Origin of the sequence: Emticicia sp. 21SJ11W-3, from assembly GCF_024138715.1 — a bacterium.
GTDB classification, from domain to species: domain Bacteria; phylum Bacteroidota; class Bacteroidia; order Cytophagales; family Spirosomataceae; genus Emticicia; species Emticicia fluvialis.
The window spans coordinates 3632519-3689992 of record NZ_CP092074.1; the positions used below are offsets into that span (position 1 = coordinate 3632519).

Annotated in this window: 55 protein-coding genes (2 of these 55 only partly in view); 25 read left to right on the top strand and 30 right to left on the bottom strand. The window is 42.3% G+C overall.

Annotated elements, in window-relative coordinates; genetic code table 11:
- Positions 1-223 carry the 3' end of a zinc ribbon domain-containing protein gene (locus tag MB380_RS15355; RefSeq protein ID WP_101725655.1) on the top strand. It extends 518 nt beyond the left edge of the window, so the window shows 223 of its 741 coding nt (coding positions 519-741); the start codon falls outside the window, past its left edge; it ends in the stop codon at positions 221-223.
- 72 nt (positions 224-295) lie between these two features.
- Positions 296-1807, top strand: coding sequence for a lipopolysaccharide assembly protein LapB (locus tag MB380_RS15360; protein ID WP_253526563.1), 1512 nt, complete (start codon positions 296-298; stop codon positions 1805-1807).
- Between the two features lie 80 nt (positions 1808-1887).
- On the opposite strand, the gene MB380_RS15365 is transcribed toward MB380_RS15360, so the two are convergent.
- Positions 1888-3669, bottom strand: coding sequence for a DNA polymerase III subunit gamma/tau (locus tag MB380_RS15365; protein WP_253526565.1), 1782 nt, complete (start codon positions 3667-3669; stop codon positions 1888-1890).
- Positions 3670-3786: 117 nt separating this feature from the next.
- Here MB380_RS15365 and MB380_RS15370 point away from each other — a divergent pair, with 117 nt between their 5' ends.
- Complete coding sequence (locus tag MB380_RS15370; protein ID WP_253526574.1) at positions 3787-4161, top strand: VOC family protein; 375 nt, start codon at positions 3787-3789, stop codon at positions 4159-4161.
- Positions 4162-4631: 470 nt separating this feature from the next.
- On the opposite strand, the gene MB380_RS15375 is transcribed toward MB380_RS15370, so the two are convergent.
- Positions 4632-6110, bottom strand: a complete 1479-nt coding sequence (locus MB380_RS15375; RefSeq protein WP_253526576.1) for a DUF1501 domain-containing protein — start codon at positions 6108-6110, stop codon at positions 4632-4634.
- Positions 6111-6252: 142 nt separating this feature from the next.
- Between MB380_RS15375 and tgt the strand changes: the two genes are divergently transcribed.
- A complete protein-coding gene (gene tgt, locus MB380_RS15380) occupies positions 6253-7383 on the top strand; it encodes a tRNA guanosine(34) transglycosylase Tgt (protein WP_253526578.1) in 1131 nt (376 codons plus the stop codon).
- A 127-nt stretch (positions 7384-7510) separates the two neighbouring features.
- On the top strand, positions 7511-9397 hold the full coding sequence (locus MB380_RS15385) for a mucoidy inhibitor MuiA family protein (RefSeq protein ID WP_253526580.1): 1887 nt from the start codon (positions 7511-7513) through the stop codon (positions 9395-9397).
- Between the two features lie 73 nt (positions 9398-9470).
- Here the strand turns inward: MB380_RS15385 and MB380_RS15390 are convergent, their stop codons facing one another.
- Both MB380_RS15390 and MB380_RS15395 read right to left on the bottom strand, forming a co-directional pair.
- Positions 9471-9872 (bottom strand): biopolymer transporter ExbD, encoded by a 402-nt coding sequence (locus tag MB380_RS15390; protein WP_101725662.1) that lies wholly within the window; start codon positions 9870-9872, stop codon positions 9471-9473.
- Between the two features lie 27 nt (positions 9873-9899).
- The gene (locus tag MB380_RS15395; RefSeq protein WP_101725663.1) at positions 9900-10577 is read right to left on the bottom strand and encodes a MotA/TolQ/ExbB proton channel family protein; all 678 of its coding nucleotides are present in this window, start codon (positions 10575-10577) and stop codon (positions 9900-9902) included.
- A 259-nt stretch (positions 10578-10836) separates the two neighbouring features.
- Between MB380_RS15395 and MB380_RS15400 the strand changes: the two genes are divergently transcribed.
- Positions 10837-11202 carry a hypothetical protein gene (locus MB380_RS15400; RefSeq protein ID WP_253526582.1) on the top strand — a complete coding sequence of 122 codons (366 nt, stop codon included), beginning with the start codon at positions 10837-10839 and terminating at the stop codon, positions 11200-11202.
- Between the two features lie 12 nt (positions 11203-11214).
- Here the strand turns inward: MB380_RS15400 and MB380_RS15405 are convergent, their stop codons facing one another.
- The 5 genes from MB380_RS15405 to MB380_RS15425 all read right to left on the bottom strand — a co-directional run bounded on the left by MB380_RS15405 (position 11215) and on the right by MB380_RS15425 (position 19018).
- On the bottom strand, positions 11215-11703 hold the full coding sequence (locus MB380_RS15405) for an ester cyclase (protein WP_253526592.1): 489 nt from the start codon (positions 11701-11703) through the stop codon (positions 11215-11217).
- Between the two features lie 211 nt (positions 11704-11914).
- Positions 11915-12280 carry a hypothetical protein gene (locus MB380_RS15410; RefSeq protein WP_253526605.1) on the bottom strand — a complete coding sequence of 122 codons (366 nt, stop codon included), beginning with the start codon at positions 12278-12280 and terminating at the stop codon, positions 11915-11917.
- A 125-nt stretch (positions 12281-12405) separates the two neighbouring features.
- Complete coding sequence (locus tag MB380_RS15415) at positions 12406-15585, bottom strand: DEAD/DEAH box helicase (RefSeq protein ID WP_253526607.1); 3180 nt, start codon at positions 15583-15585, stop codon at positions 12406-12408.
- A 234-nt stretch (positions 15586-15819) separates the two neighbouring features.
- On the bottom strand, positions 15820-17304 hold the full coding sequence (locus tag MB380_RS15420) for a helix-turn-helix domain-containing protein (RefSeq protein ID WP_101725667.1): 1485 nt from the start codon (positions 17302-17304) through the stop codon (positions 15820-15822).
- Positions 17305-17743: 439 nt separating this feature from the next.
- A complete protein-coding gene (locus MB380_RS15425; RefSeq protein ID WP_253526609.1) occupies positions 17744-19018 on the bottom strand; it encodes an aminotransferase class I/II-fold pyridoxal phosphate-dependent enzyme in 1275 nt (424 codons plus the stop codon).
- Between the two features lie 362 nt (positions 19019-19380).
- Between MB380_RS15425 and MB380_RS15430 the strand changes: the two genes are divergently transcribed.
- Both MB380_RS15430 and ytxJ read left to right on the top strand, forming a co-directional pair.
- Entirely contained in the window at positions 19381-20190 is an 810-nt protein-coding gene (locus tag MB380_RS15430) for a hypothetical protein (protein ID WP_253526611.1), read from the top strand.
- Between the two features lie 81 nt (positions 20191-20271).
- Complete coding sequence (gene ytxJ / locus MB380_RS15435) at positions 20272-20610, top strand: bacillithiol system redox-active protein YtxJ (protein ID WP_101725670.1); 339 nt, start codon at positions 20272-20274, stop codon at positions 20608-20610.
- Positions 20611-20657: 47 nt separating this feature from the next.
- Here the strand turns inward: ytxJ and MB380_RS15440 are convergent, their stop codons facing one another.
- Complete coding sequence (locus MB380_RS15440; RefSeq protein ID WP_253526613.1) at positions 20658-21086, bottom strand: OsmC family protein; 429 nt, start codon at positions 21084-21086, stop codon at positions 20658-20660.
- A 193-nt stretch (positions 21087-21279) separates the two neighbouring features.
- Between MB380_RS15440 and MB380_RS15445 the strand changes: the two genes are divergently transcribed.
- The 3 genes from MB380_RS15445 to MB380_RS15455 all read left to right on the top strand — a co-directional run bounded on the left by MB380_RS15445 (position 21280) and on the right by MB380_RS15455 (position 24454).
- Positions 21280-22086 carry a hypothetical protein gene (locus tag MB380_RS15445; RefSeq protein WP_143706027.1) on the top strand — a complete coding sequence of 269 codons (807 nt, stop codon included), beginning with the start codon at positions 21280-21282 and terminating at the stop codon, positions 22084-22086.
- An 88-nt stretch (positions 22087-22174) separates the two neighbouring features.
- Positions 22175-23050, top strand: coding sequence for a lipoyl synthase (gene lipA / locus MB380_RS15450; RefSeq protein WP_253526615.1), 876 nt, complete (start codon positions 22175-22177; stop codon positions 23048-23050).
- A 219-nt stretch (positions 23051-23269) separates the two neighbouring features.
- A complete protein-coding gene (locus tag MB380_RS15455; RefSeq protein ID WP_253526617.1) occupies positions 23270-24454 on the top strand; it encodes a lycopene cyclase family protein in 1185 nt (394 codons plus the stop codon).
- On the opposite strand, the gene MB380_RS15460 is transcribed toward MB380_RS15455, so the two are convergent.
- Together MB380_RS15460 and MB380_RS15465 are read right to left on the bottom strand one after the other, a co-directional pair.
- The gene (locus MB380_RS15460; protein ID WP_253535591.1) at positions 24432-25649 is read right to left on the bottom strand and encodes an NADH-quinone oxidoreductase subunit D; all 1218 of its coding nucleotides are present in this window, start codon (positions 25647-25649) and stop codon (positions 24432-24434) included. The two genes, MB380_RS15455 and MB380_RS15460, sit on opposite strands and share 23 nt — an antisense overlap.
- Positions 25650-25786: 137 nt before the next feature.
- Positions 25787-26668 carry a phosphodiester glycosidase family protein gene (locus MB380_RS15465; protein WP_253526619.1) on the bottom strand — a complete coding sequence of 294 codons (882 nt, stop codon included), beginning with the start codon at positions 26666-26668 and terminating at the stop codon, positions 25787-25789.
- Between the two features lie 29 nt (positions 26669-26697).
- Here MB380_RS15465 and MB380_RS15470 point away from each other — a divergent pair, with 29 nt between their 5' ends.
- Complete coding sequence (locus MB380_RS15470) at positions 26698-27300, top strand: DNA-3-methyladenine glycosylase (protein WP_253526621.1); 603 nt, start codon at positions 26698-26700, stop codon at positions 27298-27300.
- A 108-nt stretch (positions 27301-27408) separates the two neighbouring features.
- Positions 27409-28872, top strand: coding sequence for a CCA tRNA nucleotidyltransferase (locus tag MB380_RS15475; protein WP_253526623.1), 1464 nt, complete (start codon positions 27409-27411; stop codon positions 28870-28872).
- Positions 28873-28877: 5 nt separating this feature from the next.
- Here the strand turns inward: MB380_RS15475 and MB380_RS15480 are convergent, their stop codons facing one another.
- Both MB380_RS15480 and pyrF read right to left on the bottom strand, forming a co-directional pair.
- Positions 28878-30149, bottom strand: a complete 1272-nt coding sequence (locus MB380_RS15480) for a DUF2851 family protein (RefSeq protein WP_253526632.1) — start codon at positions 30147-30149, stop codon at positions 28878-28880.
- Between the two features lie 29 nt (positions 30150-30178).
- Positions 30179-31015 (bottom strand): orotidine-5'-phosphate decarboxylase, encoded by an 837-nt coding sequence (pyrF, locus tag MB380_RS15485; protein ID WP_253526634.1) that lies wholly within the window; start codon positions 31013-31015, stop codon positions 30179-30181.
- A gap of 163 nt (positions 31016-31178) precedes the next feature.
- On the opposite strand from pyrF, the gene rfbC reads away from it, so the two are divergent.
- Positions 31179-31709 carry a dTDP-4-dehydrorhamnose 3,5-epimerase gene (gene rfbC / locus MB380_RS15490; RefSeq protein WP_253526636.1) on the top strand — a complete coding sequence of 177 codons (531 nt, stop codon included), beginning with the start codon at positions 31179-31181 and terminating at the stop codon, positions 31707-31709.
- Positions 31710-31796: 87 nt separating this feature from the next.
- On the opposite strand, the gene MB380_RS15495 is transcribed toward rfbC, so the two are convergent.
- Positions 31797-32600 (bottom strand): UDP-2,3-diacylglucosamine diphosphatase, encoded by an 804-nt coding sequence (locus MB380_RS15495; protein WP_253526638.1) that lies wholly within the window; start codon positions 32598-32600, stop codon positions 31797-31799.
- Positions 32601-32718: 118 nt separating this feature from the next.
- On the opposite strand from MB380_RS15495, the gene MB380_RS15500 reads away from it, so the two are divergent.
- The 3 genes from MB380_RS15500 to MB380_RS15510 are packed head-to-tail and all read left to right on the top strand — an operon-like array spanning position 32719 to position 35679.
- Positions 32719-33096 (top strand): response regulator, encoded by a 378-nt coding sequence (locus tag MB380_RS15500; protein ID WP_101725680.1) that lies wholly within the window; start codon positions 32719-32721, stop codon positions 33094-33096.
- A 60-nt stretch (positions 33097-33156) separates the two neighbouring features.
- Positions 33157-33930 carry an MBL fold metallo-hydrolase gene (locus tag MB380_RS15505; RefSeq protein ID WP_253526640.1) on the top strand — a complete coding sequence of 258 codons (774 nt, stop codon included), beginning with the start codon at positions 33157-33159 and terminating at the stop codon, positions 33928-33930.
- A 24-nt stretch (positions 33931-33954) separates the two neighbouring features.
- The gene (locus tag MB380_RS15510; RefSeq protein ID WP_253526642.1) at positions 33955-35679 is read left to right on the top strand and encodes a VRR-NUC domain-containing protein; all 1725 of its coding nucleotides are present in this window, start codon (positions 33955-33957) and stop codon (positions 35677-35679) included.
- Positions 35680-36028: 349 nt separating this feature from the next.
- Here the strand turns inward: MB380_RS15510 and MB380_RS15515 are convergent, their stop codons facing one another.
- The 3 genes from MB380_RS15515 to pheS all read right to left on the bottom strand — a co-directional run bounded on the left by MB380_RS15515 (position 36029) and on the right by pheS (position 39453).
- The gene (locus MB380_RS15515; protein WP_253526643.1) at positions 36029-37189 is read right to left on the bottom strand and encodes a hypothetical protein; all 1161 of its coding nucleotides are present in this window, start codon (positions 37187-37189) and stop codon (positions 36029-36031) included.
- Entirely contained in the window at positions 37186-38157 is a 972-nt protein-coding gene (locus MB380_RS15520; protein WP_253526652.1) for a DUF2157 domain-containing protein, read from the bottom strand. The genes MB380_RS15515 and MB380_RS15520 overlap by 4 nt, the downstream gene beginning before the upstream one ends.
- A gap of 261 nt (positions 38158-38418) precedes the next feature.
- Positions 38419-39453 (bottom strand): phenylalanine--tRNA ligase subunit alpha, encoded by a 1035-nt coding sequence (gene pheS, locus MB380_RS15525; RefSeq protein ID WP_253526654.1) that lies wholly within the window; start codon positions 39451-39453, stop codon positions 38419-38421.
- 274 nt (positions 39454-39727) lie between these two features.
- Here pheS and MB380_RS15530 point away from each other — a divergent pair, with 274 nt between their 5' ends.
- Positions 39728-40132 (top strand): LytTR family DNA-binding domain-containing protein, encoded by a 405-nt coding sequence (locus MB380_RS15530; RefSeq protein ID WP_101725686.1) that lies wholly within the window; start codon positions 39728-39730, stop codon positions 40130-40132.
- A gap of 311 nt (positions 40133-40443) precedes the next feature.
- A complete protein-coding gene (locus tag MB380_RS15535; RefSeq protein ID WP_158237902.1) occupies positions 40444-40602 on the top strand; it encodes a hypothetical protein in 159 nt (52 codons plus the stop codon).
- Positions 40603-40707: 105 nt separating this feature from the next.
- On the opposite strand, the gene MB380_RS15540 is transcribed toward MB380_RS15535, so the two are convergent.
- Positions 40708-42600, bottom strand: coding sequence for an amidophosphoribosyltransferase (locus MB380_RS15540; protein ID WP_101725687.1), 1893 nt, complete (start codon positions 42598-42600; stop codon positions 40708-40710).
- Between the two features lie 499 nt (positions 42601-43099).
- Between MB380_RS15540 and MB380_RS15545 the strand changes: the two genes are divergently transcribed.
- Positions 43100-43264 (top strand): hypothetical protein, encoded by a 165-nt coding sequence (locus MB380_RS15545; RefSeq protein ID WP_253526656.1) that lies wholly within the window; start codon positions 43100-43102, stop codon positions 43262-43264.
- Here MB380_RS15545 and MB380_RS15550 read toward each other — a convergent pair.
- The 4 genes from MB380_RS15550 to MB380_RS15565 all read right to left on the bottom strand — a co-directional run bounded on the left by MB380_RS15550 (position 43242) and on the right by MB380_RS15565 (position 46679).
- Positions 43242-43844, bottom strand: a complete 603-nt coding sequence (locus tag MB380_RS15550) for a Fic family protein (RefSeq protein WP_253526658.1) — start codon at positions 43842-43844, stop codon at positions 43242-43244. The two genes, MB380_RS15545 and MB380_RS15550, sit on opposite strands and share 23 nt — an antisense overlap.
- A 156-nt stretch (positions 43845-44000) precedes the next feature.
- Positions 44001-44741, bottom strand: coding sequence for a LytTR family DNA-binding domain-containing protein (locus tag MB380_RS15555; RefSeq protein ID WP_101725689.1), 741 nt, complete (start codon positions 44739-44741; stop codon positions 44001-44003).
- A 66-nt stretch (positions 44742-44807) separates the two neighbouring features.
- The gene (locus MB380_RS15560; RefSeq protein WP_253526669.1) at positions 44808-45893 is read right to left on the bottom strand and encodes a sensor histidine kinase; all 1086 of its coding nucleotides are present in this window, start codon (positions 45891-45893) and stop codon (positions 44808-44810) included.
- A gap of 150 nt (positions 45894-46043) precedes the next feature.
- Positions 46044-46679 (bottom strand): histidine phosphatase family protein, encoded by a 636-nt coding sequence (locus MB380_RS15565; RefSeq protein WP_253526671.1) that lies wholly within the window; start codon positions 46677-46679, stop codon positions 46044-46046.
- 163 nt (positions 46680-46842) lie between these two features.
- Here MB380_RS15565 and MB380_RS15570 point away from each other — a divergent pair, with 163 nt between their 5' ends.
- The gene (locus MB380_RS15570; protein ID WP_253526673.1) at positions 46843-47268 is read left to right on the top strand and encodes a PaaI family thioesterase; all 426 of its coding nucleotides are present in this window, start codon (positions 46843-46845) and stop codon (positions 47266-47268) included.
- Between the two features lie 85 nt (positions 47269-47353).
- Here MB380_RS15570 and ftsH read toward each other — a convergent pair whose 3' ends face one another.
- Together ftsH and rsfS are read right to left on the bottom strand one after the other, a co-directional pair.
- On the bottom strand, positions 47354-49384 hold the full coding sequence (ftsH, locus tag MB380_RS15575) for an ATP-dependent zinc metalloprotease FtsH (protein WP_253526675.1): 2031 nt from the start codon (positions 49382-49384) through the stop codon (positions 47354-47356).
- Between the two features lie 94 nt (positions 49385-49478).
- Entirely contained in the window at positions 49479-49889 is a 411-nt protein-coding gene (gene rsfS, locus MB380_RS15580; RefSeq protein WP_253526677.1) for a ribosome silencing factor, read from the bottom strand.
- 151 nt (positions 49890-50040) lie between these two features.
- On the opposite strand from rsfS, the gene MB380_RS15585 reads away from it, so the two are divergent.
- On the top strand, positions 50041-50802 hold the full coding sequence (locus MB380_RS15585) for a biotin--[acetyl-CoA-carboxylase] ligase (protein ID WP_253526679.1): 762 nt from the start codon (positions 50041-50043) through the stop codon (positions 50800-50802).
- A 251-nt stretch (positions 50803-51053) separates the two neighbouring features.
- On the opposite strand, the gene MB380_RS15590 is transcribed toward MB380_RS15585, so the two are convergent.
- From MB380_RS15590 to hisS, 3 genes are read right to left on the bottom strand one after another with little or no spacing between them, the layout of a single operon-like run.
- Entirely contained in the window at positions 51054-51461 is a 408-nt protein-coding gene (locus tag MB380_RS15590) for a thioesterase family protein (protein WP_253526689.1), read from the bottom strand.
- On the bottom strand, positions 51461-52498 hold the full coding sequence (mltG, locus tag MB380_RS15595) for an endolytic transglycosylase MltG (protein ID WP_253526691.1): 1038 nt from the start codon (positions 52496-52498) through the stop codon (positions 51461-51463). The genes MB380_RS15590 and mltG overlap by 1 nt, the downstream gene beginning before the upstream one ends.
- Before the next feature lie 18 nt (positions 52499-52516).
- The gene (hisS, locus tag MB380_RS15600) at positions 52517-53878 is read right to left on the bottom strand and encodes a histidine--tRNA ligase (protein ID WP_253526701.1); all 1362 of its coding nucleotides are present in this window, start codon (positions 53876-53878) and stop codon (positions 52517-52519) included.
- Between the two features lie 211 nt (positions 53879-54089).
- Here hisS and MB380_RS15605 point away from each other — a divergent pair, with 211 nt between their 5' ends.
- Complete coding sequence (locus tag MB380_RS15605) at positions 54090-54233, top strand: hypothetical protein (RefSeq protein WP_253526703.1); 144 nt, start codon at positions 54090-54092, stop codon at positions 54231-54233.
- A gap of 55 nt (positions 54234-54288) precedes the next feature.
- On the opposite strand, the gene MB380_RS15610 is transcribed toward MB380_RS15605, so the two are convergent.
- Positions 54289-55131 (bottom strand): hypothetical protein, encoded by an 843-nt coding sequence (locus MB380_RS15610; protein WP_253526705.1) that lies wholly within the window; start codon positions 55129-55131, stop codon positions 54289-54291.
- A gap of 150 nt (positions 55132-55281) precedes the next feature.
- On the bottom strand, positions 55282-55635 hold the full coding sequence (locus MB380_RS15615) for a hypothetical protein (protein WP_253526707.1): 354 nt from the start codon (positions 55633-55635) through the stop codon (positions 55282-55284).
- A 97-nt stretch (positions 55636-55732) separates the two neighbouring features.
- Between MB380_RS15615 and MB380_RS15620 the strand changes: the two genes are divergently transcribed.
- Both MB380_RS15620 and MB380_RS15625 read left to right on the top strand, forming a co-directional pair.
- A complete protein-coding gene (locus MB380_RS15620; protein WP_253526709.1) occupies positions 55733-56506 on the top strand; it encodes a class I SAM-dependent methyltransferase in 774 nt (257 codons plus the stop codon).
- 313 nt (positions 56507-56819) lie between these two features.
- Positions 56820-57474, top strand: the 5' portion of a protein-coding gene (locus MB380_RS15625) for an SDR family NAD(P)-dependent oxidoreductase (RefSeq protein WP_253526711.1). Its footprint extends 98 nt past the window's final position; only the first 655 of its 753 coding nucleotides appear in the window; it begins with the start codon at positions 56820-56822; its stop codon lies off the right edge, out of view.

Here is a 57474-nt window from a genome sequence, read left to right on the forward strand (position 1 = left end):
TGACGTAGAAGAACGTTTAGTGAACGCCTATAACCGTATCCGTTCTAATGCTCTCAATGGCTTAGCCGTTGTAATGGTGCGTCGTGGTGCATGTGGTGGTTGTTTCAACATTGTGCCTCCGCAACGCCAGGCAGATATCAAAGACAAAAAGAAGATTATCGTTTGCGAACACTGCGGCCGTATTCTGGCTGACGTTGACGCCATTGAAATCAGCAGAAAATAATATCATTTTCATTAAGAGAAAGCCAAATTTTCATTTTCTGGAAGATTTGGCTTTTTTGTTTTCAGAATAGCCATGCACATCAGACACCAACACTTTGCAACTATCAACAGGTTCTTTTCAGGCCTGTTGTGGCTTTTGGTGTTTGCTATCCCTGCCTACGCCACCACGGCTGACTTCACCCCCAATCTTCAAAAAGCTTACGCCGAAATTTTTAAACTGCGATTGCAAAGCGGAAGAAATCTGCTTGCTACTGAAAGCCCGGCTAACCCTTTCAGGGTTTATGTAGAAAACTACGCCGATATGGTAGAATTGCTTAATTCGGAGGATGCGGCTGCTTTTGAAAAATTAACCGGCAAAGAAGAACAAAGACTTGCGCTGATTGAGCAAACCGACAGGCGGTCGCCCTATAACCGCTTTCTGAGGGCAGAGCTCAAAATCCATTGGGCATTGCTTAAAATCAGGTTCGGGCATGAAATAAAAGCGGCCTGGAATATCATTCAGGCCAATAAGCTGCTGGAAGAAAACAGAAAACTGTTTCCGGAGTTTCTGCCGAATCTGAAGTCTATTGGCTGTTTGCACGTGTTAGTGGGTTCAATACCTGAAAACCAGCAATGGGTTACCAATTTTCTGGGTTTGAAAGGCAACATTCAACAAGGTATAAAAGAACTGGAGGCCGCATCTAAAGACAAAATATGGGGCGGCGAGGCCGATTTCTGCCGCTTCTTTATCCAGGCGTACATACTACCTTATACCGACGAGGCCAAAGAAGAATTATTACAGGCAGTTAACCGGCATAAAGACAACCTCAACCTTTGTTATCTGGCCACAGCCATATCATTAAAAACAGGGGAAACCGACCAGGCCGCCGAAATACTCAGGCTGAATCCGTACAATGCTTCTTATTTATACTTCCCGATTGCCGAGCTATACAAGGCCGAAATAAACCTATTTAAAGGAAATTATGCACAGGCCAACGCGGCGTATCTGGCCTATATCCGTAATTTTAAAGGGAAAACTTTTTTAAAAGACACCTATTATAAATTATTTTTGAGCAACTGGCTGGCTGGCGATGAAAAAAAGAGCCTGGCGTATCTGAGGCGTATTCCGGATGTTGGCAATACGGTGGCGGAGTCTGACAAGGCCGCACAGAAATTCTACGAAAGCTATAACAAAACGCAAACTTTTCCGGATAAACGGCTGATGAGAATCAGACTGGCTTTTGATGCCGGATATTATGACGAAGCGCTGCACGAAGCCGCCAATCTTTCTGAAACCAGCTTTGGTTCGGCTAAAGACAAGGCCGACTTCAACTATAGAATAGCTCGTATTTTTCATAAAACTGCCCAACCCGACAAGGCGCTGGCTTATTATGAGAGGGCCATAAAACTAACCGACCAGAACAAAGATTCGCAATGGCATTTCGGGGCGAGTGCTGCCTTGCAGGCAGGCTATATTTTTCAGGAGAGAAATCAGCCACAAAAGGCTAAAGCATATTTTGAAAAAGCGCTGGCTTACAAACGCCACGAATACAAAACCTCAATAGACAATAAAGCCCGCGCTGCGCTTACGGCTTTGGGCGTTTAGCGGTATTAAAACAGCTGTTTGAAATCATCTCTCAGAGCCTCAATGCTTGCGGGTTTACCAGATTCATTTCTATCCTCACATCAAAAAACCAGCTCCATGCCCAGTTTATCCTTTAACTCCCAAAGAGCCGGGTTTTTATTGGCCAGAAATTCAAATTTTTCCTGAGCCGTGTAGGGGCGCCTTTCAATCTGAGACTCCACAATCTCAGCATAAATTTGAATCGTATAATTTTGCAGTTGTTTTCTTAAGTATTCAGCCAAATCCTGCTTTATACCTGTCAGCAGATCCATCTGCACCTGGTTATCCAGCCTTAGCTTTAACATGGTTCCCTGTAAGTCAAAATCACGTTTCAGCATAACTTCAAGCGTTGATTTATCCTGCGAATCTGCAAATCTGTGTAATTCCTGCCGTAATTGTTCTGCCGTAAACTCCTTGTTGTGCCTCACAGGGTTTAACGCGGGTTCATTCGCCTGGTTGCCCTTGTCAGCAGAAGATGGCAAAGAAATATCAATATTGGTTGATTTTAACGAAGACGGCACAAATGCAGGTCTGGCCGGCACTGTTTGTCCCTGTTGCCTTACAACGGGCTTGGCTTCGGGTACAGCAGGTGCGGTATAAACCGGCTGTGGAGCAGCAGTTTTAGCAGGTTCAGTCGCTACGGGTGGAGCAGCAGCAGGCACCGCGGGCTGGGTTGCTGCGGGTTCGCTTACGCTAGGCTTTTTTTTTTCGTCTGCCGTGCCGGTGGGCAGGTCACTCAGGTTCAACACCTGTTGTATCTGTGAGAGCTTCATTAGCCCTATCTCAACATGCAGGCGTTGATTTTTGGCCGATTTATAGTTAATATCCAGATGACTACCCACACTCAGGCTCGACATGATGTAGCCCATCGGTAATTTTTCGGCCTGTTCCTGATATCTTCTCTGGGTAGACTCTGCTACCTGCAACAGTTTCACAGTCTGGGCATCTTTACTTACCATCAGGTTTCTGAAATGCTCATTAAGACCCACCACAAACTGGTGGCCGTCAAAGCCTTTTTCCAACACCTCATTATAAAGCAGTAAAGCTGCCGATATATTGCCACTGAACAGGCTATCTGTCATTCTGAAATAATAGTCATAGTCCAGAATATGCAGGTTGTCAAGCACAGCCCTGTAGGTAAGCTCATTGCCTGCGGCAAAGGTTACGTTCAGGTCAAACATAGACAGGGCATCGCGCAAACCACCGTCGGCCTTTTGGGCAATTAACTCAAGCGCCTGGTAATCGGCATTGATACCCTCTTTACTGGCTACATTGGCCAGGTGGTCGGCCATGTCTTTTATCTGAATCCGGTTGAAGTCAAAAATCTGACAGCGGCTCAGGATAGTAGGCAGAATCTTATGCTTCTCGGTAGTTGCCAGAATAAAAATGGCATAGGCAGGGGGTTCTTCCAGCGTTTTCAGGAAAGCATTGAAAGCCGCCTGCGACAGCATGTGCACCTCATCTATGATATATACTTTGTATTTACCCGATTGCGGAGGAAAACGCACCTGGTCGGTCAGGTTTCTGATGTCCTCCACCGAGTTGTTAGAAGCCGCATCCAATTCATGTATATTGAAAGATGCGTTGTTGTTGAAACTGCGGCATGATTCGCACTCGTTACAAGGCGAAATGTCTTCCCGTAGATTCTGACAGTTGATAGTTTTAGCTAAAATACGCGCACAGGTAGTTTTGCCCACACCACGCGGCCCACAAAACAGAAAAGCCTGCGCCAGATGATTGGTTCTGATGGCATTCTGAAGAGTAGTGGTGATATGAGACTGCCCCACTACGGCATCAAACGTAATCGGGCGGTACTTACGAGCTGAAACTACGAACTTTTCCATGCCGCAAGTTACTAAAAAAACAAATGAACAGCTAAACTGCCGGGGCGATTCGGATGATTTATTTAGTTTTGCAAAGCCAATTGAGTTAAAAAAAGTTATATATAACCAACAACACCTATGCTTAACAAGCTGACCATCAGCACCTTTAGCCATGTTGCGTTACAGGTAACAGGCGTAGAACGCAGCGCCCACTTTTATGCAAATGCCCTTGACCTGCACGAAATACCCACCCCTGCCTTTGACTACCCCGTGCGATGGTTCAGCCTGGGTGGTAACCGCGAACTGCACCTCATAGGGCGTGAAGAAACCGGTACATCAACCGGGATAAGGGGCAATCATTTCGCATTGGAGGTTACCGACATACAGCAAGCCGAAAAGCACCTGCAAACAATGGGTGTAGACTATATGCCCATTAAACTACGCCCTGACGGCGCCAGGCAGCTATTCTTAACCGACCCCGACGGCCATTATATTGAATTGTGTGAGTTTTGAGATACCAAACAATACGCAAAAAAAACCGGCAGCACTTATTGGTCAGATAAGTTTAACTGCCGGTTTTTAACTTTGGTTTAAATGGTGCCTGTTAAAAGCGTTTTTGGGTTACGATTGTCAGGCAATATATTGGCCGGGACATACTCATTCACTCAATTATAAAAGCCGTGCTATCAACTGACTGTAGTTGATACTAGAAAAAATATCTTTGATTAGGTAATGATATATAGTATAGCATTTTCAGAAATTCGTAAGGGATGGCCACAGCAAAAGCTTGTTTTAATTCTTAACAAACTAAATATTTGACTGTACGAAGCAACAAAAAACGGCCTTAACTTAAAAGTAAAACTTATTTAGCGGTTTTAATTGGCTATTTAGTACAAAATATTCTTAATACTGTACAAAAAAAGACTACCGACCATTTTGTATCGGTAGCCAGCAGCCATAAAACCTGATAAAATAATGCTGTATTAACTCAATATGGGCTTTATTACCTTACCTGCCACGTCGGTTAGCCTGAACGGCCGCCCCTGAAAAGTATAGGTAAGTTTTTCGTGGTCAAAGCCCAGTAAATGCAGTATAGTAGCCTGTAAATCATGCACATGGGTGCGGTCTTTTACCCCATAATAACCAAGGGGGTCGGTTTCGCCTAAAGACATCCCCTTTTTCAAACCTCCGCCTGCCATAAAAACAGTAAAGGCATCCAGGTGGTGGTCGCGGCCTTTAAACGGCAGGGTTTGCCCGTCGCGGTTTTCCTGCATAGGGGTTCTGCCAAATTCTCCGCCCCATACAATCAGGGTTTCGTCTAGCAGGCCACGCATTTTCAGGTCTTTTATTAACCCCGTTACTGCTCTGTCGGTTATCTGGCATAATTCCTTGAAACCTCCGTCTAATGACAACCGCTGGTCGGTGCCGTGCGCATCCCATCCCCAATGGAAAAGCTGCACAAAACGCACACCGTTTTCAACCAGCCTGCGGGCCAAAAGGCAGTTATTGGCAAAAGAGGCTTCGCCTACCTCTGCCCCATACATATTGCGTATCCATTCGGGTTCTTTGCTGATATCCATCACCTCCGGTACCGACATCTGCATTCTGAAAGCCATTTCATATTGCGATATCCGGGTCAATATCTCGGGGTCCTGTACTTCTTCATATTGCTGGCGGTTAATTTCATTGATAGCCTCAATGGTTTGCTTGCGTATGTCGCGGCTCATGCCGTGCGGATCCGACACATACAACACCGGGTCGGCGCCTGTGCGGCACTGTACACCCTGGTATATAGAGGGCAAAAATCCATTACCCCACACACTTTTCCCGGCATCGGGGCTACGCCCGCCAGATGCCAGCACTATAAAACCGGGCAGATTCTGATTCTCGGTACCCAGGCCATACATTGCCCACGAACCCAGGCTCGGCCTGCCCAAACGTGGGCTACCCGTGTGCATCAGTAATTGAGCCGGCGCATGGTTAAACTGGTCGGTGTACATGGCCTTCAGGAAAGTCAGCTCGTCGGCAACATCCGGCAGATACGGCATAAAGTCTGAAATATATGCCCCCGACTGCCCATGCTGGCTGAAGTTTCCGATAGAACCCAGCATTTTGGGTACACCCCTGATGAAAGCAAATTTTTTCCCTTCCAGAAACTCCTGCGGACAATCCTTGCCGTCGTACTTCATCAGTTCAGGTTTGTAGTCGAACAATTCCAGTTGAGACGGCGCTCCGGCCATGTGAATATAAATAACCTGTTTGGCTTTGGGTGCAAAATGCGGGGTTTTAGGTAGAGTGGGGTCTGTTATTATGCCATTGCCTGACGAACCGCCAGAAAAACAGCCGCCCATCATTGAGCCTAAAGCAGCAGCCCCCAAACCAGTTGTGCAGGTTTTAAAAAAATGCCTGCGGGTTTGGTGAAGGTTTTCGGCATGCAGAAACTCCTTAAATAATTTTTCCATGAGGATTTGAATAGAATCTCTACAAATATAACTCGCAATTGGCAATTCTATTTCAAAAACCTGTTAATTTCTATCTGAATGCCAATAACGCGATAAAGGCATTTGATAAGCGATTAATGTGAATCTTTCGTATTTTTGCAGTATGAAATATGAATTACAAAAGACAGACAGCGGCTCAAAAGCCAGAGCCGGAAAAATAACAACCGACCACGGCGAGATTCTGACACCGATTTTTATGCCGGTGGGTACAGCCGGAACCGTGAAAGCGGTGCATCAGAGAGAGCTTGAAAACGATATAAAAGCGCAGATAATACTGGGCAACACCTACCATTTATACCTGCGGCCGGGCTTAGATATTCTGCAACGTGCCGGAGGCCTGCATAAATTTAACGGCTGGAACCACCCGATACTGACTGACTCGGGCGGGTATCAGGTGTTTTCATTAAAAGATATACGGAAAATAACCGAGGAGGGCGTACGGTTTCAGTCGCATATTGATGGCTCTAAACACTTATTTACGCCTGAAAGCGTAATGGATATTCAGCGGGTAATAGGCGCCGACATCATCATGGCTTTTGATGAATGCGCCCCCTACCCTTGCGACTATGATTATGCCAAAAAATCGATGGAAATGACACATCGCTGGCTGAAACGCTGCTGCGACAGGTTTGATGCCACCGAAGGCCTGTATGGCTACTCGCAAACGCTTTTCCCGATTGTGCAGGGCAGTGTGTATAAAGATTTACGTATCCAATCGGCTGAATTTATTGCTAACCAGAACCGAGAGGGCAATGCCATAGGCGGGCTGGCCGTAGGCGAACCGGCCGAGAAAATGTATGAAACCATTGACTACGTAAATGACATTCTGCCTAAAGATAAACCACGCTACCTGATGGGCGTGGGTACGCCTGAAAACATACTGGAAAGCATTGCGCTGGGCATTGATATGTTCGACTGCGTAATGCCCACCCGCAATGCGCGCAACGGCATGCTGTTTACTACGCAGGGTATCATCAACATCAAAAACGAAAAGTGGAAAGACGACTACAGCCCGATTGATGAAAATCTGGGCGGCCATGTAAGCACATTTTATAGCAAGGCATATCTACGCCACCTGGTGAAGTGTGACGAAATTCTGGCCGCGCAAATAGCCAGCGTACATAATCTTACTTTTTACCTCTGGCTGGTTGGCCAGGCCCGTGAACACATTCTGGCCGGAGATTTTACGGAGTGGAAAAACGCGATGGTAAAACAGGTAATGCAACGATTATGATACCAGCACATTGTATAAAATACGACAGGGCTTTGCCCTGTTTTTTTTTGCCCCGTTCTCAAAAAAAACTTTTCATTTTTTATGGAATCTTATGCCGTTTTGCATCCATCATAAAAAAACAAATATTATGAAGAAAATCATCCTGCTTTGCCTGCTTGGCCAATGGCTATGGGCACAACCCCACACTATCCCTTCAAAAGTTGAAAACGTGACGGTTTTTCTCAATGGTGCTCAGATAACCCGTTCTGCAAAAGTATCGCTGCCTGTGGGCAGAACCGAGCTGCTGTTCAAAGGTATATCGCCGCAAATCAACGCCAATAGCATTCAGGTGAAGAGCGAGGGCAGGTTTACTATCCTGTCGGTATCGCATAAAATAGGCAATATGCTTGACAAACCCCTGCAGGAAGAAATCAATGCAATTGATGCCCAGAAAAAACAGATTGCATTGAAGATGACGGTTGAAAAAAACAACCTGCTGGTTTACCAGCGCGAAGAAGAAATACTGCTCAAAAATCAGGTGGTGGGTGGCACACAGGCAGGTATGAAAACCGCCGACTTAAAAGAAAGTATCGACTTCCAGCGACAACGGATGGCGGAGGTGCTGACTAAAAAACTGGAGTTTCAGAACAAAATAGAGAAACTGGAAGAAGAAACGAAAAAACTTAACCAGCAACTTACAGAAATCAATGCCAGAAAAGACGCGCTAATTTCAGAAATTTCGGTTACCGTCAGCGCAAAAGAACCTGTAACCAACGCCCCTGTTTCAATAAATTATTTCGTAAAAAATGCTGGCTGGGCACCTACGTATGATTTCAGAATTGAGAAGCTCAGCCAACCCCTGCGCATGGCATATAAGGCCAATGTGTACCAGTTTTCAGGCGAAGACTGGAAAGACATAAAGCTGAGCCTTTCAACGGCTAATCCGTTCAAAAGTGGGCAGGCACCCATACTTCAAAAATGGACAGTAGGCCAAAGAAATGATTACAGCGACTATTATAATCAGGTGGAGGAGGCTGATAATCAGGGCATCAATTCTAATCAGGCAGAGGTGTTCGGTAAAGTAACCGGAAAAAGCGACAAACAACCTTTGCCCGGTGTGCAAATTAGCCTGAAAGGTACCAGCCTTAGTACATCAACTGATGCAAACGGTTATTACAGGTTAACAATTCCGCCCCAGCTTTATGGCAAATCGGTAACATTAATTTTCGATTATATTGGCTACTATAGGCTTGAAAGACCTGTAATTTCTAACAGATTAGATGTAATGATGGATGAGTCTGTTCAGGCTTTAAACGAGGTTGTTGTGACAGGCTATGCTCTAGCAGGCCGGGCCGCCGGGGTGGAAATTGCCGGCAATAATGACTACAAAAAAAAGACCGTTCCGCTGGATATTACTGAACGAGATGCCCCTACCAGCCAATCTTTTGATATTCTGGTGCCATACAGTGTTCCATCAGACGGCAAGGTAATTACTGTGGAAATTAAGGAAGAGAGTATTCCGGCGGTTTTTCAGCATTTTACCATCCCGAAAATAGACACTGATGTGTTTCTGAACGCACAGATTATTAACTGGGAGAAATACAAGCTGTTACCCGGCGAGGCCAGTCTGTTTATTGAAAACACGTATGTGGGGAAATCGAACCTGAACTTATTCAATAAAGATACCCTGAGCCTTTCGTTCGGGCGAGATAAAAATGTAATCATAAGCCGCACACAAATAAAAAGCTATCAGAAAAAACAGTTCATCGGCAGCAATAAAACTGAGCAGTTTGCCTATGAAATTGTAGCGCGCAACACCAAAAACGAAACCATAAATCTGGTGATTGAAGACCAGTTTCCTGTCTCAAACACCCGCGATGTAAGCATTGACGACAAAGAAGCACCCGAAGCGGAAGTTAATACAGAAACCGGAAAAATTAAATGGACACTCACAATGGCACCTGCCAAAGAATACAAGGTGGGCTTTAAATATACCATTAAATCGCCGAAATCAGGAATGGTTTTGGCAGAGTAAAGGTGCAACCCCACCCCATTAAACGCCAACAGGCCACCCGATGGGTGGCCTGTTGCATCTATAATAGTTCTATTTACTTATTCAGTTCGGTAGCCAGAACCATGCGTATTTTCAGCTTGGCACCCAGCGACATGGCATCTACCAGGTCTTGCACGGTAAGTGAGCTTTCGGCTCTTAAAACCACCGTTGGTTCTTCCATATTGGCGGTGGCGGCTATCAGGCGTTCTTCCAGTTGCGGAAAAGGCACCGGTGTGCTGTTAATATAATACACCTTATCTTTGGTAATAGAAAGCGAAACCGGTTGCTTGCTGACATCGTGCGAAGATTTCGACGATTTAGGCAAAAGCAGTTTAATTACGTTAGGATTCCCCAGCGTAGATATAATGAGGAAGAACAACAGCAGGAAGAACATAATATCGTTCAGCGATGCGGTTGAAACTTCGGCTTCAAATCTTCTTTGGCGTTTTAATTTCATGTTGGTAAACTGATGGTTGCTGAAAAATTATCTCACAGGCTCGTTCAATGTGTCGAGCAGATCCATTACAGTTGCCTGCAGGTGGATACTGAATTTATCAATCATCATGTTGATACCATGATACCCGGCGTAGGCTATCACCCCTACCACCAGCCCGGTGAAAGACGAAATCATTTTTTCGTACAAACCGTTGGCAATAATCTCGATGGTGAAGTTTCCGGTAGCGGCAATGTCATAAAATATACGGATGATACCCGAAATGGTACCAATAAAACCCAGAATAGGCGCTACACCGGCAATAAGGCCCAGAAAGCCCATATTTTTTTCCATTTTAGATATTTCCAGATTCCCCTGTATCTCCATTGCGCTCTCAATATCTTTCACAGGGCGGCCTATACGTGTAATACCCTTTTCTAATATACGTGAAATAGGCAGATTAGTACTTTTGCAAAGGGTGGTAGCGGTGCGTAGGTCGCCGCGTAATACGTTATCTTTTAAGGTGCGTAGAAAGCCAAAATCAATATTAGAGGCAGCTCTGATAAACAGGTAACGCTCAATAATGAAGAATATGGCCAGAAAAAGCAAAAACAATAGCGGGTAAACAACAACTCCCCCTTTCAATAAGAGGCTTAAATAATTAATTGATTCGGCACTTGCAGCAGTTGAGGTTGAGTCTGGAACTTGAAGCAAAACTGTTTGTAGCATGGGGAAAAGATTATAGGTTTTCGTTATAAACTTTAAGAAAGCTGGATTTAGTATGCAAGTTAAGGCTTTTTTTAAACTTGCGCCGAAGATTCTTCCGATATTGGCATTAACAGTCTGTAAATATCTGGTTTATAACCCAATACCAAACAATAATTTTACAATTATTTATCGAACGGTTGGGAAAAAAAAATTAAATTTGTTAATTACCCTAATCGTGCGGGATACCCCCGTAAACCAATAAACAAACCAAACCTACACTATGCATTTCAGCAAGCTGGTACCCAATATTTTTTATGTTGATATTAAAGACGGCCTCGTTACGTTTGTCGACTGCCTGCAGTTCAGCATTGTGCATGATGAACTGAAAACCGCAAGGCCTTTTTGTGTGCTTGCCAAAGGAGATATAACGATTAATCTTTTTCAGGATGCCCCTTTGGCCCGTGAACACAACCCGGAGTTCAGACTGGTAACCGATAACATAGAAGAAGTGTATGCCCGGGTTTCGGCCTCGCATCCGCACTTGTTGCACCCTAACCTGAGCCGGATAACCCTGCGCCCCTGGGGAGCCAGAGAATTTGCAATTACCGACAAACAATTGGGCATTGTTGTGCAGCAGTGGACTTAGTACTTGCTCTGTTTACTTAGCAGGCGCATATTTCTCGGCGCTATCCCAGTGTTCGGCTATTTTGCCGTTTTCAATTCTGAACATATCAAACCAGGTTGTAGTATATTTTTTGGATTTGTCGGTTGGGTCAGGCAACTCTCTTACAAAACTGATTACCACCAAATCTCCTTCAGCCACGATTGACACCACCTGCGCCTTAATGGCATCTGCAATGGGTTCAGGCTTTTTGAATTTTGAGAAAAACTCTACCACCGCCTTTCTGCCCGTAGCGGCGTTCGGGTTGTGCTGCATGTAGTCTTCGGCAAAATATTTTTCAGCTACTTCCATGTGCCCACCTTCCAGAAACTCCCGCCACATATCATACACCAATTTCTTATTTGCCGCCAGCTTTTTATCCTTGCTTTTCAGTAACTCGCTTTGTGGAGCTAGGGGTTTTACGGGTAGTTGGGCTAGTAGTTGGTTTGAGATTAGTAATAGGGCTAGTATTGATATTTTTTTCATGGGGGTGATTTTTTGGGTTGGACATTTTGGGGGAAGATAGGGGTTGTTTGGTATGAATAGATTGGGATTAAAAGTTTGTTAATTGAATACCTATATTAGCTATGTGATTTTTTTATACCAAATTGACGATGTATTCTAAGAATGATTGCCACAATAAGTATATAAATTTAGTCTAGGATGTCTATATTACTCAATGGATATTGAGTGCGTTTTAATTTTTAGTAATAAGTCTCCTATGTTCTTCCTTTAAAATACTCGGCCTTTTCTTAAACACTTTATAAAATAATTCAATCTTTTCTTTTAACGTTAAATTAACGATATCTTGATTTAAACTCCACCATTTATAAAACTCGATTGGTTGTGTAGCGTAAGGAACAGCAGCCTGTACAGGTTTATCATAGCCACTAAACTCGATTCTTGTTTTTAAACCTAGTGCATGTCTAAAGTATTCTTGATGATATACTCGCAATTTCGAAATTAGTAAATTAAAAACCTCTTTATTGACTTTTAAAGGAGTGCCCTTACGTACTCTATCAAATAAAACCGGATCTTTTATAAGCCACTCTGAAACACGCAAGGTATTTAATTTAATTCCATTATCAATCGTTAATAAATCATTGAAAAAATAAGTTCTATTAATAGATGGAAAAAAAATGTGAGCATTCGATTCGCTATGTTGATTAATTTGAAGTTCCCCTCTTGTTAATTCGTTTTTTTTTTTAAATCTTCGATTATATCAATATTATTTGGTTCACCTCCTTTGTATTTTTCTAATATAAAATCAACATCTGCTCCTAAAAAGAAATCTTCAATTAGATCCCATCGTTCTGAATTGCTAAAGCTACGTAAAAAAAAATGATCGAATATTTGGTTACTTAAATTATGACGATCAAGAGTTTTGTTCAATAGGCTGTTTGAGTAACCAGAGTGATTTGAGTCTCTTTCAATTCTACTTGGGTCATTTATACGAATAAAAACCATTGGATTTTCACCACCTTTAATTTCAAATGTTCCTAGTTCAAGTATTTCCAAAAAATAACCTAAACGCACATAAGTAATTGCATTAGATTCCTTATTTGTTACATATCTTTCAACTACAACATTATCATTATTTCCAAATATACCGTTTAAACGATTTAGAAGCGTTATGAAATTCCCCAAATACTGATTATTAAACACCCTGTATTCTACTCCATCTATACTTTTTCGCTGTTGCAAAAATGCATTAGGCTCAATTACTCCAGGTTGCAGTAAACGACCCGAATATGAAGACAATATAAATTTACTCAATTTTTCTGCTTTTTTATCGTCTTGAAGATAATTATTAAGTTGATTCTGAAATTCACTTTGTTTAAAGAAGCCATTGCTATTTGCAAATATTCTTTGAACTGAATCAAGTATTGATTGGAGTTTACTAAATGTAGAATTGAAGCTATCTAGTCTTTCAAATGAAATTTTCAATTGGGGTATCAATTCTATTTTCTCATCTTTGAACAAATTCCCTTTATAGAACTCTTTCTTTAAAATAGGAAAACTTTTATCTACAAAATGATCGTACCAAAGTCTATCTAGATCTATTTCAATTATTGCATTACCATTTTCAGTATTCAATAGAATCCTAAATATACTATTGTATTTCAATTTTAAGATTTTTAAATGAGAATCTGATATTCTAGCAAAAACCTTAACAAACAACTTTTTAGGCCTTGCAATAATAACATTAAACCTATTTTTAGCTAAATAATCCTTTTCGATCATCATTAAGGCAGTTAATACTTTCTGATCTAGATCAATTGCATTTTCGAAAATGTGTCCGAAGTCATCAACAGATAATAATAAGTTTCTATTATTGTTATTCTTTAAATAGGATTTATAAATTTTCTTAAGAACTTCTCTTATTTGGTATGGTTTAATTGCTGACATACCGTGAAGTGCTTTAGTATACCTTTGATCTTGAGATGAATAGTTTAATGAGGCAAATCCATTTAGTTTAGGATTTCTTGCAACTCTACCAATTTCTTGAACATAGTCAGGAAGTAAACCAGAGGGAGCATGATGATAAACAACTTGTATATCTGATATATCTATTCCCATTCCAAAGGCTTTTGTAGAAATCATAATTTTTCTTTCACTGCTTTTGAATTGTTTATAAGCAAACTCTTTGCTCTGAGCGTCCAATGACCCATAATAACCTATTGCAATTTCTGGTTGATTGGAATTTAATTGATTGAGAATCTGCCGAATATGTCTTGAATATGGGGTATAAACTAATGTTTTTAAACCAAGTTCATTGAGCTTTCTAATAAATTCAACAGTTTGAGAAATTTTATGTGCATCATAATTAGATGAAAATTTTTCATAATTATTTACTATAAATTCAATATCATTTCGTTTTATCTGCCCAATAAAAATATGAGGGTTAAGCATAACTAAGCTGTCAATACTATCAAATACCATGTCATTTGTACCTCCATAGATCGCAGTTGCTGTAACTGCAACCATTGGGAAACTCAAGTTATGATATTTGCGCATTTTCCTAATATGATTTCCTAGAAACCAATAATCTACGCGAAAATCTCTTCCCCAAGTAGTAATAAGATGAGCTTCATCAATTACTAACAAGCCAAGTCTTCTATAACCTATGAAGTGCGTGATGTCATAAGATAATAATAATTCAGGGGACATATACAAAATATCTATTTCGCTGCTTTTGCAACTTTCAATTACTCTTTCCCTATCTATTAAACTTAATTCGCTATTTAAATATGCTACTTTATCAAAATTTCTGTCATTTAGAATTGTATTAACTTGGTCTTTCATTAATGCAATAAGTGGAGATACAACAATAGTGACATCACCTTTTTCGGAAACATAAAAAGCCGGCAATTGAAAAAGCATAGATTTTCCTGCTCCTGTTGGAGCAGTCAAGAATAAATCTCTGGTAGGCTTACTTAACACTGAATTTTCATATTCATTAATAATTGTATCAACAATCAATCCTTGAGAAATATCAAATACTTCACTATTTAAGTTTGGATTTTTGTAAACTGAAATATTTCTAAAAGAAACAGATTTGCCCCAATATTTATATAAAAGTTCTAGAGTTTTATCCTTTATTTGAAAGGCTGAATTAATTGAAGTCTCTTTAAGGATAAAAAGTATACCACCGAATTCGCATAAAAAAGCATTTAGTTTCTTTAGTTGGTTTAAAACAGAATCATTTAGGGGTTGTTTTGGATAAAACTTCACAACCGCTTGCTTTTTGAAATTATCTTCCTGAAAGCATTTATTTACAAAAAAATCTATAGAGTATGGATCAGAACTAACATCGATACACTCTATAGTTTGATCTTTTGAAAACTCAAGTTCTTTGGTATCTTCAAAAATATCATTAAATATAAATGGGTTTATAGGATATTTTATTGAGTAATAATAATTACCGTTAATTGCTACTTGTTCTGCCTGATATATTGGTAAGTTATCAGGTCGTAACTCAATACTTTCTTTTTCTTCCTTTTCAAAATAATTTTCTTTACTTACAGGAAAAAGTTGTCTAAGGTTATCTTTAATTATTACTACTCTTTCAATAAAAAAGGATGGATCAATATAAAAGATAAGATAGCTAAATTGAGCAAATGAAAGCAAATGATACTCTTTAGTTTGATTAAGTATAGTGAAGATTTTTGTAAACCAAATTTTATTGAAGGTCTTTTCATCTGCCTCTATCTCAAATGTTTCAATATCTGCAATAAAATTTTGTCGATCATTATAATCCAAAAGCGTTATTTGACCAAGAATCACAAAAATTTGATTATTATTTATTTTACTTAAATAGTCAACTTTATTGAAAATTTTCCTAGAATAAATTTCTCTTTGAGTCATAAATCAATAGGTTATTAGGTTTTAATCTTTGAAAATTTAATTAGTACAATAAACTAGATTTTTAGAGATTTTAAAATACTCTTGACAAAATTGGAATTAATCGAATGTCAAAAAAATATTTAGAAATATACAAACTAAGCAATACAACTCCAATAAACATTTTTTTAACGGTACCTACAAACCAAAAAAAAAGCCGCATCTCGCGGCTGTTCCAAAATCTTTATTACATTATAATCACCCCTCCATCGCCCTCAGGGCAGCTTTCATGTTCTGTATCTGGCGTTTTTTTTGTAGTATCACTGGGGCGGCTACGCGTTCTTTGCAGTCGAAAAGGCTGCAGCGTTCGCAGGTCTGGTTTACGTCGCGGGTTATGATGTTCGGGTCGTCCAGAAACTTCATTTTGGCGCGCAGGTTGTCGTTTATCTCAAAACCCACCGACACGCTGATGTTGGTATGCTTAATGATGTTCAGCGGGCGCGCCATGGCCATCACCAGATATTTACTGCCAGAGTCAACATAGTTAGATATCTGCACCCCTACCAGTGGCTCTTTCACCTCGCCTTTTTGTTGAAGGTCTGACACGTCGTCGAGAATATTCAATGACACCCACCGGCGGCAGTAATGCTCTTCCTGCGACTCGTGCGGGGTATGCCTGCGCGCCAGGTGCATTTCTTTGGTAAGATGATACTCCTTTTTGCCCGTAGGGGCCTCAAACCGCAGAAAGAAAATCTCGTCAATGCCAAAGTATCGGGGCAGCACATTGCTGATGCGGTGGTAGAGTGTCTCTGGTGTAGCCTGAAACTGCTCGGCCATTTCTACCAGTGCGGCGTTGCTCCAGGTTGGCTGGTTAAACAGCTGCTCCAGTTTTTCTATCAGTTTCTCACGGCGTATCAGTATGGCTCCGGCAAAATAAGAGGCCTTGAAGTTGTTGAGAATCTCTTCAAACGACTTCACCTCTACCCAAGACGAGGTATAGGGGCGGTCTTTGAGCTTCATATAAATAAAGCCCAGCTCGCGGCCCAGGGTAAAGGCGCGTTGGTCAGACGTGATACGTTTATTGATGAGCAGGGTATTGGTTTTGGGCAAAAATACCGAGCGGATGTTAATGATATGGGGGTAGTCGTCTTCGTCGAAGTACTTAATAGCAATGCCGTATTTATCAGTTAGCAGGTTAGAGAGGTAAAACTCATCAATCTGGGTGTCGGCGCTGATGCGGTTTTCGGCCAGAAAACGGTCAATTACCTCTTCCAGTTCGGGGAAGTAGTTGTCGTGCATTTCCTGATACGAGCGCATAACGGCAAAATAAAACTGCTCTACCGTCATGTTATAATTGCGGCCTATTTCAATAATAGTGCTGATAAAGGCGCTCAGCTTGGTTGGCGCCCCTGAGAGGAGTTCAAGCAGGTCGGCCGGCGAAATACCAAAAATTTCAAAGGGCAGCTCGGTCAGAAAATTAGAGTGGAGCAGCTCTGAAATAGGCTCAAGTTTTTTGTTGAGTTTGAGCGACACCAGGCTGTCGTAATCAACGCCCATGGCATCGGCCAAAGCCACTATTTTATCAGACTTCGGATATTTCTTTCCTTTTTCTATTTCATTGATATAGGACATCGACAGGCCTGACTTCTGGGCGAGGTCAGTGAGCGACATACCTTTGTCAATTCGCAGTTGTTTTAGCTTTAGTCCGAAAACCAGTCGGATATTATCAGTATTAAGGCTCATTTATTAATGTAAGCACCTGGCCACTAGGCATAAGTACTTATAGTTTGTCTTAAGTGATTGTTTCTGATGCTAAAGATAAGAAAAAAGTAATCACGCGCCTAAAGAATTGGATAAATTAAAGACGATTTTATTAATTTACTAAGAAGAAATGAGTGATTAAGTGAATGAGTGAGTTAGTGAGTAATGAATAAACGATTAAAAATATTTGTGCAACTTTGGGTACTTGGTGTACATTGTGGCAATTTGGTTTTAAGTCTTGGTAATTGCCACCATGTACTCTAGGATTACACTATGTTACACAATTTATTCACTCAATCACTCATTCACCGCACAGGCGGCCGCTAATTCACTAAATCACTCAATCACTCATTCACTAATTCACCATTAAAAAAGCCCCTGCCATTAATTAAATGACAGAGGCCGATTTTAATAAGACGCATTACACCAGATGATTCTGATTATCTCTCATTTTAAAGCCCTTCAATACTTGCTCTTTATTAAAAGACCCTTCTTTTTCTAGTACTTCAATGTACTCGGCCAGCAGGTCAAGCAGGTTTGTAACGTCTTCCACTGTCTGGTAAAGGCTCAGTGAAATACGGAAACCTGAGTGTTTTACAGGCACCGCCGGAACAGTTGACGGGCTAAGAAGGAATTCTTTGCTCATTAAAAACTGCGAGAACCGTATCAGTAATTCTACACTACCCAGGCCTAAAAAGAACTGTGGTGTGTGCGAATAATTAACAATTGGCAGGTTCAGGGCCTGGGCCTTTTGTTTAAATACGGTAATGAGTTCGTTAAGGCGCATTTGTCGTTCGTATATCTCGTCAGACAAATGAATATCTGCAATGCACGATGCCGCCGTTATACCGGCATGCAAAGTAGGTGCCGAGAAACGCAATGCACCGCCACAATTATAAACGGTTTGTTTGGTTAGCTGATTCGGGAATATCAGTGCCGAGCTGAAGGCGCCAAAGCCTTTGTTGAGCGACGTAATGACATACATTTTCTCATGCCGTGGTATGTTATGCAGGGCATAGCCTTTGCCGTTCTGACCAATCCAGCTCATGCCGTGGGCATCATCAATGTACACCTTAAATTTATCATACGCGTTCAGAAGTGTTTCCACGTCTTTCAATGGTGCCAGGTCGCCGTGCATAGAGTACACGCTGTCGGCCAGGTACCAGACATTATCAAACTTTTCGCTCAGCATTTTAATTCTTCTTTCAAGCATATCCATCTGGCTGTGCTTGATCATTTCTACATGGTAGCCGTCGGCTTTTAAAGTGTTGGCAGCCAACTGAACACTCTCATGTACGAACTGGTCGAGAATTACGGCATCATTTTTGCCTATGATTACAGGCAGGTAGGCGAAGTGCCCTAAAGTAGTGCAAGACGAAAGAAATGTAGGTAAGCCAAAAATCTTTTCCAGCTTTTCTTCCAGCTCCAGGTAGTGGTCAAAAGACATATACATTCTGGAAATAGAAGTTTGCATGCCGTACTTTCTGATGCCCTCAATGGCCGCTTCCTTTACCCGCTCATCGTTTTCAAAGGCAAGATAATTGTTAGACATGAAACTGGTGTAAGATTTTCCGTTCAGCGAAATAGAACGGCCGGGCTGATCGCCCTGCTGAGCTCTTACCTGGATAAGACCAAGGTCGCGTGCTGAACTGAATACATCATTAACATACGACATTTGTTTTGGCAATTCTTTCATAATTGATTTTGTTTTAGAATGGCTAATAGTTAAAAAAGAGGGTTAAACATAAATGATATAAATTATCAAAGAACGAAGCATTTTTGTGTAAATACTGACTTTACCGACAAATGGTAAGAATTTAAAGATAAACGGTAAGAAATCGGATATTATCAGTAATTTGCCATGCCCGAAATCTTCTGAAATATCAGCATTCAAGGGTTTTTTGGCAGCCTTACCCCCCTGAAAGCACCCGAATGCTCAAAAAATAAAAAATTAAAATTATTGAGATACCCGACCCGAATCAGGGAAATTTCAAGAACTTTTTAATAGCTTTGTTCTCAATTTAGTTAAGTCCAAACCGAACTTCGATTAATTAACTCATGCAGAGAGTTATTACTGTATTACTGGCGATACTGGTAATATTCAATATTTACGTCTTTCTGAATGATAGCCGTACCGCACTGCTGATAGGGGCAACAATGTTAATGCCACTGCTGGGAGTGTACTATGGATTTGCCAGAAAATGGGCGTTTGCCAGTATAGACAAACTCATGTACTTTGCCTGTTTTATAGGCGCCTTCAGCGACCTCTCCATTTACCTCAACTACCACGGCAATGGCGAACTAATCCAGATTTCACTCGCCTGCATTGTGCACTTGGTTTATATAATAATTTTTCAGAAAGAAGGCACCCGTGTTTACAACCTTCAATGGAAAAACAGTTTAAAGCTGGCTTTCCCTGCCAGTTTTGTTTTCTTTTTTTTCGGTTTCGTTCTACTGAAAGTAATACCAGACACCGTTTTTCTTGTAACTGTTTTATATGCTTTTGAATTGTTTGTTTTATTGGTATTGGGTTATTTCAGGCCTGTAAACAAAAAAAGTTACTGGGTTGGGGTAACTGGTGTTACCATTATTCTGGTGAAAGATATTCTCTACAGCGAGTTTTATTTTATTAATCAAGACAAGACCATTCATGCCCTGATGGATGTAACCAATGCGCTGGCCTATTATTCAATCACGCTGGCGGTGGCCCTTAACCAGAACGATAAAACCACAACACCCAATTATCCGGGTTTTATTTCAAAATTTATAAAATTCATTTCCCGGTCTCACATGGCACGTATGGTGTCGCTCAAATTCATTAATCTGCGGTATCAAATCAGCCTCCTTTATCGTAGTAACCGGCATTAAAGCCTGCTGTTTTCTCTGTTGCTGCCGAAACTTTTAAGTTTAGCTTTTGGTTTTAAGCATAAATAAACAAAGTAAACGCGCATGAACTGGCAGACCATCAATAACGAATTGCAGATTGAGGAAATCAGACAAAAATCTTTTCAGCATCCAGTATTAGTATTCAAACATAGCACTACGTGTTCAATAAGTGCGGCATCGCTTGGCAGAATGGAACGCGCCTGGGACACTACCAAAGCCCGGGGCATAGAACCTTATTATCTTGACCTGCTGCAGTTCAGGGGAATCTCTAACAAAATAGCGCAGGATTTTGCCGTTGAGCATCAGTCGCCACAGGTATTATTGATTAAAAACGGAGCGTGCGTTTATGATGCTTCTCATTTCGACATCCGGTTTGATGAGCTTGTAAACCAGGTATCTTAAATACATACAACCCGGGGGACACACAGCGTATCCCCCGGGAATATCATTTAAACGGTTTCGGCAACGTGCCAGTTAAAGTTAAATACCTGCGCAATATCAGGGTGCAGGCTCAGAGCCACAGGGCAGGTATGCGCCACACGGATATACTTCTGCTTTACTTCTTCGCTTAGTTCTTCAGGTGTTTGCATGTTAAAATTCACCTCTATTTTTACTATTCTGCGAGGCAAATCTGCCGACATAATTTTCGTCACTTCAATAGTTGAACCCGTGAAATCAATTTCATCGCGGCGGGCCGTTATGCCCATGATGGTCATGGCACAACTGCCTAATGAGGTTGCGGTGAGATCGGTAGGCGAAAAAGCTTCTCCTTTTCCATGATTATCAACCGGGGCGTCTGTTACTATTTGTGTGCCCGATTGCAGGTGTACGGCTTCCGTACGAAGCTCGCCAAGGTAAGTAATTTTTGAAGTCGGCATTTTTTAAAAAGAAATTTTTAGAATTTGTGGCATTTTCTTGAATAATGCTAACCAAATTTACGTTTAAAATAAGTATTTTGCAAAAAAACAGTTTCGGTAAACAATTTAAAATAATTTAATGTTGCTATCAGTAGAAAAAAATCTACATTTAGATATTGTCATTGGTAGTAACAGAATCATAAATTTTTCGCCCGTGAAAATAGGTGTACTAAGTTTGGCGCTTTTGCTTGTTTTTTCAGGCGGTTTTGCGCAAAGAAGGTCTTCTACCCCACCGCCTGTTGTAAATAAACCTGATTCTAAAAAAACAGAGCGTAAAAAAGAAGACTATAAAATGCTGGCTTATGGTTTAACTACCAACACCAACTCCGGCCTGCTGGGGGGCTTTGTTGTGCGGCACTCTAAATCTATAGGTACTTATAAATGGAACCCGGTTCATCAGTACATTGCCTTTGAGGCGGTCAATATCAAAAACAACAAAGAGCGGTCTGAACCCACCATCATTGCCAACCGTATTATTTATGGCAAAACCAACTATTTATTCTCGCTTCGCCCGCAATATGGCCGGGAAATAGTTTACTTCAGAAAAAACGGTGAAGACGGCATTGGCATAAGCGTTATTGCAGCGGTTGGCCCATCGTTGGGCTTACAAAAACCCTATTATATTAAATATGACCGAGACGGCAAAGGCGCTGTAGATGTGGTTCAGTTTGACCCCAACATTCATACAGACTTTAACCGTATTCAGGGGTCAGCGGGTATCTGGCAGGGCTTGTTTACCAGTATGAAAGTTATACCGGGTGCCCATGCCAAGCTGGCTGCCAATATAGATATCAATACTTTTGGCAACAACATGACAGGCTTTGAAGTTGGTCTTACGGCAGAGTATTTCAGTAAAACTCCCGAAATTATGTCGAACCAATTGACCACCAATTCGCGTTTCTATACTGCAGGCTACCTGACCATTTATTTTGGCAGCAAAAAACAGAGTAAAACCAAGTAATCTGCATTAAAATGTTTTACAGAAGTATGAAAACTTATACTTTTGTACCTTGTAGGGCCGTTGCCTCAAACTATTAGCAGAAAAGATTATGACAGATACACCCGTTGTACTAACCGAACAACGAACACGCCGCCCCGATTGGTTGAGGGTAAAGCTACCTATAGGCGACAATTTTAAAAAAGTACGTAGTTTAGTTGATGAGCATAAGCTGCACACCATCTGCCAGTCGGGCAATTGCCCCAATATGGGCGAATGCTGGGGAGAAGGTACAGCCACTTTTATGATTCTGGGCAATGTTTGTACGCGTAGCTGTACGTTTTGTGCCGTAGCCACCGGCAGGCCTAACGAATACGATACCGACGAACCCCGCCGCGTTGCCGAAGCCATTAAGCTGATGCAGGTAAAACATGCTGTGCTTACATCGGTCAACCGTGATGAGTTAAAGGATAAAGGTGCCGAAATCTGGTATCAGACCGTAAGAGCAGTGAAAGAAACCTCACCGCAAACCACCATTGAAACGCTGATACCTGATACCAAAAGTAACTGGGAGGCATTGTATAGGATGATATCAGCCGGGCAGGAGGTTGTTTCGCATAACATGGAAACCGTTGAACGCCTGTATCGTAATGTACGCCCGCAGGCCAAATATGCACGTAGCCTTGAACAGACACGCAGAACCAAAGAGTATGGCAAACGCACCAAGTCTGGCATTATGCTGGGGCTGGGCGAAACCAGAGACGAAGTCTTTCAAGCAATGGACGACCTGGCAGAAAACGGGCTGGATATTCTGACTCTGGGCCAATACCTGCAACCTACCAAGATGCACCATGAAGTAATTGAGTTTATACACCCGGATACCTTTGCCATGTATAAAGAAGAAGGCCTGAAACGGGGTATAAAATACGTTGAATCGGGGCCGCTGGTGCGTTCAAGTTACCATGCCGAGCGCCACGTACATGTGTAGTATTGATAAATTAGATATTTCAGAAAAGCCCCAATTCATATAAAATCGGGGCTTTTTTGTAGGTTTACATATATATTTCATCAAAACAATCTCTCTTCCTTTTCAAGGAGGAGTACCCTAAACTAGGCGATGATAATCGCTTATTTTAGAGGGAGGTGGTTAATGACGCCTGTAAAGTTCTCATTAACTTTACTATCCTTTTTAGCAGGCATTCATCCCATGAAACACTACGACTACATTATCTGTGGTGGCGGCATGGCCGGGCTTTCGCTGGCTTACTATCTAAAAAACAGTAAGCTGGCCGATAAATCTGTGCTGATAATTGAGCCACAGGAGAAAAACACGAACGACCGCACCTGGGCATTCTGGGAACGAGGCATAAACACGTTTGAATCTGTTTTGATAAAAAAATGGGAGAATGTACAGCTGATTGATGCCTACGGCAACAATCAGATGTTAGATATGGGCGGCTATCAGTATAAGTTGCTGCGCGGAAAAGATTTTTATGATTTTGTAAAAGCCGAACTTCAAAGGCATCAACCAATTGAATGGCTGAAAGATAGCGTAAACAGCATAAAAGATAATGCAAATAGTGTGGTGGTAGAAACCACCGACGGACAGGCCTATGAAGCTGCTCTGGTATTTGACAGCACCTATCAACTTAACCTTACCCAGCCACTTAACCACAATCTGCTGCAGCATTTTAAAGGATACGTAGTTAAAACAGCCCAAGCTGCCTTCAACCCGGATGTGCCAGTACTGATGAATTTCAATATTGATCAGAAGCAAGATTGCCGGTTTATGTATTTGCTGCCATTAGATGCCCATACTGCTTTGGTTGAATACACCATTTTCAGTGAAACACTTCTGCCATCTGACGATTATGATGCAGCCTTAAGAGATTATCTGAATAACGATTTGCAATTGCAGGATTATCAGATTCTGGAAGAAGAGTTTGGTGTGATACCCATGAGCGACGTACCCACTACCGAACGCCCAAGCCCACGTGTGGTAAGAATTGGCACCGCAGGCGGATACACCAACCCTGCCACCGGATACACCTTTGCCAATACGCAAAGAAAACTAAAGAAGCTGGTTGAAAACCTTGAGCAGACGGGTTCACCGAAAATAGAAGCAAGTATTTTCGACAACCGCTTCCGGTTCTATGCCTCGGTACTTCTGAATGTGCTGGAACAAAAACGGCATAGCGCTGCCGACATTTTTGCCATGCTTTACCGCAAAAACCCTCCGGCCCGCGTTTTTAGCTTTTTAGATGGCCACACCACTTTGGCAGAAGAGTTACAGATAATGAACTCAGTACCCCGGGGCAAGTTTCTGGCCGCGGTGGGTGCCGTAATTATTCGTAAAACCAAAGCCTGGCTTAACGGTCAACTTCACCCATAACAATATCAATAGAGCCGATAGCGGCTATCAGGTCGGCAATCATGCCCCCGCGCGAAATCTCGGGCAGTACAGAAAGGTTGTTAAACGAACAGGCGCGCGCCTTTACCCGCAAAGGAACATCAGACCGGCCATCAGTTCTGAAATAGAAACCCAGCTCGCCTTTGGTACTTTCGGCGCGGGCGTAAAAATCCATTTTCTGTGGGCGAATCTTCTTTGGCACCACAGCCTGAGGGTCAAACTCCGGCGTGCGGTTATATTCTTTGGTGAGTTTCTCCAGACATTGCTCAATGATTCTGATAGACTCGTGGCACTCCAACACCCGAACATAGTTTCTGTCCCAGCAGTCGCCTACTTTACCAACCAGCCCTTTGCCAATGGGTACATCAAAATCAATTTCCGGATACACAGAGTAGCCATCCACCTTGCGTAAATCCCATCTCAGACCAGAGCCCCGCAGCACCGGCCCTGTGCAGCCGTAATTAATAGCCACAGGCAGCGGCAAAACTGCTACATTAGCAGTACGGTTAATAAAAATGTGGTTGTCAATTACCAGTTGCTGCAACTCAACCAGTTTGGGTTTCAGGTATTTTATCAAAGACAGGCAACGGTCTTCAAAACCAACGGGCAGGTCATAAAACAAGCCTCCTACCCATATATAATTATATAACATACGTGCGCCGCAGGTCCATTCAAGCATACGCAAGATGTGTTCACGGTCACGGAACAACCATAAGAAAGGAGTATAAGCGCCTATATCGAGCGCATAAGTACCAATAGCAATAAAGTGCGAGGCTATGCGGTTCAGTTCAGCCACCAGCACCCTGATGTACTCTACCCGTTTGGGAATGTCTTTATCTATGCCCAGCATTTTTTCAACACCCATTACATAGGCGTGTTCGCTGTTCATTGCGCCCAGGTAATCAAGGCGGTCTACAAATGGAATAGTCTGATTAAACGGTAAGCTCTGCGCGTGTTTTTCAAAACAACGGTGCAGATACCCCAGGTGAGGTATTACGTCAACCACAATCTCGCCATCAGTAACCACCTCCAGCCTTAGCACTCCGTGCGTTGACGGGTGCTGAGGCCCCAGATTCAGAATCATCTCTTCCGACTTCAGGTTTTCAGGCTTATACTTATTGGGCTCTGACTCCGTCAGGTTATCGGGGCGGTATTTATATTGTATATTGTTCAAAATGCAATTATGAAAATGTAAATTGTCAAACGTTGTAGGTTCAAAATTCTGAACTGCTACGGCAAATTCGGTAATTCCGGGTTCAACCATGAGCCACATGCCATGCGGCTCTACCTGATTCAGCGGTTTTTAATGCCGCCTCACTTCTTCAAAATTACGAAAATATTGCTTACAGACCGTTCTCCGGCATGGTCAAATATTTTATTGTCAGACGGGTAATTAACCACACCGTTTTCAGGTTGCCCCTCAATATACATGGTAGTAGAACCTCCCCCGTCAAAATTAACAGCATCCTTGCATTTTAATGCTTTGGTAAGAGCCGTTAATTCGTGGAGCGTCATACCATGCGACTCCTTGCTGCGGCCATCAACGGTTATTAAAAGTAACTTTTTATCGGTGGTTATACAGGCGCAGGTTCTGGGATGGCGATTGTCGTTAAAAGATGTTTTCTCCAGTTTTACGGCTTCGCCATCAGCTAATAATAAAGGCCCGGTTAGCAGCACATTTTCAGCAGGCAGGCTTTTCTCCCAACCCGGTGTAAGCCCACCTTTCAAAATTTTCACACGGTTACGATGAATAACAACCGCCGCAATCACATTTCTGGGCAAGCGTGCCACATTGGCCACCCGGGTAGTGTCTATTACACGGCCATCAATTTTCAGGTAATCAACTGCGCCACCGTTTTTCATATCAAAGAATCCGGCGTTTACTGCTGCCAATGCTCCGCTTTTTGCTGCCAGCTGGCTGGTAGGTAAAAGCAATCGTCTGGCGGTGGTATCCGTCTTTTTTTCATCTGCGGCCACAAAACCAAACCTGACCTTCTTATTTTTCTGTTTACTTTCCAGCACGTTTATCATCTGGCTGGTACCCATCAGGTTTTTATCATTAAAATGGTAGTTTTTCCAGACAACGCCATGGCCTAAATTCAGGGTTTTCCAGGGGGTTGCATTTAGGTTAAGAGAGTCTTTCTGTGCGTAGCAAATCTGTGTAAACAGTAAAAGGCCAAGGATTTTTTTATACATTTGAAGGTATTATTTTGCCAAAAGTACTGATGCAGGACATTCTTCCCAAAGAATTTTTCGAAAAATATGACACCCTCTCGCTGGCTCGTCATCTGCTTGGCTGCACATTGGTGCACAACAGCCCTGAAGGCCTCACAGCGGGCATCATTGTAGAGACAGAGGCGTATCTGCAAAACGACCCCGCCTGCCACGCCTACCGGAAGAAAACCCCCAGAAATGCGGCCATGTTTGAAAAACCGGGTATATCCTACGTCTATTTTATTTATGGTGTTTACCATTGTTTTAACATTGTAAGTGGCCAAAAAGACACCGGCGAAGCGGTGTTAATCAGAGCGCTTGAGCCTGTGGATGGAATAGAACTGATGCAGCAAAGAAGAGGAACCACCCAACTGAAAAACCTTTGCAGCGGCCCGGGCAAGCTGGTAACGGCTATGGGTATTAACCGCGACTTTAATTTTTTACCCGTTTACAGCCACCATTTTTATTGTCTGCCGCCCAAAGATGAAAACCCTGAAATTGTAACCACCACACGCATTGGTATTACCCGGGGAGCCGATTTGCTCTACCGATTCTACCTGAAAGGCAACCAGTTTGTGAGCAAAATAGTAAAGGAGAAGCCCGCTGCCCCATAGTGCATTGCTCAAATTATGTCAGTTTTTCGGTGTCCATTTAAAATTTCTTCGATAAATTGCCGTCCTGATTAATTTTCGGCGTTTATTGCCCGGAAAGACATAATGAATATGAATTTTAAAGAGCATATATCAAACGAACCCATTTTTGAAACCATTGCACAGGCGGCCACCGAGTTAGGGCTGGATGCATACGTGATTGGCGGATACGTGCGCGATTTGATATTGAACCGCCCCAATAAAGATATAGATGTGGTTTGCCTGGGTAGCGGAATAGGTCTGGCAGAAAGAGTGGCCTCTAAATTAGGAGATAATATCCACGTTAATTATTTCAAGCATTTCGGCACGGCACAAATCAGATTAAACGACCTTGAAATTGAGTTTGTTGGCGCCAGAAAAGAATCTTACAGTGCCGACTCACGCAAGCCTGCCGTAGAAGACGGAACGCTGGAAGACGACCAGAACCGCCGCGACTTTACCATCAACTCACTGGGCATATCATTAAACAGGAAGGACTTCGGGCAACTGATAGACCCTTTTGGTGGTGTAGAAGACATCAGAAAGAAAAATATCCGTACGCCCCTTAACCCCGAAGTAACTTTCTCTGACGACCCCCTGCGCATGATGCGTGCCATCCGCTTTGCTTCTCAACTGGGTTTTGACATTGAAGGCAGCACCTTTGATGCCATTGCGGCCATGAAAGACCGCATCAGTATTGTTTCGCAGGAGCGTATCACCGACGAACTCAACAAGATTGTACTGTCTAAAACGCCGTCTTACGGCTTTAAGCTGCTATTTTATGCAGGCCTTTTGCAGATAATATTCCCCGAATTCTGCGAGTTGCAAGGGGTAGAAACACAAGACGGCAAAGGGCATAAAGATAACTTTTACCACACGTTGCAGGTGTTGGATAACGTGGCCGTAAAATCGAATGATTTGTGGTTGCGCTGGGCTGCTATTCTGCACGATATTGCCAAACCGGCTACCAAACGCTTTCACCCCAAGGTGGGCTGGACCTTCCACGGGCATGAAGAGCTGGGTTCAAAAATGACCCCGGGTATTTTCCGTAAGCTGAAACTGCCGCTGGATGCCAAAATGAAAATGGTAAAAAAGCTGGTACGGCTACACCTGCGCCCTATTGCGCTGGCCAAAGATGGCGTTACAGACTCTGCCTTAAGGCGACTTTTATTTGAAGCAGGCGACGACATAGAAGCCTTGATGATTTTGTGCCGGGCAGATATTACTTCTAAAGACCCCAACCGCGTACGCCGGTATCTGGGCAATTTCGACAAGGTGGAGGAATCGTTAATCGAACTGGAAGCCAAAGACAAACTTCGTAATTTTCAGCCGGTTATTACCGGTGAAATAATTATGGAAGTGTTTGATCTGAAGCCCTCACGCGAAGTGGGTCTTATAAAAGTGGCTATCAGAGAGGCCATTCTGGAAGGAACCGTCATAAATGAATTTGACACGGCTTATGATTTTATGCTGGCCGAAGGAGAACGGTTAAACCTGCGCCCTGTAAAAAATAAAGAGGAAATGAGAGCAGCTTTGCAAACAGAATACACCCCGTAAGCTTGTTAGCGCTTTAGTATTTCTATACCCACATGGCATTGCAGGCATCTCTTTTGGGTACAGAAATGATTATAAAGTTCAATACCCGCCTGGGCATCAAAAGCAGTGGTAATGCTTTGGCCCAGTTGTTTCCACATATCAATAATGTGATTACTTTCAGCCGGAAACGACTCCAGAAAAGCCACGGCCCTATCCATATATGCCTGATTATCGGTTTTCTGCGCATAACACGCCAGCAGGGGTATAACCGTATTGATGAGCAGTATATCTACCGAGCCCTTGCCTAAGCCATTGTTACGGCGTGCGGCTTTTTTACTGAAATGATAGTGATCTTGCCAGTAGGCCGACTGCTCTACCTGTAAAGCCTTTCTCAGTTCATCTACTGACCCGGTTTGAGTAAACAAAGAGAAAAAACTTTGCTGGCTGGTAATGAGCTTTGCAAGTTGAGCGATTCTGATGGTGGGGAAATTGGCAGGTCTGGTTCGCAGCAATTTCCATTCATGCGCCTGCAACTGTTGTTCTTTTAAAGAAAACTTGGCGGCAAAGAAATCAAACTCGCGGGTAAGTTTTTCAGAGTATTCGTCTACCTCTACCAAAAACCCGGCCTGCCCAAAAAGCATGGCTTCAATCTGTAGCAAGTTATCGCGGTGTTTCCGGAGCACCTTCAGGGGCAGGTTTTGTGCCAGCCTCAGAAAAGCCTCTGAGTTTAGCTTGAAACCAAAGTTTTTAGCCAGTAGCTGGTAGGTAGTTTCTTCCCAGTCGCCGTGGTTCTGGTCAAGCAATTCCTCAATACCTTTGGCTTTTTGCATCAGCCGTCTGGTAAGGGCTTTGTCGAAAGTGGTAATTTTAGCCAGGTCAGAAACCCCTGCAAACTGCCCCGCGCAGGGTATTACACTTTTGTTACTCAGTAGCAACTGGTACCTGTCTAACAATGCGCTATCGGTAATAGTTTTCAGTTCCAGCGTGGGTATTTCGCTGCCGTCGGCTCTTAAAATGGGCTTGTCGCTTTCCCAAACCACATGCAGAATTACGTTATTATAGGCCTTGTCTGACTGATGCTGATGTATGTTCCAGTCAGATGCCCGCAGATGCATTTCTACATTGCCAGCCCATTCAATTTCACCAATCAGCACCCGTGCCTGCAGAAAATCCGGCCCGGCATCTGTATTCAGCATGCCGGTTTTTAGCACCTTCAGAGGTTCATCTTTGGTTGTCAGCAGCAAAGAAGTCTTAAATTGTTGAAATTGCCACAGGTAGTGAATAAACGATTCTGTCATGGTTTTTTTGAAAAACAAGACCCAATATATCAGATTAATTCATTTAGATACTGCTCCATTTCCTGTTGTACTTTTCTGGCCTCAAGTGCCGCAACATCGGCAAAATCAGTTCCGTCTGAGGCATAAATAATGGCCCTGGCCGAATTGACCAATAGCCCGCACTGGCTATTCATACCATAGCGCGACACTTCTTCCAGGCTACCGCCCTGCGCACCTACACCCGGCACCAGCAGAAAATGTTCTGGCACAATTTTACGTATTTCGGCCAGTTTATCAGCCTGGGTTGCCCCTACTACATACATCATGGCGTCACTATTGCCCCACTCCTGCGACTTCTCCAATACACGTTCAAACAAAGCCTTGCGCGTGCCGCCTGCTTCTACTGTCAGGTGCTGAAAATCATTGCTACCTACATTAGACGTTAATGCCAGCAGAATAACCCACTTACCCGGAAACGCCAGAAATGGCTGCACGGAGTCGCGCCCCATGTAAGGCGCTACGGTTACCGAGTCAAAATCAAAACCAGACGAACTTTTATCAAAAAAAGTGCGGGCATACAACTCAGATGTATTACCAATATCGCCCCGTTTGGCGTCTGCAATGGTAAAACATTCCTTCGGTATATACTCCATCGTTTTTTGCAGACTCTCCCATCCTTTCACGCCCATAGCCTCGTAAAAAGCAATATTGGGTTTATATGCTACGGCGTAGCGGGCAGTTGCGTCTATTATCTGGCGGTTAAATTCAAAAACAGGGTCATTGGTTTTTAACAAATGCGCCGGAATCTTCTTCAAGTCGGTATCAAGCCCCACACATAAATAGGATTTCTTCTGAAGAATCTGGTCGAAAAGCTCTTTTTTTGTCATATTGAAAAAATTTTCTCAAATTTCTGTAATTCTGCTGATTTAATACAAAACAGAATAGAATTTATTCAGGAAATATTATTTTTGCATAAATTATTCAGTTTACGGCTTTGTAACTACCTGCAACAACCGCGCGAACCTAATTAAAACACGAACATAATTTATAATGGAGTTCAAACATACTTTTATTGAAGGTTTAATAGAAATTTATCCCCGTATTTTTGGCGACGAAAGGGGCTACTTTTTAGAGTCGTATCATAAAAAAAACTTTGCCGATAACGGCATTCCATTTGATTTCGTGCAAGACAATCAGTCATCTTCAACGGCCGGTGTTTTAAGAGGATTGCATTTTCAGAAAGAACCCTACGCGCAAGGCAAGCTGGTAAGAGTAATTACAGGCAAAGCGCTTGATGTGGCAGTTGATTTACGCCCCGGCTCCCCTACCTTTGGCAAGCATCAGAAATTTCTTCTCGATTCTGCCTTGCAAAACATGGTGTATATTCCAGCCGGATTTGCGCATGGTTTTCTGGCGCTTGAACCCTGCCTTTTTACCTATAAATGTACAAATTTCTATAATAAAGCCTCTGAAGGAGGGATTATCTGGAACGACCCTGACCTGGGCATTGACTGGGGCATTGAAAACCCGAATATATCTCAGAAAGACCTTGAGTTGCCTCGTTTGAAAGACATTTTCTAAACCGAAGGCTGAAAAACACTAAAAAGCAAATCCCCGAAGAATGCCTTGCTATCTTTCGGGGATTTGCTTTTTATCTTTCGCTTGTATTCAATCCTTTGGCTTAAACTGTGTCAGTGTTACATCATTGCCATCAAATACGGCGTAGCTGTTATACCATATCCAGTCACCCAGATTTATGTATCTGGCAGTTGGGGTCAGTTGTATGTCTGCCATGGTATGCCTGTGCCCATAAATATAAAAATCATGATGCTCTTTTGCTTCTACTGCTTTTGAGTACCCCACCAGATGTTCTCTGTCGTCGCCCAGGTATTGCTCCGGCTTTCTTTTTTTGCGCCAGCTGAACTTGGTCCAGATATACCCCAGATACATGCCCAGATTAGCCGGCATTATGTAATTAAATAAAAAGCGTGGCAGTTTTCCTTCAAAAATAACCTGTAGCACCTTATAGCCGTAGTCGCCTTTGCCCAGGCCGTCGCCATGCGCAATCAGAAACTTCTTATCGTTAAAAACAAAAGTGCGGGGTCTTCTGATGGTCTGAATGTTTAGTTCGGTTTCAAAATAATCGGTCATCCACATATCGCGGTTGCCCAGAAAAACAATAATTTCAATACCGGCATCAGAAAGTTCGGCCAGCTTGCCCAGAAAACGCACATACCCTTTGGGTACCACGCGTTTGTACTCAAACCAGAAATCGAACAAATCGCCTACCAGAAAAATAACTCCGGCGTCATGCCTGATACGCTCCAGCCAGGCAAGCAGAAGTTTTTCCCGGGTAAGGCTATCCTGATGAGAGGGAGCTCCGAGATGAAAATCAGAAGCAAAGTATATCTTCTTTCCGGGTTGTAAGATTCTATTCAAGCCTGTATGGTCGGGGTTCAGAATGAAATACAAAAACTATATTTTTGCAAAAATACATATTTTATCAGGCTTTAATAAAATTTGGTTTTGTTAAAAATCTTCTTTCCTTATCTTTACACCAAAATAGCAGAGACCAAACTAAGAAATTCCTATGCCATCTACAAAACGAGTGCTAATAGCCGAAGACAGTTCAGTTATTTTGAACCTGGCCAAAAAAATTCTTGAGTTTCAGAATTTTGAAATAACCTCAGTAAAAAACGGTGAACAAGTGATGCAATTGCTTGATAAAGAAGACTTTGACATACTTCTTCTTGATATCAACATGCCAATAATGGACGGAATGGAGTGTATCAAGGCTATTCGTGAATTGAGTGACAAGAAAAAGGCGGATATTCCGGCCGTAGCTATTACCGGAAACGCTAAAAACTATACCGAAGAGGATTTCAAAAATGCCGGTTTCAACGACGCGCTCATGAAGCCGTTGAATTTTGACAAACTGGTAACGGTTGTAAAAGGTCTGACTGAATAATTCTAACGAGTTTATAATATTCCGGTAGCAATCTTTACGGGTTGCTACCGTATCACAGGCATGCAGGTAACTTTTCTAGGAACAGGTACTTCAGCGGGTGTTCCCGTACTGACGTGTGGATGCGAGGTCTGTAATTCTTTAGATTTCAGAGACAAGCGTTTGCGGGTATCTGTCTGGATTGAAGTAAACGGCAAAAATTTTGTAATAGACACCGGCCCTGACTTCCGTCAACAAGCCCTGCGCGAGCGTATCCCCCGGCTCGATGCCATCATTTATACGCACGAACATAAAGACCATACAGCCGGGCTTGACGACGTGCGCCCCTATAACTACCTGCATGGCATTCGCCACCTGAATATTTACGGCCACCCCAGGGTGCTTAACCAACTGAAACGTGAGTATGCTTACGCTTTCGACGACATCAAGTATCCGGGCGTTCCGCTTATTAATCTTAACGAAATCAGCCTGCAACCTTTTCAGATTGAGGGCATCTTCTTTACGCCGATAGAGGTGCTGCATCACCGCCTGCCCGTACTTGGTTTCCGTATAGGTGGCTTTACGTATATTACTGATGTAAACTACATTTCTGAACAGGAAATGGAGAAAATCTATGGGTCTGATGTGCTGGTGCTGGGCGCTTTGCAGCGTGAGCCTCACATTTCTCACTTTACACTGGGGCAGGCCATAGAGGTAGCCCGGAAAATAAATGCCGGCACCACCTACCTTACGCACATAAGCCATAAAATGGGTCTGTATGCTGATGTAGAAGCAGAGCTGCCTCCCAATATCCATCTGGCCTATGACGGCCTCAAGCTGAAACTGCCGAACCCTTGATACCTGAATTTTGTTTCTATCATTATGGCAGAACAAAACGAGCTTCCTCCTAAATATTATCTCGATTATTTCAACTACCTGTTAGACTTTGTACAGGAGAAGTACCGCCATATCCTGAACGAAAACGAGTGGCGCTTCCTGAGAAAATACTACTGCCTGAGCGAAGATGCTCAATGCCTTTTTATTCGTTTCAGTAACCGCAAAGGCTTGTTCTTTAAAATTAACAGGCTCTCTTACGATGAGTTAACGGATATACCCGCCCTGCTGAACGAGCTACTGGACAGAGAATTTATAGAACATATTAATGCTAATAAACACGACACCTTCGGCAAAGAACTGCTGGGGGTGTTTGGTAAAGACGAACTCTGCACACGGTTTGCGCCGATTATGGCGCTCAGCCAGGAACATCTGCCCAAATCGGAGCGAAAATCTTATAAGAAATTAAAGAAAGATGAACTGGTAGAGGCTATTCTGAGCGATTTCAGCTTTGAAGAAATAGCTGATGCCGTGCGAGACATGGAGCCTGTGGTAAAGGTTTGTTTTGAGTTTGAGGTTACCTTTATGAAGTTTCTGTTTTTTGGTAACCGCTACCTTGACATGACCGAGTTTGTGGTCAGAGACCTTGGACTGGTGCAATATGAAAGCCACGACGACGACAAACTGGTGGCGCGTTTTAACACCCGCAAAGACGCCGAAGACAAATGGCTGATAACTGACCAGAACGATTTGTTTTCGCAACTGAAACAATCGGCGCTGCCACTTGAGGTTTACGACTGGTTTATGAACTTTACCGACACCGTAGGCGACCTGAGCGAAGTAGCTAAACCGGCCTATGAAAGGTTGATTATTAAAGTGGCCACGTTTCTTGAAAAAAGCAAACTGTATGACGAAGCGCTGAACACCTACCGCCTTACCGAACAGGTACCATCAAGAGAACGCCAGGTGCGTACGCTCCAAAAACTGGGCTATGTTGAAGAGGCGCTTTCGCTTTGCCAGTTGATGATTGAGTTTCCGAAAAATGCAGATGAAAAGTTCTTTGCGTTTGATTTTATCAACTACGTAAACAGTAAAAAACGGGTATATAAAAAGAGTACTACTTCATGGCTGCACCGTTCTGAAAGCATTACTATTTCAGAGGGCTTCAGGCATCAGGTAGAAATGGGGGTAGTAGATTATTACCAGAGCAACGGTAAGCAGGCTGTGTTTTCAGAAAACTACGTTTGGCGGGCTATTTTTGGCCTTATCTTCTGGGATATCGTTTTCGACCCCAGTCTGGTTGCCTTCCATCATCCGTTTCAACGCCGCCCGTCTGATTTATACCTGCCCGATTTCTACGAAAAACGTAAAGACATCATCATTAATCATCTTGATAGCTTTGATAACATCCAGTTGCTGCTGGTATATATGGGCGAGCATTATGAATCAAAATTCGGTATTGCCAACCCCTTTGTACCGTGGGTGGAAGATATGTGGCTGGTGGTGCGCAAGGCAGTTGAGGTTATTGACTTTGAGGCGCTGAAGAAAATCCTGCACGAGATGTCGAAAAACCTGGTAGAAAACCTGCGTGGTTTCCCTGACCTCTTTATGTGGGACGACAACGATTATTGCTTCGTAGAAGTAAAATCACCAACAGACAACCTATCGAACCAGCAGCTTTTCTGGCTCCATTTCTTTAAAGAAGTAGGTGTTAACTCAAAGGTGTTGCGGGTATTTTGGGAGAAAGAAATAAAAGATTTAGTGAATGAGTGAATGAGTGATTTAGTGATTGAGTGAATGAGTGATTGAGTGAGTTAGTGAATTAGTGATTGATAGATTTAGTGATTGAGTGATTATAATTGTGAATGATGAATGAGCGAATGGCGAATGGTCTTGAACTTTGCCGGGATGGCATATAATTTGAACTGAATTGTGTTATTTTGAGTACTTTGTGTACATAGTGGCAAACATTGAGGCTAACTTTTACAGCCACGATGTACAGAATGCGGCACAATGGTTCACGATTATCAAAGAATAAAATCATAAAATTCACTAATTCACTAATTCACTCATTCACTCAATCACTCATTCACTCAATCACTAACTCACTCATTCACCCATCTCAATACCTGCTCCCACTACCGCCACCACCAAACTCTCCACCGCCGAATTTCATTTTATTGCCTTGTTGTGTCTGATGCGGCAGTACCTGACTCAACAGAAAAACCTCAAAGTCGCGGTCTTTGGCCGAAAGGGTCTGCTTGCTGGTTAAACCCCATTTGGGAGTTTTGAAAAACCATATACCCCAAACTGCAAACGAAGCCAGAAATGCCCCGCCGATGGTCATGGCCCATTCGATGGGTATTTCTGAAAAGTAAAACCTGAACGTAAAAACATCAAACCACGCAGCAGCAATGCCTACCAGCACCATTTTTCTGTTTTGCTTCTTAAGGCCCCACACCAGATATACCGCAGGAACAGCAACCGTAAGCACATAAAACAAAAGAGCGAATTTTATCTGAACCGAGGTAGCCAGGTTATACAGGAAAGCATTTCCTTCACGCACAAACCAGTAATTTCCGGCCACATAAAAGGTTATCAACGCGCCAGCCTCTATGCAAATCTGTGCATCGGCATAGTAAGCAGAGGCATTTTTATTTTGCCACCATCTGGTAATAAAATAACCAACGGCAGACACCCCCATGATAATAAATGGCAGCAAATCTTTACCGGCCGGGTATCTGATAACCAATGAAAACCAGAAGGCGATCCAGGCTACATAAATGCCTACTGCCACGAAAGGGTCGCCGTACCGAATCAGGAAAGGAATAAATACCAGCAACGAAACCAGAAAATAAGCAGAGATATGCCACTTAAAATCGGTAAAGCTAAAAATAGCTGTTAAAAGCGAGCCTATAGCTACATACAAAAGGGCGTTGTCGGTACCAGAACGATAGAGCTTTCTTTTCCTGATGAGGTATTCAAGAAATACAATCAGTAATACACAATAGATTAAACTTATTATTGCCAGCCCTGTGCTTGTGTTAAGTATGTCTTGAAAGATGGTAATAGACAAAAAACCAAATGCAGCCGATAAGGCCAGATTAGTAAATATGAACAAACCGAACTCAATAAACATATTGGGCTGGTAGAAATTTACCGGAAATAAATCAATTGCTTTGTCGTACTGTTGCTTGCTCAATACTTTTTCATCATACCAGTCTTTAATGGTATTGCGGTTTTCTATGTTATCAACCCAGGTTTCGTTATACGCTTTTTTCATTTTTTAATACCAATTATTTGTTTGATGTTGATGAGAAACAACACTATACCAACCGCCGAGGCCATATAATACAAAGTATAAATGGTAAAACTAAGCCCCTGTGCCCAGTCTCTGTAAAAAATAAAGTAGGTAGAAGCAACGTACCCATACAGTACGCCCATCAACAAAAACACAAAAGACTGCATTTTGCGGCCATACCATATACTACCGGCACTTAAAAGGGTTATCAGCAGTATATACAAAAATTTGGTATCAAACTGAATAAGACCTGCCAGCCCCGCTACAAATGCGATGTTTGAGCCAAAAATAAGATAAGTAAAAGCAAAATGAGCCTTTAACTTTTTGTATCCGGCTATAAAACCAGCGGCTATAAGCACCACCCCAAGAAGTATAGATATATTGGTTAAATCAACCGTTGAAAAGTTCTTTTGTTGCCACAGTTTAATGGGCGCAATATTAACCCCCACCCAGGAAGAAAAAGCCGTGATGGCCATAGAAAGCACGCCCCGGTGGTCGAACCGGTAGGCCAGAAAGAAAAACAATACAGCGGGCAGAAAAGTAACCAACCCGTAACGGGTGCCAAAAATATTATACTGGTATTGCAGGTAACCTTCCAGCGTTAGAAACAGCACGCAGGCCGCCAGCAGGGCGAAATCGTCCAGTTTATCGCCGGTTGATACTTCATTCCAGCTAAAGGGCTTGCGATACCTGAATGCATACCACAGGCAGCCCAGAAAAGCCGCCACAATAAGGCTGATAAGAACCGTATGGCCAATAGAATCAATGTTGAAATAAATAACGGTGCCCAGGCCAGTGCCTAACAGTACAATGCCTGCGTAAAGGAAAGTCCGTAATTCCCAATGAATAGAGAAAGGCTTATTTTTTTCATAAACCTGTATTTTGCCAGACTGGTCTTCCGGAATAATTCCGGTTTCAGTCAGCAATTTTAAAAGTGCCGGATACTTCATAATACTTTTTAAATCTTTTCTAGTTGAGCAATGTCTGAAGGTTGTTGGTGGTAATACTTATTCTTTTATAACACTAAAAAACCGCGCCAGCTGAAAGGCAAGATTAAATAATTTTACCCACAATTCATTTTTTTTCTCTGAAAAAATCAAAACCGATGCAACAAAAAACCCTTGCTTGTTTAAAGCAACAGCTTTTAGGTGTTGCAAAGACAAAAAAAACTCCACCCTTCCGGGCGGAGTTTCTCTTATCTACTATCTGCATCAGGCACCTTCAAATTGTCTCAGAAAGCGCACGTCGTTCTCAAAGAACAAGCGTAAATCATTAATTCCGTAGCGAAGCATGGTAATACGTTCTACGCCCATGCCAAATGCAAAACCTGTGTATTCTTCAGGGTCAATTCCGCTGTTTTGCAATACATTGGGGTCTACCATACCAGAGCCGGCAATTTCTACCCAGCCACTGTGCTTACAAATGTTACAGCCTTTACCCCCACATATAAAACAAGATACGTCAATTTCGGCGCTTGGCTCAGTAAACGGAAAGTAACTGGGGCGCAGACGAATTTTGGTATCTTTACCAAACATCTCTTTGGCAAAGTGATAAAGCGTATCTTTCAGGTCTTTAAAACTTACGTTTTTATCTACATACAGACCCTCTATCTGATGAAACTGGCAGTGCGCCCGGGCCGATATAGCCTCGTTACGATACACACGGCCAATCATTATAGACCTGATGGGTGGCTTCTTTCTTTCCATTAAACGCACCTGCACGTTTGAAGTATGCGTGCGCAGCAGCACGTCATCTTTCTGGGCAGCTTTTTTCTCAACAAAGAAAGTGTCCTGCATTTCGCGGGCAGGGTGGTTTTCGGCAAAATTCAGGGCGGTAAAGTTATACCAGTCTGTTTCTACCTCGGGGCCATCTTCATGGCTGAAACCCATGCGGGCAAAAACCTCCAGCACACGCTGGCGGGTTAATGTAAGCGGGTGAACAGAACCTGCAAAGTTAGGTGCAACAGGTAAAGTAAGATCCAGCTTACTACCGGCTGAATAGTCGGTTGCATTTTCAAGCTCCTCAGAGAAATCCTTAAACCGTTGTTCTGTAAAGGTTTTCAGCTTGTTCAGCTCTTGCCCTACTGCCCGCTTCTGGTCGTTTGCTACAGTCTTGAACTGCTCAAACAAGTCGTTCAGAATACCTTTGCGACTAATGTACCTGAGGCGAAAATTCTCGAGGTCATCCTTGCTACCAACCGTAGCAACGGTTACTTCATCTATTACTTCCTTGATTCTGTCTAACACGTGTCTGCCGTTTAATAAAATTTTTTGCAAATATATGCATATTGTAATTATAAAGCATATTTTTACAGAGAAGTCAGTCATAAAAACTGATAAAACAGCCATGAAAGCATCTACGTAGTTTTACGTAATTTCTTAGGGGAAATTACCTGATTTAACGGTCTGTTTTCATTATAAAACTCTCATAATCAATACTTTACAAAAGTTAAGCCTTTTGGTTGGGTTGCATAATTTTCGTTTACAAATTATGTTTGAAGTGAAATAACCCAGCTTAATTATGAACAGTATTGATTTTGAACTTCAAAAAGTAAAAGCTACTTTCAGTCATTCTGATTATGCAGAAGACCATCTGCAGATAAAAGTTTTTTATCTGGACCGTTGGATAAAGATACCAATGGAAAAAATTGTAAGACTGGAGGGCGACTGCAACTATACTTACATTTATACCCAAAACCGTGAGTATCTGGCAGCCAGAACGCTCAAAGATTTTGAAAAGATGTTCGGAGAGGAGCTTTTCCTCAGAATCCACAAGTCGCACCTGGTTAATATGATGTTTGTAAAAGGTGTTGAAGTTGCCAAAAATGCAGGAGAAATTAAGATAGAAGGCGGCAGGCATATTGGCGTATCAAGAAGAAGACTTAAAGAAGTTATTAATAAGCTGGCCTATTTTCATAGTGCTTGACAGCCCCCCCGGCTTGTTCAGAACCAGCTGCAAGAATAAGATAAACGGTATTATTTATAATACTTTTTAGTGGTTAGGTGATGAATAAAGCAACGGCTCTTTGGGCGGTTGCTTTTTAATTGGGGGCTGTTAGAGCAAAAACCGGCAAAACATCACCATTAATGCCAGCTAAGGACCCGGCTTACCTACTCAGTGCCTTAACCACTAAATAAATATCTGCGAAAATCAGTGGGTATATTTCGCGAATATTCGCTCTCCGGGTTACCTTTGTTATGTAATTTGTCAACAATAAAAAACTATAAAAAACGGTGATGGATACCACAACAACTATTTCTCAGAATGGAGTGATTCCTATTCAGGAAGTAATCGATTTGCGTGACGTGCTGCGTTTGATTGGCCTGAAAGAGGTGGCCAATAATGTGTTTAGTTTGCCCGACAAAAAGAAGAAAAAGGGCAATTTATCTGCCTGACAAAGCAGATTTGTGTTTGGTTCGTTAAATTTCTATAAACACTAAGGGAGCCGGCCGATTGGTCTGCTCCCTTTTATTATAAGATACCCTTTATGCTAAAATCAATTAATATGCTCTTACCAGTTTGCCTTCCATGAAGTTTACAAAGGCCTGATTTACCACACGGTTACCCCCGCGAGTAGGATAATTACCTGTAAAATACCAGTCGCCCAAATGGTTGGGGCAAGCCCTATGCAGGTTTTCGACGGTCTGGTAAACCATAGAAACCTCGGCATTCATGCCTTCGGGGGTTACAATTTCAGCAATTTTATCTGATATCTCCTCGTCAGTAAATTTGTTATACAACTGTTTCACAAAGTTGGTATCATAAGCATTGTTGGTTTGTAAGGCGCCCACACTTTGTGCGTAAACCTCTTGCTTCATGTAATCGATACCATTTTTCTTCAACAAATCGAGCATCGCTCTAAACGCCACAAACTCTTTCATTTTAGACATATCAATACCATAACAATCAGGGTAGCGAATCTGCGGTGCCGATGACACAATAATTATCTTCTTAGGGCCCAGCCGGTCAAGCATTTTCAGGATACTCTTCTCAAGCGTGGTTCCACGTACAATAGAGTCATCTATCACCACTACCGTATCAATGCCCTTCCTGATAACCTCGTAGGTCATTTCATACACATGAGATACCATCTCGTCGCGCTCATCGTCGTTGGTAATAAAGGTGCGCAGTTTCACATCCTTAGATACCAGCTTCTCTATCCTCGGCCTGAAAGACAATACCTTTTTGATTTCCTCGGCCGACAAATTACCATCAGTTATGCGCTTCAACCGCCAGTCGGCAAGGTATTCTTCCAACCCCTCAACCATTCCGAAAAATGCCATTTCGGCAGTATTAGGAATGTACGAAAACACTGTATTTTCAAGGTCATAATCAATCTTCTCCAATATCTGCGGTATCAGCAGTTGCCCCAGCCTTTTGCGTTCATTGTAGATTTGCGGGTCTGAGCCACGCGAGAAATAAATGCGCTCAAAGCTGCAAGATTTCTTCTCTAATGGTTTCATAATCTGAAACTCATTATACTCGCCATGTTTATCTATAATCAGGGCATTGCCTGGCTGAATCTCTGCAATTTCATCATAATTGGCATTGAAAGCCGCCTTAATAGCCGGTTTTTCTGAAGCCACAACCACTACTTCGTCGTTTGCCCAGTAATACGCCGGGCGTATACCCGCGGGGTCTCGTACTACAAACGATGCGCCAAAACCCGTAATACCAGCCATAGCATAGCCACCGTCAAAATCACGGCAGGCACGGTAAAGAACCCTTGGGAGGTCCATATTGTCTTCTATGATATCCGATAATGCCGGATTCTCGTAAATTCCTTTAAAGCGGTCAAATACTCTCTGATTTTCTTCGTCAAGAAAATGACCGATTTTCTCCATCACGGTTACCGTATCTCCTTTATCTTTTGGATGCTGGCCCAGTTTCACCAGTTTCCTGAACAGCTCTTCGGCGTTGGTCATATTAAAGTTACCAGCCATGAGCATGTTACGGCTGCGCCAGTTACTCTGGCGAAGCATCGGGTGGCAATTTTCAATTTCGTTTTTGCCGTGTGTTCCGTAACGCAAATGACCCAACCATACTTCGCCTGAATACGCCAAATTCTCTTGCAACCACTTGGCATCTTTAAACTTATCCGGGTTGTTTCGTAGCACCTCGCGATATTTTTCATTGATTTTATTGAAAATGTCAGTAACCGGGCGGTTTTCTACCGAACGATAGCGACTGATGTATCTGCTACCCGGTGGTACTTCCAGCTTCACATTACCCACACCGGCTCCGTCCTGACCACGATTTGATTGTTTTTCCATCAAAACATACAGACGCTTTATACCATAAAGGGGTGTGCCGTACTTATCAATATAATATTGGAGGGGTTTACGAAGACGAACCAGGGCAATGCCACATTCGTGTTTAATTTCGTCGCTCATTATGAAGTTTTGAAGATTGTGTCATACAAATTTCTTAAGAATATGCATTACCTACAAAGAATTTCTTACAAATTTCAGAAAATAGTTATGCTTATGCGGGGTTATCAAATTCTTAAAAAACCTATGCCGTTCTTAATAAACAATTAACGTAAAAAACTGTAAATATTTGTATTTCTATTTCAAATTGACAACACAATTTTAAGTTAATTAATTCAGCTTTCAAAGGCACTACCATAAAGCAATTTGCTAATACCACACATTTAATTTCTGGGTTCAGAAAAATAGCAGGCAAATAATACGTGTAGATACACCTATTTGATAGATAATTTGGTAATTGTTTAATAATCCAATTTTAAAATAATTTAATAAATGACTTAAAAATCTATAGAAATCACTTTCAATAAACTTATTGCCTGCCAGATAATTGTAAATCATTTTATTTATTGGTTTCTATTCTCGTTTATTTCCCGTATTTTTACTATTAGAAAACCACTAATAAATGAGAAAAAAAAAACAGACATTAAGTCCGGAAAGAACAGAACTTTATAATTCTATTCTTAACTCAACAATTGCATCTGGTAACTTAGAAGGAATTAACATAACCAAGGAAGATGCGCAAAAGATGCTGCAAAGGGTACTTATCAAAATTGAGAAATCGCTCTAAAAATCTGCTGCATTAAAGTATAATCTTGATTGGCAGCTTGTTGTACTGCTTTTACATATAATTCAAAGTTTAAGGGTTGGGTTTCATCTTTACTTATTAGTTCCCAATCAGGTGGTTTAAAGTTATACTTTCTAAACATTAAGTCTGCCAGCAATCGAGCCGTTCTTCCATTTACTTCCCGAAATGGGTGAATAAAAAGGAATTCAGCATGAATTTTAGCTGCAACATCTATAAAATCTTCCTTAGATGTATATTCATTCGGCAAATTTTTTAGCATTTCAACTTCAAAGTTCAACATGGTTTGGTCTAAAAACTTGGCCGCAGCAAAGGGAAACCCTTTTTTCGATAAATTTACAGTTCTCCATTTTCCTGCAAAATCATATAATTCGTCAAGTGCGATGAAATGCATATTTTTTATATAGTCTAAATCAAAAATAGTTTGAGCGTCCAATTTAGTTACAAGCAAGATACCAGCTTGTAATATCCCTTCCATCTCAACCCTTTCAATTTCAGCTTTGTCAATAAGCCCCATTTTATTAGGCAAATTTTCATTCTGATCGTAAGAAGTTTGATATTTCATAACTGATAAAAAACTTTTAGTCTTGCTGAAATACTGTAATTATACCTTTAATGTAAAACCAATAAAAGAAACGTGTTGCTATAACTTCAAAAAAAAAGCTATCTCAAAACTTCAAGATAGCCTTTAAAAAATTATAAGATACTTTTATTACCCCCCTTACAAACTCATCAAATCCTTAAACTTAATGGCTTGCCGGCGTGAAATCTCAATTTTCTCGGGGTTGGCTGTTTTTTCGGCGTGTTTAAGTGTTACTAATAAACCACCCGAAAACCAGGGTTCAATTTTATCAATCCAGGCAAGGTTTATAATGTGCTTGCGGTTTGCTCTGAAATATATTTTGGGGTCCAGCCGCTCTTCAAGGCTATTCAACGACTTAAGAATCATCGGCTTCTGGTCATCAAAATGCAGGCGAACATAATTGCCCATCGACTCAAACAATCGCACGCGGCCCAACTTCACAAACCAGCATTTTTCACCGTCTTTTACAAATACCTGGTCGCTCTCGCCCAGCAATTTCATACCTTCTTTGCGTTCTACCTCATGCATTTGCTCTTCTTCAACTCGCTGAATGGCCTCCGCCAGCCGTTGAATATCTATGGGCTTCAACAGGTAATCAAGGGCATTAAATTCAAAGGCCTTCAGGGCATATTCATCATAAGCCGTTGTAAAAATTACCTCTGGCACTTTGCCTTCAATGGCTTCAAGCAACTCAAAACCGTTTTTACCGGGCATCTGAATATCCAGAAACAACAAATCCGGTTGTAGTTCGTCAATCAGGTTAAGGGCTTCCTCTGCATTGGCGGCCTCCCCTATTATATTAATTTTAGGAAAATTCTCTAACAGTCTGCGCAATTCATTACGTGCCAAACGTTCATCGTCTATTATCAGTGCTTTCATCGTAAGTTATGACCGGGTCGCCGGCGCTACGAGTTATTAATTGGTGAATATCTATTGTGGTTTCAACTAGGCTGTGGCTGTGCTTTTTGCTTCATGGCCTATCACTTTTACATCTGAGCCACTCAGCGGAATCATGATCTCGGCACATACGGTCAGGTTATCTTCCTGAAAAATCCTGAACGAGGCCTCGCTTCCATAGAGCAGCTCCAGGCGTTGAGACGTATTCTTCAAACCGAAACCACCTGCTTCAGAATTAGATTCGGTGCTTTGCAACTGCCCGGTATTACGTATCTTGATATACAGTTTGTTGTCTGACAAACTGGTATTTATTTCAACAAAGCCCCAGTTGATAGCCTTTTGCACGCCATGCTTAATGGCGTTTTCTACCAGTGTCTGCAGCATCATGGGTGGTACCTGCACGTTCTGAGTTTCAGGGTCAATATCCCATTTCATTTGCAGGCGCTCTTCGTAACGCACTTTCTCTAGCGCCAGATAATCTTCAATGGTACGCAGCTCTTCTTTTAACGACACCGTTTTGCGCCTGTCGGCCAGCAGCGAGCTGCGCAGGATATTAGATAATTGCGTGATACCCTGCTGCGCACGTGTGGGGTCTTCCAACACTAATGCCCTGATGCTATTAAGCGCATTGAACATAAAGTGGGGGTTCATTTGTGCGCGCAATACCTTTGCTTCGGTTTCTTTGATTGACGACTTCAGCTTTATTTCTTCTACTTCGCGCTGGCGTCTTTCTTCCGAGTGCCTGTAAAACATATATATAAGCGCCCAAACAAGAAAAGGCTTGGCCAGATTAATAGGGTACTCAATGGTAAGAATCGGATTTGCCTTCAGCAATTCGCCTACGTACTTGGAATCGAGAGGGAGGTTTACAGCCACCATTATGGTTGTCATTAACAAAACCCCCAGCCCTACTCTGGCAGCCAGTTGCGGTAAATGCAGCGCACCCCAGTTAAACTTTCGGGCTACTACCCTGAAAAGGTGTGTAAGCAGTATAGACAAGATAATATTGGCCAGCGCATTAAAGATCATGTCGTGGTCATAGTCATACTGTATGCTGTATTGAAAAACCTCATTCAGGTTATACAACGACCACCCGGTAATCTGGAAAACCCAATATAATTTATTTTTATTCATTAAAAATAAGTCTATACACTAACACAAAACCATTTTAATATGCCACTTTGAATCAGAACAGCACCTAAATATCATAAAAATAAAGCACAAAACCACAGAAAATGTTTTTTATACATCAATGGATTTATGCTTTTACAAACGGAGATATGGTTATTCAGCCAAAACCATTAGGTGAGATACGTCATTGCTTAACTCCAGCGCAAATGCGTTGTCGGTATAAGAATACACCAGCTTATACAGGCAAAGGTTGGTATGCTCAAAATCATCCATTTTAGACAGGGGCAAATTAAGCAAATGGGTAAGCAATATTCTAATGGCCCTACCGTGCATGGCAACCAGTACCACCTCTTCTTCCGGGCGTGCTAAAATATGCTTAAAAGCAATTTTCTGCCGTGCGGCTACTTCATCCGGCGATTCTCCGCCATTAGCAGCGGGAATATGCGTTTCGCCCAGTTTCCAGCGGCGCAGCACATCCAGATAAAATTCGTCTTCCTGATAATTGGGGGCTTTGCCCTCTTTTTCTCCCCAGCAAATCTCATTTAAGCCTTCCAGTTGCTCATAGGCAATGCCGTTGTTGATGAAATGCTGCACACTTTGCACCGTGCGACGCAGGTTTGAGGTATAAATTTTGTGGAAATTTACATGCTGGTAAGCATCAAAAAAAGCTCTGGCCTGTGCAAATCCTAACTCGTTGAGATCAGAATCTACGCCACTTCCCTGAACGATTCCCATGCGGTTATATTCAGTCTCCCCGTGGCGAATCAGATAAATTGTTTTTACTGACAAAATGGTAGGTTTTAGATTAATCAAATAAAGTATTGAATTTTATTAAACTAAACTTAGATTTAGGCTTCAATACATAATATATACTCAAAATTACGAAAATTCTGGCCTTTTTGCTGTACGTTTTTTGTATTTTTTAAAGAAAACAACATTAACTTCATATACCATGTTTAAAAAACATCTTGATTTTGAAGCGCTCAGAAACCTGAACAGTAACTCAATGGGCGACCACCTGGGAATAGAATTTGTAGAACTGGGAGAAGACTATGTAATTGCCCGTATGCCGGTAGACCACCGCACCACGCAGCCGTTCGGGATTCTGCACGGTGGGGCGTCGGTAGCGCTGGCCGAAACCCTGGGCAGTATTGCCTCGGTGCTTACCTTAGACGACCCAACCACTCAACGTGCCGTTGGCCTTGAAATAAACGCCAACCATGTGCGCCCTGTAAGTGCGGGTAACTGGGTTTTTGCCAAAGCTACCCCTTTGCATATTGGCCGCACCACTCACCTTTGGGATATTAAAATAACAACAGAAGAGCAAAAACTGGTTTGCGTGGTAAGATTTACTGTGGCAATTATTAACGCCAGATAATTGTACTGCAGAGAACCAAAGCAAAAGGCTGCCCTGAAATTTCAGAGCAGCCTTTTTTGCCGGTAATAATATAGCAAGAGAGGTTTTAAACTTTTTCCTCTACTTTTACATCAGTTTTATCATTGTTCTGATCCTTTTCTTTGGTGCTGGTATCGCTATCCATAAACTCCTGATAATTGGTCAGTTTTTCAAAAGGACGTTTACCTATCAAATCTACAAGGTCAGACTGATAAATGATTTCTTTCTTCAATAGTTCCTGTGCAATCACTTCCAGTTGGTCGCGTTTTTCAATTAACAGATTCCTGGTTCTTTCATAGGCTTCAGAAATCAGTTTCTTTACTTCTTCATCAATAATTCTGGCTGTTTCTTCAGAATAAGGCTTGGTAAATGAATATTCGCCCTGGGCTTTAGAATCATAGAACGAAACGTTTCCGATGCGGGCATTCATACCATAAACGGTGGTCATACCGTAAGCACTTTTGGTTACGCGTTCCAGGTCACTCAAAGCGCCGGTTGAAATCTTGCCAAATACAACATCTTCTGCCGCACGGCCACCGAGTGTCATACACATTTCATCAAAAAGTTGCTCGGTACGATACAGGTATTGCTCTTTAGGCAGGTATTGTGCATAACCCAAAGCGGCAATTCCACGTGGTACGATACTTACTTTTACCAGAGGATTGGCGTGCTCCAGGAACCACCCAGCCACTGCGTGGCCTGCTTCATGGTAAGCAACAATTTCTTTTTCCTCAGGCGAAATCAATTTATTTTTCTTTTCCAGACCACCGATTTCACGGTCAATGGCATCGTGGAAATCCTGCATATCAATAAACTTCTTGCCGCGTCTGGCAGCCAGAAGTGCTGCTTCATTACAAACGTTGGCAATCTCGGCTCCGGCAAAACCCGGTGTTTGTGCTGCCAGTTTTTTAATGTCGATGGTATCAGAGAGCTTCAAAGGTCTCATATGTACCTTGAAGATAGCCTCACGACCGATAAGGTCTGGCGTATCTACGCTAATCTGGCGGTCGAAACGACCCGGACGCATCAAGGCAGAATCTAATACATCAGGGCGGTTGGTAGCTGCCAGAATAATGATACCGGCATCAGAGCCGAAACCGTCCATTTCAACCAGTAGCGAGTTCAATGTATTTTCGCGTTCGTCGTTAGCGCCCGGCATAGCGCCACGGCCACGAGAACGACCCACGGCGTCTATCTCATCAATAAAAATAATACATGGCGCTTTTTCTTTGGCTTGTTTGAAGAGGTCACGCACACGGGCGGCACCCACACCTACAAACATCTCAACGAAGTCTGAACCAGACAATGAGAAGAAAGGAACGCTGGCTTCACCCGCTACGGCTTTAGCCAAAAGGGTTTTACCCGTACCCGGAGGGCCCACAAGTAAGGCACCTTTCGGAATTTTACCCCCTAGTTCGGTATATTTTTTAGGCGTTTTCAAGAAATCTACAATCTCCTGTAATTCTTCTTTGGCTTCTACAAGACCGGCCACATCAGCAAATGTGATTTTAACTTTGCTGTCGGCATCAAATAATGCAGCCCGCGACTTACCGATGTTGAAAATAGCGCCACCGGGGCCACCACCACCAGCCATACGGCTCATGAGGAAGTACATCAAGCCCAGCACTACAATAAATGGCAGCAATTGCCAAACCATTGTCATGATGTCTTGTCTTTCTACGCTTTCCGGATATAGTGTTTTTTTGTAATTTTCATCAACCTGTGCAGTCTTCAAAAACTCGGTGTAGTCTCTCATAAAAGATTCTACCGAAACTACATCCATTTTCAAATGGGGGCCATTCAGGGTAAATCTATTATTACCCAGTTCTTTCCGGTAATCTGGTTTCTGAAGGGCTTCAGGAGTAAGCGTAATTTCAACAGTTTTGTTTCCGTCAACTACTGCTATACTTCTTACATCCTTCTGTAAAATCATTTGTTCAAGTTCGGTATATTTTACTGGCGCAAGAGTTGCCTGACGTGAATAAAGCAAAAAGCCAACAATACCTATAATAATAACCGCTACAATCCAACCCTGCAACCCGCCTCCGCCACTAGTTTGAGGTTTTCTTCTTGGGGAGTCATTACTGTTTTCTGACATGTTTTTATTTTTTCAAAGTTTAATGCAATTATTAATAATACCGAAAACCTTTACATAAAATTGCCTAAACTGCAAAGGTTTTCACTGTTGAAGGTCAATCTATTAATATTTGTTTAGGGAGTTCAGGTTCCATGCTTTCGGCAATCTCGGTCAGTTCAGCATCACCCCAGAGCGCCTCCAGGTCATAGAATTTCCGTCGGTCTTTTCTGAAAACATGGGCAACTACGTCAACGTAGTCAAGCAATATCCATTCTTTGTTTTGCTTTCCCTCCTGATGCCAAGGGCGAATTCCTGAAGCTTTGATAATCTCTTCTTCTATTGAAGTGGCAATTGCATCAATTTGCGTGTCGGTATTTCCCGAACATATAACAAAAAAATCAGTAATTGCATTTTTTACGTTTCTCAAATCCATCACCACTATGTTGGCCGCTTTTTTCTCTAACATGCCATGCACTACCAAGCGGCTTAACTCTTCACCTGAAAGTTCTTTATTTTTTTTCGCCATCTTTTAATTTTGCATGAAATATGCCGTCCTTTGGTTACCGAAGAACATTGCCCGGCATAATTCAGAATTATTATTATTATTAATTCTAAATATAGACATTAATTGTATATATCAACAAATATTTATACACAAAACGCTAAATTACTAAAATTTGAACAATTTTCAGCCCAAAACTCTTTTTATTGGCAAAAATACCATTTACCTGCCAAGTTGTCATTCTACTAACGACGTAGCGGCCGAAAAAATTCAAAATGAGAAAATTTTTGATGGCACTCTTGTCATAACATCTGACCAGACCGCCGGCCGTGGCCAGAGAGGTAATACATGGGAAACCATGCCGGGGCAGAACATCACGATGTCGGTCATTTTAAAGCCTGATTTTCTGAGCGCCGCCGACCAGTTTAACCTTAACATAGCGGTCTCGCTCGGAGTTCATTTATTTCTGAGCAAATATATACAAGCGGGCTTAACTGTTAAATGGCCCAATGATATTTATGTAGGCAACCGCAAAATGGGTGGCATTCTGATTGAAAACAGTTTGGCAGGTAGCAGGCTGAGCCACGCTATTGTAGGTATTGGCGTGAACATTAACCAGTTGAGCTTTAGCAACAGTAAGGTGATATCGCTAAGGCTGGCTACTCAACAAGACGAATTTGACCTTGAAGCACTGGTGGGCGAACTATGCGTTTGCCTTGAAAAATATTATTTGCAGCTAAGAAACGGCCATATTGCCGAACAGAAAAAAGAGTACCTGCAGCACTTGTTCCGCTTTGATGAAACCCATTATTATACCAGTGGGCAGGAGCGCTTTGCAGGTAAAATTGTGGATGTGGCCCCTAATGGCGCTCTGATGATTGAAGTGAACGGCGCAGTACGGACTTTTGATTTTAAAGAAGTAGCTTTTGAGATATAGCTGGAGTAAATCTTTAGATTTAGCTGACTTTATAATTTATATGGTGTCAATGAAGATAAAATCTTTACTGAATAAGAGAATTGACCGGCCTTGAATACATGGTGTACATTGCGGCACTAAATTAAATATGCCACAATGTACACAACCTGAACACTATGTTTCACAATTTGATAACTGTTGCAACAACTGAACTTTAGCCTGATATTGATTCATTATATCATCAAATTAGCTATTTCAACGTTCAGAAACAATCAGGAAAAATACGGCTTCAGCCTGTTAAGAATTTCAGGTGGGCAAACAGATACCTTGTTGGTAGCCATTTTAACAAATACCAGTGTGGTTTCGCCCACGTTTAGTAATACGTTTTCTTCATTGTAAATTTCATAATGAAATACTATGCGCACCTTTGGGATTTCTTTGATAATAACGCGTATAGTAACGAGGTCGTCATACCTGGCGGGTTGCAGATATTTACAATGACACTCATAGACCGGCATCATAATGCCCATTTCTTCAAGGCTGCGGTAGCGTAAACCCAGCGATCGCAAGGCCTCTACCCTGCCGATTTCGTACAGGCGAGGATAGTGTCCGTAATACATATACCCCATCTGGTCTACATCTGCATAGCGGATACGGTACTCATAATCAAATTGATACATCAGCGAATCATGGCTTTGTTGAGTGCCTCCTGATAAATATGTGCGTTTTTCAGGTGGTCGGTGTAATTCTCGGCAAAATTATGATAGCCTGAGAAGTCTTCACGGGCACAGAAATAAATATACTTGTGGCGCTCGTAGTTAAGCACGGCATCCAGCGCAACGGGCTCCGGAAGGGCAATCGGGCCCGGAGGCAAACCCGAAATACGATAAGTATTGTAGGGCGAATTAGTGCGCAGGTGTTTTTCCATTACTCGCTTGATACTGAAATCTCGCAGGGCAAATCTCACGGTCGGGTCGGCCTGCAATGGCATATTAATAGCCAGACGGTTTATATACGACCCGGCCACACGTGGCATTTCGTCTTTTTTGTTGGTTTCAGATTGAACAATAGAAGCAAGAATGCCTACCTGAACGGGTGTCATGTTTATTGATTTTGCCTTGGCCAGTTTGGCGTCGGTCCAGTACTTTTTGTATTCGCTGTGCATTCTGTCCAGAAACTTATCGGTGGTGGTGGTCCAGCGCACAAAATAAGTATTTGGCAAAAACATACACATAATAGTGGTGGTGTCAAAACCATATTTCGCACAAACCTCTTTGTTACTCAGTTTAGCCTGCAACTCTTCGGTACTGAACTCAAAGCGGCTGCCGATTTTTTTAATGAGGTCAGACTTGAGGCGGATATTGTTAAAAGTAAGGCGTACATCATCCTGTTGGCCTCTTTTCAGTTTCGATATCAATGTTTTGTTACCCGTGTTCGGTTTTATTTCATATCTGCCCGGTTTTATATTCTCGGGGTATTTCATCCATTTAGATAGAAACTGAAACGAAATTTCGTCGTGTATCATGCCATGCTTATGCAAAGAGTCTACCACGTTCTTATAGGTAGCACCTGTGGGTATGTAAAGCACAAAGGTTTTTTCGCCCTTTACGTTCAGGTTAGCGCTGCTGGCCACCTGCCAGAAATAAAACGAAAGCGTAGCAACCACCGTTGTTACGATTACCAGCGTGTAAGCAATAAATTTTCTGTTTTTAAGCATTGTTAAAGGTTGAGGTTGCTATTTCAAATTCTGTATAATGTTCTCTAAAGTTAATTTGGTTTGTTCGCCGCTTTCCATGTCTTTCAGGGTTAATTCTCCGCTGGCCATTTCTTCTGAACCCACCACACACACATACGGAATCTGCTTCTTATTGGCATATTCAAATTGTTTTTTCAGCTTGGCGTGGTCGGGGTATATTTCGGCATTAATGCCCGCGTCGCGCAGTTTTTTCAATAACGGTAATGAGTAGCTTTCAGCTGCTGCATCAAAGTTGGTCAGCAATACTCTGGTGGTTACACCCTGTTTGTCGCCAAAGAGGCCCAGCTCTTCCATTACGTCATAGATGCGGTCAACACCTAAAGATATACCCACGCCAGAAAGACCGGGCAAACCAAAAGTACCTGTCAGGTTGTCATAACGGCCACCGCCTGAGATGCTCCCCATCTGCACGCCATTGGCTTTAACCTCAAAAATAGCGCCTGTATAATAACTTAATCCACGTGCCAGCGTAATATCAAGTTGTATTTTAGGATTCTGCAATCCGAACGATTCAACCAGATTCCATACTTTCTCCAGCTCTTCTATACCTTTCAAACCGGTTTCAGAATCTTTCAACCAGGTTTTCAGCCCACTTAAAACCTCCGCACTACTGCCTTGCAAGTTAAAAACAGGCTGCAGTTTTGCTATCACTTCATCAGAGAAACCTCTTTCTCGCAATTCATCCTCAACTTTTTCTTTCCCTATTTTGTCCAGCTTATCAATGGCTACTGTCAAGGGTACTTCACTGCCTTTCATGCCAATGGTTTCGGCAATGCCAGATAATATCTTGCGGTTATTGATTTTAACCGTAAAGTCTGCAATGCCCAGGTTCTGGAAAATCTCATGCAGCATTAACACTATTTCGGCCTCACAAATAAGAGAATCCGTACCTACCACGTCTGCATCGCACTGATAAAACTCACGGTAACGCCCCCTTTGCGGTCGGTCGGCGCGCCATACCGGCTGAATCTGATACCTTTTAAACGGTATGGCCAGTTCGTTGCGGTTCATTACCACATAACGGGCAAAAGGCACGGTAAGGTCATAACGCAAACCTTTCTCTGAAATTTTATGGGTTAGCTTTTTAAAACCTTCGTCCAGGTCTTTCTGAGCCAGATCTTTCGAAAAATCGCCTGAGTTCAGAACCTTAAACAAAAGCTGGTCTCCTTCATCACCGTATTTACCCATCAGCACCGACAGGTTTTCAAGGCTGGGGGTTTCCAGTGGCTGAAAGCCGAATTTCTGAAAAGTATGTTTAATTGTATCGAAAATATAATTCCGTTTTACCATCACCGATGGCCCAAAATCGCGCGTACCTCTTACTAAGCCGGGTTTACTCATGTTGTTGTATCAGATATATAAATGTCGGATGAAATTTTCCGGCTGCAAAATTAGCGTAAAAAACTTATTGTTAATTGTTAATTGTTCATTGATTTTCTTAACTTTGCACCCTGATTTCGAATCATTGTCTTTCCGGACGATTTTAAAATATAATCATTCAATACCTCTAAGCCCTTTTTTTAGGGTTCTGGAGCCCAAAATATCTAAAAAAATGGCAGTAACACAGTTAAAACGTAAAGCAAAAAGAAACCAGGCAATTGCAAAAAACAGAATTGCTGAAATCAAACGTTTGTCGTTGAAAGTTGATGTTCAACGTGTTGACGTTGAGGCTTTGAAAGCGGAATTCGCGAAATAATCAGAAAATATTTTGCCCATCATAAAAAAGAGACGCTTCCGGGCGTCTCTTTTTTTTATTCGGTTATTTCGTCAGCAAAAAACAAATGTTCGGGGATTCCCTTCAGCTCGCTGCGGTTCAGGTATAAAATCGGTTTCAACGGATTACAGAATACCCTGCCTGTGTCACGCGCCAGCTTGTAGGCGGTAGTGCCTTCGTCCCAGGCAATTACGGTGCCGTCGCAGCCCAGCTCATCGGCATACTTAAGAAAATTCAGCACGGTTTGTTCTTCTTCCAGAATAAAACTGAACGTGATGGTATCACTGAAAAAATCTTTAAAACCCTCAATAAGGGCGCGCTCCTCTTCCAGCTTTTGTTTGTCTTTGGCAAATACTACAAAACTCAGAAAAAGATTATAGTAAGCCACAAACTGCATAAATATATCAAAAACACCACTGTACGACTCCTCGATGGTTTCAACCAAAACACCCAGACTTCCCGGAAAAACCATCTCTGCCTGCGGTGGCACCGCAATTATCCGTACAGGTATGCTCATCACTATCTTTCTGGTTGTTTCGCCCATTTCCCAGTCTTCCGCCTTATTGCCGGTACCAATGGCCAAAGTGTTAAACTTCTCCTGCTCCTCCAGCCTGGTTAGTTCTTCAATAAAATTGCCTTTAACAACATGTATTTTAATAGTTGTTTGGGGTAGTTGCGGAACACGCTCCAGCACGGTAACTAACATTTCTTTCAGAAGCTCACCTGCCTCCTCTTTGGTGGTGTCGTCTTCCAGGCAATGAAAAATAGTGTGGTTACACAAAATATCTTTTGATATTATAAAAGCATAAGAAATAATTTTCAGCGCTTTGTCATTCAAATCAACAGGAATAATTGTCTTCTGTATTTCCGGTTCTCTCATAATATTGGTGTTAATTCCTGCTTTGACACAGAAGCATAAAGCTGACCTGTTTAAAGCACCTGCCTGATAACCAGGGCAGTATTTTTATAAAATTCTAAAGAAACACCAAAGTGGACTGAGTTTTAACTGGCCCATCAGTTGCTTCTATGCTTAATCTGCTTTTGGCGGCTCCAGTCTGGTTATGGTAAGGGTTCTTTTCTGTTTCTTGTCGCGGTCTTTCAGAATATTCTTAATCAGCTTGCGGTTTTCTATTCGCATTCTGAAAATAACCGCCTGCCCGAACAAGGCCAGCCCAGAGTTAACCATAATAAGGCTATAGGTACCCAACAAAAACCATCGCAGAAAAGGGGCATTGGTATGCTTCAGATGCCCTGCTTCGCTAAAAACCGACAAGCCATAGCCCACCAGCATCATGCCAACCGAGGCCGAAAAGAACCACTTCACGCGCAGCGGCATATTTTTAATCATCCTTTTTCCGGGAGGTTTTCGTTTTTTTATTTCCATAAATTTATCGAATCTTTAAATATTGGTGTAAAAACAAAGACAAAAATAACTATTTTTGGGCTTAAATTACAACGATATACTGTCATAACTTTAGCGCATGGGCAAAATTATTAGTTTCTTATTACGTTTCATTCCAAGAAAATACCTCCAGTTATTCAGCCATATACCCCTCAAAGTTTACACCATTATTTTGAAAGGAAACACCGTAGAGTGCCCGGTTTGTGATGTAAAACTGAATAAATTTTTACCCTACGGCCGTATGGCAACCCGCAAAAATGCGCTTTGCCCCAACTGCCTGGCCCTTGAAAGACACCGCCTGATGGCCTTATACATGAAAGAAAAAACCAATTTCTTTCGTGCCGGGCATCTGAAAGTGTTGCACGTAGCACCTGAATATTGTTTCATTGACCGTTTTGAGGCCATGAAAAATCTGGACTACATAACGGCTGATATAGAGTCTCCGCTGGCAAAGGTAAAAATGGATATTCATGAGATTCCGTTTGAGGCCAATACATTTGATGTGGTAATTTGCAACCACGTAATGGAACACGTAGAAGACTACCACAAGGCCATGTCTGAGTTGTATCGTGTGCTGAAACCCGGAGGATGGGGCATTATACAATCGCCGCAGGACTGGACCAAAGAACATACTTTTGAAGACCCAACCATTACCGACCCTCGCGAACGTGAACGGGTTTTCTGGCAGAACGACCACCTCCGCCTTTTTGGCCGTGATTATGGCCGTGAACTGGAAAAAGCAGGCTTTAAAGTAACTGAGGATGACTTTGTATTGAAAATGCCAAAAGACCTGGTAGAAAGATACGCCCTGCCAGCAGGAGAAATTATTTATTTTTGTGAGAAGCAGGTTTAATTTAGTAGTTGAATGAGTGAGTGGCTTAGTGATTATTCCTGAATCTTGTAAGAATAGAAAATCAATTCATTTGGTTAAATAAAAAAAGATTTAAGCAGACAATACAATTGTGAAACTTAGAGTACCTGGGTTATATAGTGGCAAGCATTGCTTACCATCAATAGTAGCACCAATGTTCACAACTGATGGCACAACGTTTCTCAATTTCTGAGGGCAAAATCATTTAAAATCGGCCAAGGTTGCAAAACACTAAATTATAGTTCAAAGATAATAATCACTCATTTACTAACTCGCTCATTCACTCAATAACAGTATGCGATTCAAAGACAAAACAGTTATTATTACCGGCGGTAACTCGGGCATCGGCAAAGCAGCGGCTATATTATTTGCCAGAGAAGGCGCAAGAGTAATGGTAGCCGATTTGTCTGATACCATAGATGGCGAGTTGGCGAATGCCATTGTAGATACAGGCAGCGAGGCCGGCTACATAAAAGTAGATGTTACCCGCGCTGCCGATATTGAGCAGATGTTTGAACAGACCATTGCACTTTGGGGCAGGTTTGATGTATTGGTCAATTCAGCCGGTGTACTTGGCCCACGTGTACGTACTGACAAGTATCCGGAAGCCGATTTCGACAAAATCATTGATATTAACGTAAAAGGTCTCTGGCAATGTATGAAAACCGCGTTGCATTATTTTGCAGAACAACGCAGCGGTAATATTGTTAATATAGCCTCGGTTGCGGGGCATCTGGGTATGGTAGGCCATATTGCCTATTCGGCCAGTAAGCACGCAGTTGTAGGCATGACCAAAACCGCAGCCACAGAATTTGCCAAATATGGCATCAGAATCAATGCCGTATGCCCGGGCTTTACACAAACGCCCATGCTGGAAGGCACAGATACCGATACCGCGTATCTGGAAGCCCTGCAACATGCCACACCCATGAAACGCTTTGGCAAACCGG

What these genes read in the sequence shown, in the direction of transcription:
- MB380_RS15360 (WP_253526563.1), top strand. Translation starts at nt 296, where the DNA reads ATGCACATCAGACACCAACACTTTGCAACTATCAACAGGTTCTTTTCA.
- MB380_RS15365 (WP_253526565.1), bottom strand. Translation starts at nt 3,669, where the DNA reads ATGGAAAAGTTCGTAGTTTCAGCTCGTAAGTACCGCCCGATTACGTTT.
- MB380_RS15370 (WP_253526574.1), top strand. Translation starts at nt 3,787, where the DNA reads ATGCTTAACAAGCTGACCATCAGCACCTTTAGCCATGTTGCGTTACAG.
- MB380_RS15375 (WP_253526576.1), bottom strand. Translation starts at nt 6,110, where the DNA reads ATGGAAAAATTATTTAAGGAGTTTCTGCATGCCGAAAACCTTCACCAA.
- tgt (WP_253526578.1), top strand. Translation starts at nt 6,253, where the DNA reads ATGAAATATGAATTACAAAAGACAGACAGCGGCTCAAAAGCCAGAGCC.
- MB380_RS15385 (WP_253526580.1), top strand. Translation starts at nt 7,511, where the DNA reads ATGAAGAAAATCATCCTGCTTTGCCTGCTTGGCCAATGGCTATGGGCA.
- MB380_RS15390 (WP_101725662.1), bottom strand. Translation starts at nt 9,872, where the DNA reads ATGAAATTAAAACGCCAAAGAAGATTTGAAGCCGAAGTTTCAACCGCA.
- MB380_RS15395 (WP_101725663.1), bottom strand. Translation starts at nt 10,577, where the DNA reads ATGCTACAAACAGTTTTGCTTCAAGTTCCAGACTCAACCTCAACTGCT.
- MB380_RS15400 (WP_253526582.1), top strand. Translation starts at nt 10,837, where the DNA reads ATGCATTTCAGCAAGCTGGTACCCAATATTTTTTATGTTGATATTAAA.
- MB380_RS15405 (WP_253526592.1), bottom strand. Translation starts at nt 11,703, where the DNA reads ATGAAAAAAATATCAATACTAGCCCTATTACTAATCTCAAACCAACTA.
- MB380_RS15415 (WP_253526607.1), bottom strand. Translation starts at nt 15,585, where the DNA reads ATGACTCAAAGAGAAATTTATTCTAGGAAAATTTTCAATAAAGTTGAC.
- MB380_RS15420 (WP_101725667.1), bottom strand. Translation starts at nt 17,304, where the DNA reads ATGAGCCTTAATACTGATAATATCCGACTGGTTTTCGGACTAAAGCTA.
- MB380_RS15425 (WP_253526609.1), bottom strand. Translation starts at nt 19,018, where the DNA reads ATGAAAGAATTGCCAAAACAAATGTCGTATGTTAATGATGTATTCAGT.
- MB380_RS15430 (WP_253526611.1), top strand. Translation starts at nt 19,381, where the DNA reads ATGCAGAGAGTTATTACTGTATTACTGGCGATACTGGTAATATTCAAT.
- ytxJ (WP_101725670.1), top strand. Translation starts at nt 20,272, where the DNA reads ATGAACTGGCAGACCATCAATAACGAATTGCAGATTGAGGAAATCAGA.
- MB380_RS15440 (WP_253526613.1), bottom strand. Translation starts at nt 21,086, where the DNA reads ATGCCGACTTCAAAAATTACTTACCTTGGCGAGCTTCGTACGGAAGCC.
- lipA (WP_253526615.1), top strand. Translation starts at nt 22,175, where the DNA reads ATGACAGATACACCCGTTGTACTAACCGAACAACGAACACGCCGCCCC.
- MB380_RS15455 (WP_253526617.1), top strand. Translation starts at nt 23,270, where the DNA reads ATGAAACACTACGACTACATTATCTGTGGTGGCGGCATGGCCGGGCTT.
- MB380_RS15465 (WP_253526619.1), bottom strand. Translation starts at nt 26,668, where the DNA reads ATGTATAAAAAAATCCTTGGCCTTTTACTGTTTACACAGATTTGCTAC.
- MB380_RS15470 (WP_253526621.1), top strand. Translation starts at nt 26,698, where the DNA reads ATGCAGGACATTCTTCCCAAAGAATTTTTCGAAAAATATGACACCCTC.
- MB380_RS15475 (WP_253526623.1), top strand. Translation starts at nt 27,409, where the DNA reads ATGAATTTTAAAGAGCATATATCAAACGAACCCATTTTTGAAACCATT.
- MB380_RS15480 (WP_253526632.1), bottom strand. Translation starts at nt 30,149, where the DNA reads ATGACAGAATCGTTTATTCACTACCTGTGGCAATTTCAACAATTTAAG.
- pyrF (WP_253526634.1), bottom strand. Translation starts at nt 31,015, where the DNA reads ATGACAAAAAAAGAGCTTTTCGACCAGATTCTTCAGAAGAAATCCTAT.
- rfbC (WP_253526636.1), top strand. Translation starts at nt 31,179, where the DNA reads ATGGAGTTCAAACATACTTTTATTGAAGGTTTAATAGAAATTTATCCC.
- MB380_RS15500 (WP_101725680.1), top strand. Translation starts at nt 32,719, where the DNA reads ATGCCATCTACAAAACGAGTGCTAATAGCCGAAGACAGTTCAGTTATT.
- MB380_RS15505 (WP_253526640.1), top strand. Translation starts at nt 33,157, where the DNA reads ATGCAGGTAACTTTTCTAGGAACAGGTACTTCAGCGGGTGTTCCCGTA.
- MB380_RS15510 (WP_253526642.1), top strand. Translation starts at nt 33,955, where the DNA reads ATGGCAGAACAAAACGAGCTTCCTCCTAAATATTATCTCGATTATTTC.
- MB380_RS15515 (WP_253526643.1), bottom strand. Translation starts at nt 37,189, where the DNA reads ATGAAAAAAGCGTATAACGAAACCTGGGTTGATAACATAGAAAACCGC.
- MB380_RS15520 (WP_253526652.1), bottom strand. Translation starts at nt 38,157, where the DNA reads ATGAAGTATCCGGCACTTTTAAAATTGCTGACTGAAACCGGAATTATT.
- MB380_RS15530 (WP_101725686.1), top strand. Translation starts at nt 39,728, where the DNA reads ATGAACAGTATTGATTTTGAACTTCAAAAAGTAAAAGCTACTTTCAGT.
- MB380_RS15535 (WP_158237902.1), top strand. Translation starts at nt 40,444, where the DNA reads ATGGATACCACAACAACTATTTCTCAGAATGGAGTGATTCCTATTCAG.
- MB380_RS15540 (WP_101725687.1), bottom strand. Translation starts at nt 42,600, where the DNA reads ATGAGCGACGAAATTAAACACGAATGTGGCATTGCCCTGGTTCGTCTT.
- MB380_RS15545 (WP_253526656.1), top strand. Translation starts at nt 43,100, where the DNA reads ATGAGAAAAAAAAAACAGACATTAAGTCCGGAAAGAACAGAACTTTAT.
- MB380_RS15550 (WP_253526658.1), bottom strand. Translation starts at nt 43,844, where the DNA reads ATGAAATATCAAACTTCTTACGATCAGAATGAAAATTTGCCTAATAAA.
- MB380_RS15555 (WP_101725689.1), bottom strand. Translation starts at nt 44,741, where the DNA reads ATGAAAGCACTGATAATAGACGATGAACGTTTGGCACGTAATGAATTG.
- MB380_RS15560 (WP_253526669.1), bottom strand. Translation starts at nt 45,893, where the DNA reads ATGAATAAAAATAAATTATATTGGGTTTTCCAGATTACCGGGTGGTCG.
- MB380_RS15570 (WP_253526673.1), top strand. Translation starts at nt 46,843, where the DNA reads ATGTTTAAAAAACATCTTGATTTTGAAGCGCTCAGAAACCTGAACAGT.
- ftsH (WP_253526675.1), bottom strand. Translation starts at nt 49,384, where the DNA reads ATGTCAGAAAACAGTAATGACTCCCCAAGAAGAAAACCTCAAACTAGT.
- rsfS (WP_253526677.1), bottom strand. Translation starts at nt 49,889, where the DNA reads ATGGCGAAAAAAAATAAAGAACTTTCAGGTGAAGAGTTAAGCCGCTTG.
- MB380_RS15590 (WP_253526689.1), bottom strand. Translation starts at nt 51,461, where the DNA reads ATGTATCAATTTGATTATGAGTACCGTATCCGCTATGCAGATGTAGAC.
- mltG (WP_253526691.1), bottom strand. Translation starts at nt 52,498, where the DNA reads ATGCTTAAAAACAGAAAATTTATTGCTTACACGCTGGTAATCGTAACA.
- hisS (WP_253526701.1), bottom strand. Translation starts at nt 53,878, where the DNA reads ATGAGTAAACCCGGCTTAGTAAGAGGTACGCGCGATTTTGGGCCATCG.
- MB380_RS15605 (WP_253526703.1), top strand. Translation starts at nt 54,090, where the DNA reads ATGGCAGTAACACAGTTAAAACGTAAAGCAAAAAGAAACCAGGCAATT.
- MB380_RS15610 (WP_253526705.1), bottom strand. Translation starts at nt 55,131, where the DNA reads ATGAGAGAACCGGAAATACAGAAGACAATTATTCCTGTTGATTTGAAT.
- MB380_RS15615 (WP_253526707.1), bottom strand. Translation starts at nt 55,635, where the DNA reads ATGGAAATAAAAAAACGAAAACCTCCCGGAAAAAGGATGATTAAAAAT.
- MB380_RS15620 (WP_253526709.1), top strand. Translation starts at nt 55,733, where the DNA reads ATGGGCAAAATTATTAGTTTCTTATTACGTTTCATTCCAAGAAAATAC.